56 protein-coding genes and 4 tRNA genes (2 of these 60 running past the window's edge) are annotated in these 55,372 nt (G+C 58.8%); 35 read left to right on the forward strand and 25 right to left on the reverse strand.

What is annotated here, in order from left to right; all coding sequences use genetic code 11:
* Window positions 1-49 carry the 5' portion of an Lnb N-terminal periplasmic domain-containing protein gene (locus GTU76_RS07655; protein WP_180698365.1) on the reverse strand. 1,805 nt of this gene lie to the left of the window's left edge, so 49 of the gene's 1,854 nt are visible here — the first part of the coding sequence; it begins with the start codon at window positions 47-49; its stop codon lies beyond the left edge, outside the window.
* A gap of 94 nt (window positions 50-143) precedes the next feature.
* Window positions 144-632 (reverse strand): DUF3015 domain-containing protein, encoded by a 489-nt coding sequence (locus GTU76_RS07660; RefSeq protein WP_180698366.1) that lies wholly within the window; start codon window positions 630-632, stop codon window positions 144-146.
* Between the two features lie 301 nt (window positions 633-933).
* Here GTU76_RS07660 and GTU76_RS07665 point away from each other — a divergent pair, with 301 nt between their 5' ends.
* Both GTU76_RS07665 and GTU76_RS07670 read left to right on the forward strand, forming a co-directional pair.
* Window positions 934-3,372, forward strand: a complete 2,439-nt coding sequence (locus tag GTU76_RS07665) for a Lon protease family protein (RefSeq protein ID WP_016986197.1) — start codon at window positions 934-936, stop codon at window positions 3,370-3,372.
* A gap of 325 nt (window positions 3,373-3,697) precedes the next feature.
* Complete coding sequence (locus tag GTU76_RS07670; RefSeq protein WP_007909799.1) at window positions 3,698-4,012, forward strand: PA4575 family protein; 315 nt, start codon at window positions 3,698-3,700, stop codon at window positions 4,010-4,012.
* Between the two features lie 33 nt (window positions 4,013-4,045).
* On the opposite strand, the gene GTU76_RS07675 is transcribed toward GTU76_RS07670, so the two are convergent.
* Entirely contained in the window at window positions 4,046-5,875 is a 1,830-nt protein-coding gene (locus GTU76_RS07675; RefSeq protein WP_180698367.1) for a hypothetical protein, read from the reverse strand.
* Window positions 5,876-6,036: 161 nt separating this feature from the next.
* On the opposite strand from GTU76_RS07675, the gene GTU76_RS07680 reads away from it, so the two are divergent.
* The 3 genes from GTU76_RS07680 (at window position 6,037) to bamJ (ending at window position 7,706) form a co-directional block, all read left to right on the forward strand.
* Complete coding sequence (locus GTU76_RS07680) at window positions 6,037-6,525, forward strand: TIGR00645 family protein (RefSeq protein ID WP_007909801.1); 489 nt, start codon at window positions 6,037-6,039, stop codon at window positions 6,523-6,525.
* A gap of 135 nt (window positions 6,526-6,660) precedes the next feature.
* Window positions 6,661-6,966: a DUF6482 family protein gene (locus tag GTU76_RS07685; RefSeq protein ID WP_180698368.1), complete on the forward strand. Its 306-nt coding sequence runs from the start codon at window positions 6,661-6,663 to the stop codon at window positions 6,964-6,966.
* Window positions 6,967-7,088: 122 nt separating this feature from the next.
* Window positions 7,089-7,706 carry a BamJ family beta-barrel-assembly machinery protein gene (gene bamJ / locus GTU76_RS07690; protein WP_008078561.1) on the forward strand — a complete coding sequence of 206 codons (618 nt, stop codon included), beginning with the start codon at window positions 7,089-7,091 and terminating at the stop codon, window positions 7,704-7,706.
* Window positions 7,707-7,849: 143 nt separating this feature from the next.
* On the opposite strand, the gene GTU76_RS07695 is transcribed toward bamJ, so the two are convergent.
* The 3 genes from GTU76_RS07695 to GTU76_RS07705 form a co-directional block, all read right to left on the reverse strand.
* Window positions 7,850-8,107, reverse strand: coding sequence for a PA4570 family protein (locus GTU76_RS07695; protein ID WP_180698369.1), 258 nt, complete (start codon window positions 8,105-8,107; stop codon window positions 7,850-7,852).
* A gap of 205 nt (window positions 8,108-8,312) precedes the next feature.
* A complete protein-coding gene (locus GTU76_RS07700; protein WP_016986200.1) occupies window positions 8,313-8,654 on the reverse strand; it encodes a zinc ribbon domain-containing protein YjdM in 342 nt (113 codons plus the stop codon).
* Between the two features lie 125 nt (window positions 8,655-8,779).
* Window positions 8,780-9,748, reverse strand: a complete 969-nt coding sequence (locus tag GTU76_RS07705) for a polyprenyl synthetase family protein (protein ID WP_007950962.1) — start codon at window positions 9,746-9,748, stop codon at window positions 8,780-8,782.
* Between the two features lie 239 nt (window positions 9,749-9,987).
* On the opposite strand from GTU76_RS07705, the gene rplU reads away from it, so the two are divergent.
* From rplU to GTU76_RS07730, 5 genes are all read left to right on the forward strand, one after another.
* On the forward strand, window positions 9,988-10,302 hold the full coding sequence (rplU, locus tag GTU76_RS07710; RefSeq protein WP_003176051.1) for a 50S ribosomal protein L21: 315 nt from the start codon (window positions 9,988-9,990) through the stop codon (window positions 10,300-10,302).
* A gap of 34 nt (window positions 10,303-10,336) precedes the next feature.
* The gene (gene rpmA, locus GTU76_RS07715) at window positions 10,337-10,594 is read left to right on the forward strand and encodes a 50S ribosomal protein L27 (protein ID WP_003176049.1); all 258 of its coding nucleotides are present in this window, start codon (window positions 10,337-10,339) and stop codon (window positions 10,592-10,594) included.
* Window positions 10,595-10,787: 193 nt separating this feature from the next.
* Window positions 10,788-12,011, forward strand: a complete 1,224-nt coding sequence (gene cgtA, locus GTU76_RS07720; protein ID WP_016986202.1) for an Obg family GTPase CgtA — start codon at window positions 10,788-10,790, stop codon at window positions 12,009-12,011.
* Window positions 12,012-12,231: 220 nt separating this feature from the next.
* Window positions 12,232-13,350 carry a glutamate 5-kinase gene (gene proB, locus GTU76_RS07725; protein ID WP_180698370.1) on the forward strand — a complete coding sequence of 373 codons (1,119 nt, stop codon included), beginning with the start codon at window positions 12,232-12,234 and terminating at the stop codon, window positions 13,348-13,350.
* 10 nt (window positions 13,351-13,360) lie between these two features.
* Window positions 13,361-13,828: a CreA family protein gene (locus tag GTU76_RS07730; protein ID WP_180698371.1), complete on the forward strand. Its 468-nt coding sequence runs from the start codon at window positions 13,361-13,363 to the stop codon at window positions 13,826-13,828.
* A 183-nt stretch (window positions 13,829-14,011) separates the two neighbouring features.
* Here GTU76_RS07730 and rpsT read toward each other — a convergent pair whose 3' ends face one another.
* Window positions 14,012-14,284, reverse strand: a complete 273-nt coding sequence (rpsT, locus tag GTU76_RS07735; protein ID WP_003228351.1) for a 30S ribosomal protein S20 — start codon at window positions 14,282-14,284, stop codon at window positions 14,012-14,014.
* 252 nt (window positions 14,285-14,536) lie between these two features.
* Between rpsT and murJ the strand changes: the two genes are divergently transcribed.
* The 6 genes from murJ to ispH all read left to right on the forward strand — a co-directional run bounded on the left by murJ (window position 14,537) and on the right by ispH (window position 22,048).
* Complete coding sequence (gene murJ, locus GTU76_RS07740) at window positions 14,537-16,075, forward strand: murein biosynthesis integral membrane protein MurJ (RefSeq protein ID WP_016986205.1); 1,539 nt, start codon at window positions 14,537-14,539, stop codon at window positions 16,073-16,075.
* A gap of 129 nt (window positions 16,076-16,204) precedes the next feature.
* On the forward strand, window positions 16,205-17,143 hold the full coding sequence (ribF, locus tag GTU76_RS07745; protein ID WP_008078544.1) for a bifunctional riboflavin kinase/FAD synthetase: 939 nt from the start codon (window positions 16,205-16,207) through the stop codon (window positions 17,141-17,143).
* A gap of 13 nt (window positions 17,144-17,156) precedes the next feature.
* Window positions 17,157-19,988 carry an isoleucine--tRNA ligase gene (ileS, locus tag GTU76_RS07750; protein WP_180698372.1) on the forward strand — a complete coding sequence of 944 codons (2,832 nt, stop codon included), beginning with the start codon at window positions 17,157-17,159 and terminating at the stop codon, window positions 19,986-19,988.
* Window positions 19,981-20,493 (forward strand): signal peptidase II, encoded by a 513-nt coding sequence (gene lspA, locus GTU76_RS07755; RefSeq protein WP_007909836.1) that lies wholly within the window; start codon window positions 19,981-19,983, stop codon window positions 20,491-20,493. The genes ileS and lspA overlap by 8 nt, the downstream gene beginning before the upstream one ends.
* A 7-nt stretch (window positions 20,494-20,500) precedes the next feature.
* Window positions 20,501-20,938, forward strand: coding sequence for an FKBP-type peptidyl-prolyl cis-trans isomerase (gene fkpB / locus GTU76_RS07760; RefSeq protein ID WP_175555644.1), 438 nt, complete (start codon window positions 20,501-20,503; stop codon window positions 20,936-20,938).
* 165 nt (window positions 20,939-21,103) lie between these two features.
* The gene (gene ispH, locus GTU76_RS07765; protein WP_016986208.1) at window positions 21,104-22,048 is read left to right on the forward strand and encodes a 4-hydroxy-3-methylbut-2-enyl diphosphate reductase; all 945 of its coding nucleotides are present in this window, start codon (window positions 21,104-21,106) and stop codon (window positions 22,046-22,048) included.
* Here the strand turns inward: ispH and GTU76_RS07770 are convergent.
* The gene (locus GTU76_RS07770; protein ID WP_016986209.1) at window positions 22,020-22,574 is read right to left on the reverse strand and encodes a GspH/FimT family pseudopilin; all 555 of its coding nucleotides are present in this window, start codon (window positions 22,572-22,574) and stop codon (window positions 22,020-22,022) included. The genes ispH and GTU76_RS07770 overlap by 29 nt on opposite strands.
* Before the next feature lie 130 nt (window positions 22,575-22,704).
* On the opposite strand from GTU76_RS07770, the gene GTU76_RS07775 reads away from it, so the two are divergent.
* The 7 genes from GTU76_RS07775 to thiO are packed head-to-tail and all read left to right on the forward strand — an operon-like array spanning window position 22,705 to window position 29,470.
* Window positions 22,705-23,178, forward strand: coding sequence for a GspH/FimT family pseudopilin (locus GTU76_RS07775; protein WP_016986210.1), 474 nt, complete (start codon window positions 22,705-22,707; stop codon window positions 23,176-23,178).
* Entirely contained in the window at window positions 23,175-23,624 is a 450-nt protein-coding gene (gene pilV / locus GTU76_RS07780) for a type IV pilus modification protein PilV (RefSeq protein ID WP_016986211.1), read from the forward strand. Before GTU76_RS07775 ends, pilV begins: the two co-directional genes overlap by 4 nt.
* Window positions 23,621-24,334 carry a PilW family protein gene (locus tag GTU76_RS07785; RefSeq protein ID WP_016986212.1) on the forward strand — a complete coding sequence of 238 codons (714 nt, stop codon included), beginning with the start codon at window positions 23,621-23,623 and terminating at the stop codon, window positions 24,332-24,334. The genes pilV and GTU76_RS07785 overlap by 4 nt, the downstream gene beginning before the upstream one ends.
* Window positions 24,335-24,345: 11 nt before the next feature.
* Window positions 24,346-24,825 carry a pilus assembly PilX family protein gene (locus tag GTU76_RS07790; RefSeq protein WP_016986213.1) on the forward strand — a complete coding sequence of 160 codons (480 nt, stop codon included), beginning with the start codon at window positions 24,346-24,348 and terminating at the stop codon, window positions 24,823-24,825.
* Complete coding sequence (locus tag GTU76_RS07795; protein ID WP_175553175.1) at window positions 24,812-27,895, forward strand: pilus assembly protein; 3,084 nt, start codon at window positions 24,812-24,814, stop codon at window positions 27,893-27,895. The genes GTU76_RS07790 and GTU76_RS07795 overlap by 14 nt, the downstream gene beginning before the upstream one ends.
* A gap of 15 nt (window positions 27,896-27,910) precedes the next feature.
* Window positions 27,911-28,312 (forward strand): type IV pilin protein, encoded by a 402-nt coding sequence (locus tag GTU76_RS07800; protein WP_016986215.1) that lies wholly within the window; start codon window positions 27,911-27,913, stop codon window positions 28,310-28,312.
* Window positions 28,313-28,369: 57 nt separating this feature from the next.
* On the forward strand, window positions 28,370-29,470 hold the full coding sequence (gene thiO, locus GTU76_RS07805) for a glycine oxidase ThiO (protein ID WP_180698373.1): 1,101 nt from the start codon (window positions 28,370-28,372) through the stop codon (window positions 29,468-29,470).
* 115 nt (window positions 29,471-29,585) lie between these two features.
* Here thiO and GTU76_RS07810 read toward each other — a convergent pair whose 3' ends face one another.
* The 4 genes from GTU76_RS07810 to GTU76_RS07825 all read right to left on the reverse strand — a co-directional run bounded on the left by GTU76_RS07810 (window position 29,586) and on the right by GTU76_RS07825 (window position 33,893).
* The gene (locus GTU76_RS07810) at window positions 29,586-30,932 is read right to left on the reverse strand and encodes a sigma-54-dependent transcriptional regulator (RefSeq protein WP_016986217.1); all 1,347 of its coding nucleotides are present in this window, start codon (window positions 30,930-30,932) and stop codon (window positions 29,586-29,588) included.
* On the reverse strand, window positions 30,929-32,518 hold the full coding sequence (locus tag GTU76_RS07815) for an ATP-binding protein (protein WP_180698396.1): 1,590 nt from the start codon (window positions 32,516-32,518) through the stop codon (window positions 30,929-30,931). Before GTU76_RS07815 ends, GTU76_RS07810 begins: the two co-directional genes overlap by 4 nt.
* Window positions 32,508-32,750 (reverse strand): PP0621 family protein, encoded by a 243-nt coding sequence (locus GTU76_RS07820; protein WP_175553176.1) that lies wholly within the window; start codon window positions 32,748-32,750, stop codon window positions 32,508-32,510. Before GTU76_RS07820 ends, GTU76_RS07815 begins: the two co-directional genes overlap by 11 nt.
* A gap of 126 nt (window positions 32,751-32,876) precedes the next feature.
* The gene (locus tag GTU76_RS07825; protein ID WP_007909854.1) at window positions 32,877-33,893 is read right to left on the reverse strand and encodes an outer membrane protein assembly factor BamD; all 1,017 of its coding nucleotides are present in this window, start codon (window positions 33,891-33,893) and stop codon (window positions 32,877-32,879) included.
* Window positions 33,894-34,044: 151 nt separating this feature from the next.
* Here GTU76_RS07825 and rluD point away from each other — a divergent pair, with 151 nt between their 5' ends.
* The 8 genes from rluD to GTU76_RS07865 all read left to right on the forward strand — a co-directional run bounded on the left by rluD (window position 34,045) and on the right by GTU76_RS07865 (window position 40,925).
* A complete protein-coding gene (gene rluD, locus GTU76_RS07830) occupies window positions 34,045-35,007 on the forward strand; it encodes a 23S rRNA pseudouridine(1911/1915/1917) synthase RluD (protein ID WP_016986220.1) in 963 nt (320 codons plus the stop codon).
* A complete protein-coding gene (gene pgeF, locus GTU76_RS07835; protein WP_180698374.1) occupies window positions 35,004-35,726 on the forward strand; it encodes a peptidoglycan editing factor PgeF in 723 nt (240 codons plus the stop codon). The genes rluD and pgeF overlap by 4 nt, the downstream gene beginning before the upstream one ends.
* A 130-nt stretch (window positions 35,727-35,856) precedes the next feature.
* On the forward strand, window positions 35,857-38,421 hold the full coding sequence (gene clpB, locus GTU76_RS07840) for an ATP-dependent chaperone ClpB (protein ID WP_016986222.1): 2,565 nt from the start codon (window positions 35,857-35,859) through the stop codon (window positions 38,419-38,421).
* A 297-nt stretch (window positions 38,422-38,718) separates the two neighbouring features.
* Window positions 38,719-38,794 (forward strand) — tRNA-Asn (locus GTU76_RS07845).
* A 9-nt stretch (window positions 38,795-38,803) separates the two neighbouring features.
* Window positions 38,804-38,880, forward strand: a tRNA-Pro gene (locus GTU76_RS07850).
* A 5-nt stretch (window positions 38,881-38,885) separates the two neighbouring features.
* A tRNA-Lys gene (locus tag GTU76_RS07855) sits at window positions 38,886-38,961 on the forward strand.
* Window positions 38,962-39,058: 97 nt separating this feature from the next.
* Window positions 39,059-39,135 (forward strand) — tRNA-Pro (locus tag GTU76_RS07860).
* Window positions 39,136-39,299: 164 nt separating this feature from the next.
* The gene (locus GTU76_RS07865; RefSeq protein ID WP_180698375.1) at window positions 39,300-40,925 is read left to right on the forward strand and encodes a methyl-accepting chemotaxis protein; all 1,626 of its coding nucleotides are present in this window, start codon (window positions 39,300-39,302) and stop codon (window positions 40,923-40,925) included.
* A 63-nt stretch (window positions 40,926-40,988) separates the two neighbouring features.
* On the opposite strand, the gene GTU76_RS07870 is transcribed toward GTU76_RS07865, so the two are convergent.
* From GTU76_RS07870 to GTU76_RS07890, 5 genes are all read right to left on the reverse strand, one after another.
* Complete coding sequence (locus GTU76_RS07870; protein ID WP_016986236.1) at window positions 40,989-41,396, reverse strand: HvfA family oxazolone/thioamide-modified RiPP metallophore; 408 nt, start codon at window positions 41,394-41,396, stop codon at window positions 40,989-40,991.
* Between the two features lie 280 nt (window positions 41,397-41,676).
* The gene (locus GTU76_RS07875; protein ID WP_016986237.1) at window positions 41,677-42,975 is read right to left on the reverse strand and encodes an NAD(P)/FAD-dependent oxidoreductase; all 1,299 of its coding nucleotides are present in this window, start codon (window positions 42,973-42,975) and stop codon (window positions 41,677-41,679) included.
* Window positions 42,976-43,038: 63 nt separating this feature from the next.
* A complete protein-coding gene (locus GTU76_RS07880) occupies window positions 43,039-43,212 on the reverse strand; it encodes a DUF3094 domain-containing protein (RefSeq protein WP_007909875.1) in 174 nt (57 codons plus the stop codon).
* A gap of 51 nt (window positions 43,213-43,263) precedes the next feature.
* The gene (locus GTU76_RS07885; protein WP_180698376.1) at window positions 43,264-43,791 is read right to left on the reverse strand and encodes an MOSC domain-containing protein; all 528 of its coding nucleotides are present in this window, start codon (window positions 43,789-43,791) and stop codon (window positions 43,264-43,266) included.
* Window positions 43,788-44,414 (reverse strand): DUF1780 domain-containing protein, encoded by a 627-nt coding sequence (locus GTU76_RS07890; protein WP_007909887.1) that lies wholly within the window; start codon window positions 44,412-44,414, stop codon window positions 43,788-43,790. Before GTU76_RS07890 ends, GTU76_RS07885 begins: the two co-directional genes overlap by 4 nt.
* A 117-nt stretch (window positions 44,415-44,531) precedes the next feature.
* On the opposite strand from GTU76_RS07890, the gene GTU76_RS07895 reads away from it, so the two are divergent.
* Together GTU76_RS07895 and GTU76_RS07900 are read left to right on the forward strand one after the other, a co-directional pair.
* Window positions 44,532-45,221 carry an energy-coupling factor ABC transporter permease gene (locus tag GTU76_RS07895; RefSeq protein ID WP_180698377.1) on the forward strand — a complete coding sequence of 230 codons (690 nt, stop codon included), beginning with the start codon at window positions 44,532-44,534 and terminating at the stop codon, window positions 45,219-45,221.
* A 65-nt stretch (window positions 45,222-45,286) separates the two neighbouring features.
* Window positions 45,287-45,502, forward strand: coding sequence for a hypothetical protein (locus tag GTU76_RS07900; RefSeq protein WP_008078491.1), 216 nt, complete (start codon window positions 45,287-45,289; stop codon window positions 45,500-45,502).
* Window positions 45,503-45,508: 6 nt separating this feature from the next.
* On the opposite strand, the gene yacG is transcribed toward GTU76_RS07900, so the two are convergent.
* The 5 genes from yacG to pilB are packed head-to-tail and all read right to left on the reverse strand — an operon-like array spanning window position 45,509 to window position 50,120.
* Window positions 45,509-45,709 (reverse strand): DNA gyrase inhibitor YacG, encoded by a 201-nt coding sequence (yacG, locus tag GTU76_RS07905; protein WP_007959585.1) that lies wholly within the window; start codon window positions 45,707-45,709, stop codon window positions 45,509-45,511.
* On the reverse strand, window positions 45,706-46,329 hold the full coding sequence (gene coaE, locus GTU76_RS07910; RefSeq protein WP_134177320.1) for a dephospho-CoA kinase: 624 nt from the start codon (window positions 46,327-46,329) through the stop codon (window positions 45,706-45,708). The genes yacG and coaE overlap by 4 nt, the downstream gene beginning before the upstream one ends.
* Entirely contained in the window at window positions 46,326-47,198 is an 873-nt protein-coding gene (locus tag GTU76_RS07915; protein ID WP_180698378.1) for a prepilin peptidase, read from the reverse strand. Before GTU76_RS07915 ends, coaE begins: the two co-directional genes overlap by 4 nt.
* Before the next feature lies 1 nt (window position 47,199).
* Window positions 47,200-48,417 (reverse strand): type II secretion system F family protein, encoded by a 1,218-nt coding sequence (locus tag GTU76_RS07920; RefSeq protein ID WP_016986242.1) that lies wholly within the window; start codon window positions 48,415-48,417, stop codon window positions 47,200-47,202.
* A 2-nt stretch (window positions 48,418-48,419) separates the two neighbouring features.
* A complete protein-coding gene (gene pilB / locus GTU76_RS07925; RefSeq protein ID WP_175553184.1) occupies window positions 48,420-50,120 on the reverse strand; it encodes a type IV-A pilus assembly ATPase PilB in 1,701 nt (566 codons plus the stop codon).
* Window positions 50,121-50,346: 226 nt separating this feature from the next.
* Between pilB and GTU76_RS07930 the strand changes: the two genes are divergently transcribed.
* Complete coding sequence (locus GTU76_RS07930; protein ID WP_175553185.1) at window positions 50,347-50,778, forward strand: pilin; 432 nt, start codon at window positions 50,347-50,349, stop codon at window positions 50,776-50,778.
* A 297-nt stretch (window positions 50,779-51,075) separates the two neighbouring features.
* Window positions 51,076-51,432, forward strand: coding sequence for a BON domain-containing protein (locus GTU76_RS07935; RefSeq protein WP_016986244.1), 357 nt, complete (start codon window positions 51,076-51,078; stop codon window positions 51,430-51,432).
* 270 nt (window positions 51,433-51,702) lie between these two features.
* Here the strand turns inward: GTU76_RS07935 and GTU76_RS07940 are convergent, their stop codons facing one another.
* From GTU76_RS07940 to GTU76_RS07950, 3 genes are all read right to left on the reverse strand, one after another.
* Window positions 51,703-51,999 (reverse strand): DUF2845 domain-containing protein, encoded by a 297-nt coding sequence (locus GTU76_RS07940; protein WP_180698379.1) that lies wholly within the window; start codon window positions 51,997-51,999, stop codon window positions 51,703-51,705.
* On the reverse strand, window positions 51,999-54,950 hold the full coding sequence (locus GTU76_RS07945) for a DUF748 domain-containing protein (protein ID WP_180698380.1): 2,952 nt from the start codon (window positions 54,948-54,950) through the stop codon (window positions 51,999-52,001). Before GTU76_RS07945 ends, GTU76_RS07940 begins: the two co-directional genes overlap by 1 nt.
* A 219-nt stretch (window positions 54,951-55,169) precedes the next feature.
* Window positions 55,170-55,372: the 3' portion of a class I SAM-dependent rRNA methyltransferase gene (locus tag GTU76_RS07950; RefSeq protein ID WP_180698381.1), read on the reverse strand. The gene runs 814 nt beyond the window's last position; only the last 203 of its 1,017 coding nucleotides appear in the window; its start codon lies off the right edge, out of view — the gene reads right to left on this strand; the stop codon is at window positions 55,170-55,172.

Consider the following 55,372-nt stretch of genomic DNA (forward strand, 5'->3'; position numbering starts at 1 on the left):
ACAGCGGGGCGCAGACACAGAGCGCCAGCCAGGCAAGGCGTTTGAGCATAGTCGGCAACTTGAACAGGAAAGAAATAAAGACCCAAGGAGGGCGGGCCGAAAAAATAAAACCCGCTTCCCGAAGGAAGCGGGCGAGCTCGAGCTTAAGCCTGAGTTGCGTACTTGGCCAGACGAGGGTCCGATTTCAGTACGGCCAAGGTGTTGGTATGCACGTCTTCAGCGGTCACGTCAGCCTTGCTGAAGATCTGCTGGAAGTGCTCGTGAGTCACGGCAGCAAAGTGCGCACGGTCTTCCGGCGCCACGCCCAGTACCACGGCATAAGTCGTCAGCGCTTCGCCGTTGCCTTTGGCCATGTCTTCGGACAGCTCGTTCATCATGCCATTCATGGCAAACCAGGATTTGCCGCCGTAGGTCAGCGATGCATTGGTCGAGCAGCCGTTGGTGCCGGACGTCATCCCGAAGGTGGCGTTACCGGAAGTACCGTTGGTGGTGGAAGCGAGGAAGTGCGCCGGGGTGCCACGCTGACCTTCGAACAGCATGTTGCCCCAACCGCAATCCGGGCCGCCTGGAGCTTGCGCCATTGCGTTGATGGATAAAGCGGTGAAGAGAGTACCGAGAAGAATCCGTTTCATAGCTTTGTTCTCTTTATGTGCATACCAATGGACAGGGTTCTGGCCCCCCAAGCTCTGTACGAAACAGATCCAAACGAAGCCAGTGGGCCGGTATTAGTTCCAGCCGCGCAGTTTGGAGTTTAGGCACGTTCCAGGGGTTCCGTGGTTTTTTGCAAAATATTTGGAATAAACCCCGGTTTCAGGGGGCGGGCCGCCGGCTTGGCCGGTTGTCTATGCTTTGTGGTGTGGCGCGCCTTGCCAGTGGGGCACGGGCAGCGCCAGAATGCCGCTATCTGCCCCGCCTGATTGTTAAGGAAGCCCGATGCCTGATCCTGTTGCTGCCAGCTTGCGTCTCGCGCCCGAAGCGCTGACCCGTCCGTTTTCCGCTGAACAGTTCAGCTTCACTACCACCAATGATCTGGAGCCCTTTCGCGGTGTGCTCGGCCAGGAACGCGCGGTCGAAGCCTTGCAGTTCGGTGTGGCCATGCCACGCCCCGGTTACAACGTTTTCGTCATGGGCGAGCCCGGCACCGGTCGTTTCTCGTTCGTCAAACGCTACCTGAAGGCCGAAGGCAAGCGCCTGCAGACCCCGGCGGACTGGGTCTACGTCAACAATTTCGATGAACCGCGCGAACCGCGTGCTCTGGAGTTGCCGTCGGGCACTGCCGGCGCCTTTATCGGCGACATCAACGGCTTGATCGACAACCTGCTGGCGACGTTTCCGGCGGTGTTCGAGCACCCGTCCTACCAGCAAAAGAAAAGCGCCATCGACCGCGCTTTCAACCAGCGCTACGACAAGGCGCTCGACATCATCGAGCGTCTGGCCCTGGAAAAAGACGTCGCCCTGTACCGCGACAGCAGCAACATCGCTTTCACGCCGATGCTCGATGGCAAAGCGTTGGACGAAGCCGAATTCGCCCAGTTACCGGAAGCCGATCGCGAGCGTTTTCACGATGACATTTCCGGCCTCGAAGAGCGCCTGAACGAAGAGCTCGCCAGCCTGCCGCAATGGAAACGTGAGTCGAACAATCAACTGCGTTCGCTCAACGAAGAAACCATTACCTTGGCGCTGCAGCCGTTGCTGTCGCCGTTGTCGGAGAAGTACGCCGAGAACGCGGCGGTCTGCGGTTACCTGCAAGCCATGCAGGTCTATCTGCTGAAAACCGTGGTCGAGCAACTGGTCGACGACAGCAAGACCGACGCCGTTGCGCGCAAGCTGCTGGAAGAACAATACGCACCGAGCCTGGTGGTCGGTCATCCGCTCAGCGGCGGTGCGCCAGTCGTTTTCGAGCCGCACCCGACGTACGAAAACCTCTTCGGCCGTATCGAATACACCACCGATCAGGGGGCGCTCTACACCACCTATCGTCAGTTGCGTCCGGGCGCCTTGCACCGTGCCAACGGCGGTTTCCTGATTCTTGAAGCAGAGAAAATGCTCAGCGAGCCGTTCGTGTGGGATGCGCTGAAGCGCGCTCTGCAATCGCGCAAACTGAAGATGGAATCGCCGCTGGGCGAGATGGGCCGTTTCGCCACCGTGACGCTCAACCCGCAGCACATTCCGTTGCAGGTCAAAGTCATCATTATCGGTGCGCGGTCGCTGTACTACACGTTGCAAGACCTCGATCCGGACTTCCAGGAGATGTTCCGCGTTCTGGTCGACTTCGACGAAGACATCCCGATGGTCGACGAGAGCCTGGAGCAATTCGCCCAGCTGTTGAAAACCCGTACTTCGGAAGAAGGCATGGCGCCGCTGACCGCCGATGCGGTGGCGCGTCTGGCCACTTACAGCGCACGTCTGGCCGAACACCAAGGGCGTTTGTCGGCGCGTATCGGCGACCTGTTCCAACTGGTCAGCGAAGCGGATTTCATCCGCCATCTGGCCGGCGATGAAATGACTGATGCCGGCCACATCGAACGCGCCCTGAAAGCCAAAGCCACACGGACTGGTCGTGTGTCGGCGCGAATCCTCGACGACATGCTCGCCGGGATCATCCTGATCGACACCGATGGCGCGGCGGTCGGCAAGTGCAACGGTCTGACCGTGCTCGAAGTCGGCGATTCGGCGTTCGGTGTGCCGGCGCGGATTTCCGCCACGGTGTACCCGGGTGGCAGCGGCATCGTCGACATCGAGCGTGAGGTCAACCTCGGTCAGCCGATCCACTCCAAAGGCGTGATGATCCTCACCGGGTATCTGGGCAGCCGTTACGCCCAGGAATTCCCGTTGGCGATTTCCGCGAGCATCGCTTTGGAGCAATCCTACGGTTACGTCGATGGCGACAGTGCGTCGCTGGGCGAGGCGTGCACGCTGATTTCGGCGCTGTCGAAAACCCCGCTCAAGCAGTGCTTCGCGATCACCGGCTCGATCAATCAGTTCGGTGAAGTGCAGGCGGTGGGCGGGGTCAACGAGAAGATCGAAGGCTTCTTCCGTCTCTGTGAAGCGCGCGGGCTGACGGGCGAGCAGGGCGCGATCATTCCGCAGGCCAACGTGGCCACGCTGATGCTTGATGAGAAAGTGCTGGCGGCGGTGCGTGCCGGGCAGTTCCACGTGTACGCGGTGCGTCAGGCGGATGAAGCGTTGAGCCTGCTGGTCGGCGAACCGGCCGGTGAGCCGAATGCCGACGGCGAATTCCCGGAAGGCAGCATCAACGCACGGGTGGTCGAGCGTCTGCGCGACATCGCTGAGATGATCAGCGAAGAAGACCTTAAAGAGGCTGAGAAGGAGCTGGCCCAAGAAGCCCTGGCCGAAGCCAAACCGGCTTAACGGTCTTAAAACGAACCCTGTGGGAGCGAGCTTGCTCGCGAAAGCGGCGTATCAGTCGACGAATCAGTTGCCTGACACTCCGTATTCGCGAGCAAGCTCGCTCCCACAGTTGTTTATCCAGATTGATTTTTGTGGGGATCTTCGGAAAATTCGCCACAACTCTGGCGCCAATATTCACACAATGACCATTCGGCGCCTTCTGGTTCCATTCGGCTTGCGCGGCAGACTTTTCTTCTATTCTCAGCTCAAGGATATCGACAGTATCACTGGATCGAGCCAGTCCTCCCGTGGGGGCTGAATACCGGCTTCACCGAGGGTCGCCGCCATGTCGCGCAACCTCTGTCTCACCCGTCAATGCCTGGGTCTGGTGACCCGAATCGAATGCGCCATCAAGCCGTTGGCCGGCGATAACGGTATGTGGACGCTGCTCTTCGCTGCCGGCATGGCCGGCGAACAACCTTCCGCCATCAAGGCCCAGGGCCCGTTTCATGGGCCGGTCGCCGCCGAATCGATACTCGACACCATTGTCGAAAGCCTGACGCTGCATGGCTACGAACTGGCCGACGATCCGCAGATCTGGAGCCTGCACCTGCAAGCCCAGTTGCGGCAGATCAACGGTGGTCGCGGCCGCGCCCTGTAGCTGCCGCAGGCTGCGATCTTTTGATCTTGCTCTTCAGGGAGCAGTCTCAGGCACCTGCGCCTTGTCGAGTTTGACCTCAAAGCCGTATTGCACGGTGGCGAGGTCGGTTCGCTGAAAGGTTTCCACGTGGCTCGGGCGGCCATAAAAATAATGCACGCCAAACAACGCCGGGCCTTCTGCGCTCGCATCGTGGCTGACCGAAAGAATCTGCTTGAGATAGTTGCCGCTGTCATCCTTGACGAAGAAACGCCATTCATTGGGCGGGAACAGCTTCAGGTCCACCACCAATTGGTTGTTCTTGATCTCCAGGCCTTTGGGCAAAGACTTGGCGGCGTACGTCTGCCTGGCCACCGTGGCAAGAAACAGCGGCATTGAGCCGACGGCGATCGCCGGGGTTTCCGGGAACAGGTCCAGGTCGTAAGTGATCGTCGCGCGCAGCGGATCGACTTGATAGGCCTCGGGCGGCAATTCAATCGGCTCATCGAGTTTGCCACTGCGCTTTTCGGTGAAAAACGTGACGGGGCTGACCCCCGGACTGAAATCATCGCCAAGCAATTCATCGTTGAACGTGCGGCGATGGGAAAACTCGATGCGGGCGGCGCTGGGTTCTTCCACGGATTGATGGATGCGAATGCCGGCCTTCAATTGTTCTTCGGTGAGGCTCGCGCCCTTGAGCCAGTTGACTGCCAGGTCGTCGTAAACCGTCACCGACGGATCCAGTGGCTGGATGGTTTTCTCCGTGGTGTGCTGATTGAACGTGCGGATCGGCAGGTCCAGCGGTTTGCGGGTCACGGTCGCCGTGGAGAAGTCGAGCACGCTGACTTCCAGCGTTTCGATCGGGCCATTGAAATAGACTTTGTTGTAGCGACGCGGGTGTTTCTGCTCGAAATCCTGCTGTTCTTGGGTGAGCTGTTTTTCCAGCGTTTCGCTCCAGCCTTTCTGTTGTTGCAGGTACGCCAGTTGTTTCTGGTAGAAGGACACTTGCTCCGGACTCTCGTTGATCGAACCGGCGCGTACCAGATACTGCCCGGTTTCATCGCGGGCCTGGACGATCAGCGGGTTGAGCTGGGCCTCGGCGACTTCCGCCGCCAAGGGCAGGTCGTTGCTGAATTCGACTTCGGCATAGTTCTTTTCAAGCTTCAGCAGCTTGATACTCAGATTGTCATTATTGCGGGTCTGGCCGACGTCCTTTTGCGTCAGGTCGAAGCTGTACAGCCGGCGCGGTGCAATGACTTCGATCTGGCCTTGCAGGCTTACCGGCTGCGGCAGGGACTTCTTGTCCACGTCCAGCCCGTCAATGAACGGGTAAGTCACGGTCAGGTCATCGGGGTTGGTGACATTGGAGCTGGAGGGGCTGAGCTGAATGCCGGGGTCGGTTTCCGACCATTCCGGCTGATAAGCGATCACGCGTTTGTTGCTCAACGTTACCGACTGCCATTCCACGCCATGGGGGAACAGGAAGCCGCCGGGAATGTTCAGGTTGAACGGGAACACCGGTTGCAAGTCGGTGAGGTAATCGGAGCTGGCGTCCTTGTGCAACACGAACAGGCCATTGATAAAGGTATCGACCAGGGTCTGCGGGGCAGGGTAGTGCTTGAGCACGGCGAGGGCGTCTTCGCCGTATTCGGTGCGCAGGGGATTGTCGGCGAGTTTGAGCTGTGCCCGTTCGAGCAGCAGCAGCGAGCCACCGAGTTCAGTGATGGCGTCCTTGAGCTTTGGATCGGTGATGGCGTCCAGTGACTGTTCGAACTTTGCGGTCTTTTCTTCAAGGCTGGCGGCGTGTTTCTCGTCGCCGGGCGAGCAACCGCTGAGCAATACAGCAAGGCATATTCCGGCAGTCGTTATCGGCAATCGCACATCCATTTCCACACGTCCTGTCTACAGTCACTGGGCTGTCAATGGTTTGGACACTAGCAGAAAAAAAATCAACCACACACGCAGGTGGCGGATTTTCCGGCGGTTTCTGGCTGTCACAGGGGGCTGTTATACTCGCCGCCATTTCCAGCCCCCCTGTGTGAGACTCAATGGAACGCTTTATCGAAAATGCAATGTACGCCTCGCGCTGGCTGCTGGCGCCGATCTATATCGGGCTGTCCCTCGGGCTGCTGGCGCTGGCACTGAAATTTTTCCAGGAAGTTTTTCACATCCTGCCCAACGTGTTCTCGATGGCCGAGTCGGAACTGATTCTGGTGCTGCTGTCGCTGATCGATATGGCGCTGGTCGGCGGCCTGCTGGTGATGGTGATGATTTCCGGTTACGAGAACTTCGTCTCTGAACTGAACATCGATGAAGGCAAGGAAAAGCTCAGCTGGCTCGGCACCATGGACTCCTCGTCGCTGAAGATGAAAGTGGCGGCCTCGATCGTGGCAATTTCTTCGATCCACTTGCTGCGCATCTTCATGGATGCCAAGAACGTCGATCCCGAGCACTTGATGTGGTACGTGATCATCCACATGACCTTCGTCGTTTCGGCGTTCGCCATGGGTTACCTGGACAAGGTCACCAAGCACTGATCAACCGTTGATCGCTGCAAAAAAACCGCCCGTCTGTTGCGAAACAGACGGGCGGTGTCGTTTGTGACTTGTGCTTTGGTGCGCGCGGGCATATCCCTGTAGAGGTCCTGACTCGCCACGTTGTGAGGTGCGTTCATGAACCTGCAAGAGTTGAATGCGTTTGCCATCGCCAGGAAGGTTGATGAGTTGAACCTGATCTCCATGGAAGGCGGGATTTACCTGCTCGAAGCACGGATGCATGGCGCGGCGTATCCGTTGAGTGATCTCAAAGGCAACATGCTGACACTGCGCTCGGTGGAGCATGCGCGTGATTTGCTGCATGCCTTTCCGCGGCTGCCATTCAACCTTGTCCACACCTCGGTACATGACGAAATGTGTGGTCTGGGTCCCAGTGGCGAGGAAAGCCTGAAGGTGCCGCTCGCCTGGCGTTCAGCCCTGTAGGCGTTGCGCGCCATCGCCGGAACATCTGTGCTAGTCTGCTCGCCCTTTTGGTTCCGGGCGCGCCGGGACGCGCTGTGCACGCACGGCATGTCCTGTGGCCGTCCGCACAGCGGAGCAGTGTCATGTCCGAAGTAAATCTGTCCACCGACGAAACCCGCGTCAGCTATGGCATCGGCCGTCAGCTGGGTGACCAGCTGCGCGACAACCCGCCACCGGGCGTTAGTCTGGACGCGATCCTGGCTGGCCTGACCGACGCGTTCGCCGGTAAGGAAAGCCGTGTTGGCCAGGAAGAAATGTCCGCCAGCTTCAAGGTTATCCGCGAAATCATGCAAGCCGAAGCGGCTGCCAAAGCTGAAGCCGCTGCTGGCGAAGGCCTGGCCTTCCTGGCTGAAAACGCCAAGCGTGATGGCATCACCACCCTGGCTTCCGGCCTGCAATTCGAAGTGCTGACTCAGGGCGAAGGCGCCAAGCCGACCCGTGAAGATCAAGTACGTACTCACTACCACGGCACACTGATCGACGGTACTGTGTTCGACAGCTCCTACGAGCGCGGCCAGCCTGCAGAATTCCCGGTTGGCGGCGTGATCGCTGGCTGGACCGAAGCCCTGCAACTGATGAATGCCGGCAGCAAATGGCGTCTGTACGTGCCGAGCGAACTGGCTTACGGCGCTCAAGGCGTTGGCAGCATCCCGCCGCACAGCGTTCTGGTATTCGACGTCGAGCTGCTGGACGTTCTGTAAGACCTGATTGTTGGAGCGGGCTCGGTCATGTGGGAGCGAGCTTGCTCGCGAAAGCGGTATGTTATTCAACGATGATGTTGAATGTTATGGCCTCTTCGCGAGCAAGCTCGCTCCCACAGGGCTTGCTCCGACATGTTGCATTTTCATAGTTCTATCTTGTGATGCAGCTCACTGGTCGGGCGCAACGCCCGGGCATAGCAGAACAGGAACAGATTGCGCACCAGTTCCTTGAGCACCAGCGGCTCGCTGGAATTCAGGCTGCTGACGTCCAGATCCCCTTGATCCTGCAGTTCATGCAGAGCTTCTGCTTCAAGCACCGCACAGACTTCACCGGTTTCCCGATGGAGGATTCTGAGGTAAGGGTGTGGGCGGTCCAGCCAGGCGTCGATCAAATAAGTCATGGTTCTCATCTCCTTGAAGGGTTTCAATGAGAATAATTCTTATTCATCAAATAGCAAGCGTCTATTGGCGGATTCTGAAATTTTCCGGGTAAAGATTGCGTAAGGTCAAAACGGCTGGCGTTTGGCTATTGCTTGGTTTTGCTGGGGCGGAGCGGGGAGGGCGAAGCTCCATCCCACGGCTGGCGCGGGATGGATGACAAGCGATTCAGACCTTTCTGACGAACTCGGATTTGAGTTTCATCGGGCCGATGCCGTCGATCTTGCAGTCGATGTCGTGGTCGCCATCGCACAGGCGGATGTTCTTGACCTTGGTGCCGACCTTGACCACCAGCGAGGTGCCCTTGACCTTCAGATCCTTGATCACGGTGATGGTGTCGCCGTCCTGCAGGACGTTGCCGACCGAATCTTTCTTCACGGCATCATCGGACGCCACTTCGGCTTCGCCACTGGCGGACCACTCGTGGGCGCACTCCGGGCACACCAGTTGGGTGCCATCTTCGTAGGTGTATTCGGAATTGCATTTCGGGCAGGGTGGCAACGTGCTCACTAAGGCTCCTTGGGTAGGGATCGCTAAAAGTCGCACATTGTATAGGGTTTTAATCGCAAGAGGGCAGGCAACAAAAAGCCGCAGGCTTCAAAGGAAGGCTGCGGCTTTTGCTGAGGCGGGCAGAATCAGTGCGTACGGGCGACCGCAAACTCGCTCAGTTCCACCAGCGCATCCCGGTATTCACTGGCCGGCAGCGCGTCGAGGCACTTGATCGCGCGGGCCACGTAATCACGGGCCAGTTGCGCGGTGTATTCCAGCGAACCGGACGCCTCCACGGCAATGCGGATGCTTTCCAGATCTTCGATCCCGCCTTTCTGGATCGCCTGACGCACCAGTGCAGCCTGTTCCGGCGTGCCTTCGCGCATGGTGTAGATCAGCGGCAGAGTCGGTTTGCCTTCGGCCAGATCGTCGCCGACGTTCTTGCCCAGGGTCTCGGCGTCGCCCTTGTAGTCGAGCAGGTCGTCGACCAGTTGGAATGCGACACCCAGGTGATCACCGAAAGTACGCAGGGCTTCGCTCTGCTCGGCGGTAGCACCGGCCAATGCAGCAGCGCTGTGGGTCGAGGCTTCGAAGAGCATCGCGGTTTTGCCGCGGATGACTTCCATGTAGGTTTCTTCAGTGGTGCTGGCGTCGCGCACCTTGGACAGTTGCAGCACTTCGCCTTCAGCGATGATGCGCGTGGCCTGGGACAGGATCTTCATCACCGGCATCGAGCCCAGTTCGACCATCATTTCGAACGAGCGCGAGTACAGGAAATCGCCGACCAGCACGCTCGGGGCGTTGCCCCACATGGCGTTGGCGGTCGAACGGCCACGGCGCATGCCGGACATGTCGACCACGTCGTCATGCAGCAGAGTGGCGGTGTGCAGGAATTCGATGGTGGCGGCCAAAAGGCGCATGTCGTCGCCTTCGCGACCCAGGGCCTTGCCACACAGCAACACTAATAAAGGACGCAGACGTTTGCCGCCGGCCGAGGTGATGTAATCGCCGATTTTCGATACCAGCGGTACTCGGGAAGTCAGCTGCTTCTTGATGATGCCGTCGACGGCGCTAAAATCGTCCGCCACCGCGCGGTAGAAAGCTTGGGGTTGCATCAGCGAGAGTCGCTCCAGAAGGGTTGCGCGGCATGCTAGGACCCCCATCCAGACCTGTCAAGGCGCGATAGACGGCTACTTGCAAGCCTGCGGCACCTTGCGTACAATCGCGCACCCTGAACTTCCTGGGCAGCACCTGCCTTACGCAATTGCAACGGGCCTTCCAGCCTAATGCAGCCATGCCAGCCAATACCTCTTCTTATAAAGAGCTGGGTGAGCAGGATTATCGGAGAAATACCATGTCTTATGCAGTAATCGTTACTGGCGGCAAGCAGTACAAAGTCGCCCCGGGTGAATACCTGAAGATCGAAAAACTGGAAATCGCTACCGGCGAATCCGTTACCTTTGATCGCGTTCTGTTGGTTGCCAATGGCGACGACGTGAATATCGGCGCTCCAGTTGTTGCTGGCGCTACCGTTGTGGCTGAAGTGATCTCCCAAGGTCGTCACGATAAAGTCCGCATCATCAAGTTCCGTCGCCGTAAGCACCACATGAAGCGTATGGGCCACCGCCAGTGGTACACCGAGATCAAAATCACCGGTATTCAGGCTTAATTTCAGCCTAATTCCTCACTAGGAGAATTGACTCATGGCACACAAAAAAGCTGGTGGTAGTACCCGTAACGGTCGCGACTCAGAAGCCAAACGCCTTGGCGTTAAGATGTATGGCGGCCAGAAAATCATTCCGGGCAACATCATCGTGCGTCAGCGCGGCACCCAATTCCACGCTGGCTACGGCGTTGGCATGGGTAAGGATCACACCCTCTTCGCGAAAATCGAAGGCGTGATCAAGTTTGAAGTAAAGGGCGCGTTCAACCGCCGTTACGTGAGCGTTGTCGCCGCTTAATTGCGCGATCGCTGGAAAAGCCCTGTCTCGCGACGGGGCTTTTTCGTTTGTGGGGTGAGTCTCTTGCAAAACTGTTTGTATGGGCTGTCGGCGTGCGATGCAGGTCGTGTTTTGGGGTCGCTGCGCTCATTTTTGCAAGAGTCTTATGTCTTGATTGTTTTTCGGCTCGTCCGTATGGCGAGAGGCGTTGGTTATGAAGTTTGTTGATGAAGTATCGATTCGCGTAAAGGCTGGTGACGGCGGCAATGGCGCCATGAGTTTCCGTCGGGAAAAATTCATCGAAAATGGTGGCCCGAACGGCGGTGATGGCGGTGACGGCGGTTCCATCTACATGATGGCTGACGAAAACCTCAACACTCTGGTCGACTACCGTTACACCCGGCACTTCGATGCCGAGCGTGGCTCCAACGGCGGCAGTACCGACTGCACCGGCAAGAAGGGCGAAGACTTGATCCTGCGCGTGCCGGTTGGCACCACGGTGATCGACTCCGCTACCCAGGAAGTGATCGGCGACCTGACCAAGGCTGGCCAGAAACTGATGGTAGTGCAGGGCGGCTGGCACGGCCTGGGTAACACCCGTTTCAAATCCAGTACCAACCGGGCGCCGCGTCAAACCACGCCGGGCAAGCCGGGTGAGCAGCGTGATCTGAAGCTGGAAATGAAAGTACTGGCTGACGTCGGCCTGCTGGGTTTGCCGAATGCCGGTAAAAGTACCTTCATCCGTTCCGTTTCGGCCGCCAAGCCGAAAGTCGCCGACTACCCGTTCACCACGCTGGTGCCGAACCTCGGTGTGGTCAGCGTCGATCGCTGGAAGAGCTTCGTCATTGCCGACATTCCGGGTCTGATCGAAGGCGCTTCCGATGGCGCTGGCCTGGGTATTCGCTTCCTCAAGCACTTGGCGCGTACCCGTCTGCTGCTGCACCTCGTCGACATGGCGCCGCTGGATGACAGCAGCGCACCGGATGCGGCTGAGGTGATCGTCAACGAGCTGATCAAGTTCAGCCCGTCCCTGGCTGAGCGTGATCGTTGGTTGGTGCTGAACAAGTGCGACCAGATCCTTGAAGAAGAGCACGATGAGCGCGTCAAGGAAATCGTTGATCGCCTCGAGTGGACCGGTCCGGTCTACGTGATCTCGGCGATCGCCAAGATCGGTACCGAGCGTCTGTGCCACGACATCATGCGTTACATGGAAGACCGTGCTGATCGTCTGGCCAATGACCCGGCTTACAAGGAGGAGTTGGCCGATCTCGATCAGCGCATCGAAGACGAAGCGCGCGCGCAACTGCAGGCGCTGGATGACAAGCGTGCCCTGCGTCGCAGCGGCGTGAAGTCGGTCCATGATATCGGCGACGATGATTGGGACGAAGAAGATGTGGATGACGAAGACGGTCCGGAAATCATTTACGTGCGTGACTGATTCGTTGGGTAGGAGCTGCCGCAGGCTGCGATCTTTTGACCTTCAGAAGATCGCTGGTGTGTGCTGAGTCTTCATCTCGGGGCGGTGTTATCATCGCTGCAAGCCGTTTTTCTAAGGCGCCGCTCAATCGAGCGGCGTTTTAGTATCTGGAAATCGCAAGTCACAAATAACGTCATGGGCGGCGCTGGGTCGCGCTGCCCTCAAGCTAAGGTTGAAGATGATGCGGAGCAAGGTGACAGGTGCGCAGCGTTGGGTCGTGAAGATCGGCAGCGCTTTGCTGACAGCGGATGGCAAAGGGCTGGATCGCGCGGCAATGAGTGTCTGGGTCGAGCAGATGGTGGCCCTGCATGAGGCTGGCGTCGAATTGGTGCTGGTGTCCTCCGGGGCGGTGGCGGCTGGCATGAGCCGTTTGGGCTGGACCGCACGACCCAGTGCGATGCATGAGCTCCAGGCGGCTGCTGCAATTGGTCAGATGGGCTTGGTGCAGGCGTGGGAATCGAGCTTCGCCGAGCATGGCCGGCACACGGCGCAGATTCTCCTGACTCACGACGATCTGTCCGACCGCAAGCGCTACCTCAATGCTCGCAGTACTCTGCGTACATTGGTCGAGCTGAAAGTCATCCCGGTCATCAACGAAAACGATACCGTGGTCACCGACGAAATCCGTTTCGGCGACAACGATACGCTGGCGGCGCTGGTGGCCAACCTGGTCGAGGCGGATCTGCTAGTGATCCTTACCGATCGCGACGGCATGTTCGACGCTGATCCGCGCAACAATCCGGATGCGCAACTGATTTACGAGGCGCGCGCCGATGACCCGAGTCTGGATGCGGTCGCTGGCGGTACCGGCGGTGCGTTGGGTCGTGGTGGCATGCAGACCAAGTTGCGCGCAGCGCGTCTGGCCGCGCGTTCCGGTGCGCACACCATCATCGTTGGTGGGCGTCTTGAGCGTGTACTTGACCGCCTGAAAGCGGGTGAGCGCATCGGCACCTTGCTGTCACCCGAGCGCGGCATGCTGGCGGCGCGCAAGCAGTGGCTGGCCGGGCATCTGCAAACGCGCGGCACGCTGGTGCTGGATGACGGTGCAGTGTCAGCGCTGTCCAAAGGCAACAAAAGTCTGCTGCCCGTCGGTGTTAAGTTGGTGCAGGGCAGTTTCCGTCGCGGCGAAATGGTGGTCTGTGTGGCGCCTGACGGTCGTGAGATTGCTCGTGGCCTGGCCAACTACAGTGCGCTGGAAGCGCAAAAAATCATCGGTCAGTCGTCAGATGCGATTGTCGGTTTGCTCGGTTACATGGCTGAGCCTGAGCTGGTTCACCGTGACAACCTGATTCTGGTTTAAGGAGAATTCGATGCGTTTAGCGAAAGGATTGTTGGGCTTGCTGATGGCGATGCCATTGCTTGCCTCGGCCGAAGAAATCGGTCAGGTGTCGACGGTGTTCAAGTTTGTCGGCCCGAACGACCGTATTGTCGTTGAGGCTTTTGATGATCCGAAAGTCGAGGGTGTGACCTGCTACTTGTCGCGCGCCAAAACTGGCGGTGTGAAGGGCGGTTTGGGCCTGGCTGAGGATCGCGCGGAAGCGTCGATCGCTTGCCGCCAGGTCGGCCCGATCAGGTTCAAGGGTGATCTGAAAGATGGCGATGAGGTGTTCAAGGAGCGCACGTCGCTGGTGTTCAAGACCATGCAGGTGGTGCGTTTCCTCGACAAGAAGCGCAATACGCTGGTGTATCTGGTCTATAGCGATCGCTTGATCGAGGGCAGTCCACAGAATGCCGTGACCGCCATCCCGATCCTGCCATGGGTGCCCGTCCAGCAGTAACGCCGCAAATCCAACTGTAGGAGTGAGCCTGCTCGCGATGGAGTTGTATCAGTCAATATATGCATCGACTGATACAACTCCATCGCGAGCAGGCTCACTCCTACATTTTTTTGCGCTGGATTCACCAAATTTCAAGCATAAAAAAACCGACCCTAAGGTCGGTTTTTTAATGACTACGTCGGATTAAGCAGCTTCTTTCAGCGCTTTGACGTGGCCATTCAGGCGGCTCTTATGGCGAGCAGCCTTGTTCTTGTGGATGATGCCTTTATCGGCCATACGGTCGATAACTGGCACAGCCAGAACGTATGCAGCTTGAGCTTTTTCAGCGTCTTTTGCGTCGATGGCTTTAACTACATTCTTGATGTAGGTGCGAACCATGGAACGCAGGCTGGCGTTGTGGCTGCGACGCTTCTCAGCCTGTTTTGCACGTTTTTTGGCGGAAGGTGAGTTGGCCACCGTCGAGCTCCTCGAAAGACTTTTTAGGAAATAGCAAACAAAATAGGCCGCGAATCATGCCGATGAGTTGAAGTCTTGTCAAGGGCACTTGAAACGTTCCGCTAAGTGGTAGGTATAAAGAGGCGGGATATTTATTTCCGGCGCTTGACCTGTAAACTCGCGAGCTTTGGCTCTGTGCTGCTGCGGCGTGGAGTATCGCACAAGTAGGCGCTTTGTTCGCCTGCTGTTTATCGACAGGCACAAATTCCCTCAATGAATCTGCTCAAATCGTTGGCCGCCGTCAGCTCTATCACGATGCTTTCCCGGATTCTGGGCTTTGTTCGTGACACGCTGATTGCTCGTACTTTCGGCGCCGGGATGGCGACGGACGCCTTCTTTATTGCCTTCAAACTGCCCAATCTGCTGCGGCGTATCTTCGCTGAAGGCGCGTTCTCTCAGGCATTCGTGCCGATTCTCGCTGAATACAAAAGCCAGCAGGGTGAAGAGGCGACCCGAACCTTTATTGCCTATGTGTCGGGTTTGCTGACACTGGTATTGGCGGTAGTGACGGCGCTGGGCATGATCGCTGCGCCCTGGGTGATCTGGGCTACTGCGCCCGGCTTCACTGATACACCGGAAAAATTCCAGCTCACCTCGGATCTGTTGCGGGTGACCTTCCCCTATATATTGCTGATCTCGCTGTCCTCGCTGGCCGGTGCGATTCTCAATACCTGGAACCGTTTCTCGGTGCCGGCCTTTGTGCCGACGTTGCTCAACGTCAGCATGATCGTGTTTTCGCTGTTTCTCACGCCGTACTTTGACCCGCCGGTGATGGCGCTGGGCTGGGCGGTGCTGGTAGGTGGTCTGGCGCAGTTGCTCTATCAACTGCCGCACCTGAAAAAGATCGGCATGCTGGTGCTGCCGCGCCTGAATCTGCGCGATACCGGCGTCTGGCGCGTGATGAAGCAGATGCTGCCGGCGATTCTCGGCGTCTCGGTCAGCCAGATTTCGCTGATCATCAACACCATCTTCGCCTCGTTTCTGGTGGCAGGCTCGGTGTCGTGGATGTATTACGCCGACCGCCTGATGGAGTTGCCATCCGGCGTACTGGGTGTGGCGCTGGGCACAATCCTGCTGCCGACATTGGCGAAAACCTATGCAAGCAAGGATCGCCATGAGTATTCGCGGATTCTTGATTGGGGTCTGCGTTTGTGCTTTGTATTGGTGCTGCCGTGCTCGCTGGCGCTGGGGATTCTCGCCGAGCCGCTGACTGTTTCGCTGTTTCAGTACGGTCAATTCAGCGGCTTTGACGCCGAAATGACCCAGCGTGCGCTGATTGCCTACTCTGTCGGCCTGCTTGGGATTATTGTGATCAAAGTGCTTGCGCCGGGCTTTTATGCGCAACAGAACATCCGGACTCCAGTAAAAATCGCAATCTTCACGCTGGTCGTTACTCAACTGTTCAACCTCGTTCTGATTGGTCCGCTGGCTCACGCCGGTCTGGCCTTGGCAATCAGTGCCGGTGCCTGCCTGAACGCCGGATTGCTGTTCTATCAACTGCGCAAGCAGCAGATGTATCAGCCGCAGCCGGGTTGGGCCAAGTTCGGCTTCAAACTGGTGGTGGCAGTGGCGGTGATGTCCGTGGTGCTGCTGATCGGCATGCATTTCATGCCGCCATGGGATCAGGGGCACATGCTTGAGCGCTTCCTGCGTCTGGGCGCATTGGTTGCGGCGGGCGTGGTCGCTTACTTCGGCATGTTGCTGCTGCTCGGTTTCCGCCTGCGTGACTTCAATCGCAAGGCCTTGAGCTAAGGTTTTACCCTTTATAAACAGGCGCGGGCCGGCAGTTTTGTCGGCTCGTTCACTTTGCGTTACGGTGTTGCCTGTCGTCGACCGTCGGGTGTGGTTATAATCGACCACTTTATGAGCAAGAAGCGCGTTATGCAGCTGGTTCGAGGCCTCCACAACTTGCGCCCCCAGCATCGGGGCTGCGTCGCCACTATTGGCAACTTTGACGGTGTTCACCGTGGTCACCAGGCTATCCTGGCCCGACTGCGTGAGCGTGCACTCGAGTTGGGCGTACCCAGCTGCGTGGTGATTTTCGAGCCGCAGCCACGGGAATTCTTTGCCCCCGAGACCGCGCCGGCGCGTCTGGCACGGTTGCGCGACAAGCTGCAACTGCTGGCCGCTGAAGGCGTTGACCGGGTGTTGTGCCTGGCGTTCAACCAGCGCTTGAGCAAGCTCAGCGCCAGCGAGTTCGTCGACACCATCCTCGTTGATGGTCTCGGCGTGCAGCATCTGGAGGTCGGTGACGACTTCCGCTTCGGTTGCGACCGCCTCGGCGATTTCGACTTCCTGCTGCAGGCCGGGCAGATGCATGGTTTCACTGTTGAAGCCGCGCAAACCGTCGAGCTGGACGGGATTCGCGTCAGCAGCACGCAAGTGCGCAACGCGTTGGCTGCCGCCGATTTTGCCTTGGCCGAACGTTTGCTCGGCCGCCCGTACCGGATTGCCGGTCGCGTGCTGCATGGCCAGAAACTGGCCCGGCAACTCGGTACGCCGACTGCCAACATTCAACTCAAGCGTCGTCGCGTGCCGTTCACCGGGGTGTACCTGGTGGATGTCGATATCGACGGCAAGACCTGGCCAGGTGTCGCCAATATCGGCGTACGGCCCACGGTGCAAGGTGATGGCAAGGCCCACCTTGAAGTCCATCTTCTAGATTTTGCCGGCGATCTGTATGACCGGCGTTTGACGGTGGTTTTCCACCAAAAGCTGCGTGAAGAGCAGCGCTTCGCCTCCCTGGAGGCATTGAAAACGGCGATCAATGCGGATGTCGCCACCGCCCGTGCACTAGCCGCACCTAGCGCCCATCGCTAATGAAGAGCCTTAAATGACCGACTATAAAGCCACGCTTAACCTTCCGGACACCGCCTTCCCAATGAAGGCCGGCCTGCCACAGCGCGAACCGCAGATCTTGCAGCGCTGGGACAGTATTGGCCTGTACGGAAAGTTGCGCGAGATTGGCAAGGATCGTCCGAAGTTCGTTCTGCACGACGGTCCTCCGTATGCCAACGGCACGATCCACATCGGTCACGCACTGAACAAGATTCTCAAGGACATGATCATCCGCTCGAAGACCCTGTCGGGTTTTGACGCGCCGTACGTTCCGGGTTGGGACTGCCACGGCCTGCCGATCGAGCACAAGGTTGAAGTGACCCACGGCAAAAATCTGGGCGCGGACAAGACCCGCGAACTGTGCCGTGCCTACGCCACCGAGCAGATCGAAGGGCAGAAGTCCGAATTCATCCGTCTCGGCGTGCTGGGCGACTGGGCCAACCCGTACAAGACCATGGACTTCAAAAACGAGGCCGGTGAAATCCGCGCCCTCGCCGAAATCGTCAAGGGCGGTTTCGTGTTCAAGGGCCTCAAGCCTGTGAACTGGTGCTTCGACTGTGGTTCGGCCCTGGCTGAAGCGGAAGTCGAGTACGAGACCAAAAAGTCCTCGACCATCGACGTCGCCTTCCCGATCGCTGACGAAGCCAAACTGGCTGCTGCGTTCGGCCTGCCGTCGCTGAGCAAACCTGCGTCGATCGTGATCTGGACCACCACCCCTTGGACCATCCCGGCCAACCAGGCGCTGAACGTTCATCCGGAATTCAACTACGCGCTGGTTGATGTCGGCGACAAGCTGCTGGTGCTGGCTGAAGAGCTGGTCGAAGCCTGCCTGGCGCGCTACAGCCTGGAAGGTTCGGTCATCGCCACCACCACTGGTAAAGAACTCGAGCTGATCAACTTCCGTCACCCGTTCTATGACCGTCTGTCGCCGGTGTACCTGGCTGACTACGTCGAACTGGGCGCTGGCACCGGCGTGGTTCACTCCGCTCCTGCCTACGGCGTGGACGACTTCGTGACTTGCAAGAAATATGGCATGGTCAACGACGACATCCTCAACCCGGTGCAGAGCAACGGCGTGTACGCGCCGTCGCTGGAATTCTTCGGCGGCCAGTTCATCTGGAAGGCCAACCCGGCCATCGTCGACAAGCTGACCGAAGTCGGTGCGCTGATGCACACCACCGTCATCGAACACAGCTACATGCACTGCTGGCGCCACAAGACCCCGCTGATCTACCGCGCCACCGCGCAGTGGTTCATCGGCATGGACAAAGAGCCAACCAGCGGCGACACCCTGCGTGTGCGCTCGCTCAAAGCCATCGAAGACACCCAGTTCGTTCCGGCCTGGGGCCAGGCGCGTCTGCACTCGATGATCGCCAACCGTCCGGACTGGTGCATCTCGCGTCAGCGTAACTGGGGCGTGCCGATCCCGTTCTTCCTCAACAAGGAAAGCGGCGAACTGCACCCACGCACCGTTGAGTTGATGGAAGAAGTCGCCAAGCGCGTTGAAGTCGAAGGCATCGAAGCCTGGTTCAAGATGGACGCTGCCGAGCTGCTCGGCAACGAAGCGCCGCTGTACGACAAGATCAGCGACACCCTCGACGTCTGGTTCGACTCGGGCACCACGCACTGGCACGTCCTGCGCGGTTCGCACCCGATGGGTCACGACAGCGGCCCGCGCGCCGATCTGTACCTGGAAGGTTCCGACCAACACCGTGGCTGGTTCCACTCGTCGCTGCTGACCGGTTGCGCCATCGACAACCACGCGCCGTACTGCGAACTGCTGACCCACGGTTTCACCGTCGACGAAGCCGGCCGCAAGATGTCCAAATCGCTGGGCAACGTGATCGCGCCGCAGAAAGTCAACGACACCCTGGGCGCCGACATCATGCGTCTGTGGGTCGCTTCGACCGACTACTCCGGTGAAATGGCGGTTTCCGACCAGATCCTGCAACGCAGTGCGGACGCCTATCGTCGTATCCGTAACACCGCGCGTTTCCTGCTCTCGAACCTGACGGGTTTCAACCCGGCCACCGACATCCTGCCGGCTGAAGAAATGCTCGCGCTGGATCGTTGGGCGGTAGACCGCACCTTACTGCTGCAACGCGAGCTGCAAGAGCACTACGGCGAATACCGTTTCTGGAACGTCTACTCGAAGATCCACAACTTCTGCGTGCAGGAGTTGGGCGGTTTCTACCTCGACATCATCAAGGACCGTCAGTACACCACTGGCGCCAACAGCAAGGCCCGTCGTTCGGCGCAAACCGCGCTGTTCCACATCTCCGAAGCGCTGGTGCGATGGATCGCGCCGATCCTCGCTTTCACCGCCGACGAACTGTGGGAGTACCTGCCGGGCGAACGCAACGAATCGGTGATGCTCAATACCTGGTACGAAGGTCTGACCGAACTGCCGGCCGACGTTGAACTGGGCCGCGACTACTGGGAACGCGTGATGGCGGTCAAAGTAGCGGTGAACAAAGAGATGGAAATCCAGCGTGCGGCCAAAGCCGTCGGTGGCAACCTGCAAGCCGAAGTGACGCTGTACGCCGAAGACGCCCTGAGCGCCGATCTGGCCAAGCTGAGCAACGAGCTGCGCTTTGTTCTGATCACCTCGACCGCCAGTGTTGCGCCGTTTGTACAGGCTCCGGCCGATGCGGTAGTGACTGAAGTCAGCGGCCTGAAGCTGAAAATCGTCAAGTCGGCCTTCCCGAAATGCGCCCGTTGCTGGCACTGCCGTGAAGACGTTGGCGCGAACCCGGAACATCCGGAAATCTGCGGTCGTTGCGTCGACAACATCAGCGGCGCTGGCGAGGTTCGTCACTATGCCTAATGCCGTTGGCCGTTTTGGACGGTTGAGCTGGCTGTGGTTGAGCTTGCTGGTGCTGGTCATCGACCAGGCCAGCAAGTTCTACTTCGAAGGCAAGCTCGAAATGTTCCAGCAGATCGTGATCATTCCCGATTACTTCAGCTGGACGCTGGCTTACAACACTGGCGCTGCCTTCAGCTTCCTGGCTGACAGCTCCGGCTGGCAGCGCTGGCTGTTCGCCCTGATCGCGATCGTTGTCAGTGCGGTGCTGGTGGTCTGGCTCAAGCGTCTGGGTCGTAACGAAACCTGGCTGGCGGTCGCTTTGGCGCTGGTGCTGGGCGGCGCGCTGGGTAATCTGTATGACCGCATCGCCCTGGGCCATGTGATCGATTTCATTCTGGTGCACTGGCAGAACCGCTGGTACTTCCCGGCGTTCAACTTCGCCGACAGCGCCATCACTGTTGGTGCGGTGATGCTGGCACTGGATATGTTCAAAAGTAAAAAGACCGGAGAAGCCGTTCATGACTGAACAGGTATTGGCTGAGCAACGCATCGGCCAGAACACGGAAGTCACTTTGCACTTTGCATTGCGCCTGGAGAACGGCGACACCGTCGACAGTACGTTCGACAAAGCCCCGGCGACCTTCAAGGTCGGCGACGGCAATCTGCTGCCGGGTTTCGAAGCGGCGCTGTTCGGCTTCAAGGCCGGCGACAAGCGCACGCTGACCGTCGAGCCGGAAAACGCTTTCGGTCAGCCGAACCCGCAGAACGTGCAGATCATTCCGCGTTCGCAATTCGTCGATATGGAGCTGTCGCCGGGTTTGCTGGTGATCTTCAACGATGCGGCCAATACTGAGTTGCCGGGCGTGGTGAAAGAGTTCGACGACACGCAAGTGACCATCGACTTCAATCACCCGCTGTCGGGCAAGACGCTGACCTTTGACGTCGAGATCATCAACGTCAAAGCGATCTAACTGACTCTATGAAGTCAAATGTGGGAGCGAGCCTGCTCGCGAATGCGGTGTGTCAGCCAACAGTAATGTTGCAGGTGATGGCCTCTTCGCGAGCAAGTCGAATCGTCGCACCGTCGCTCCCACAGTGTTTTTAACTGTTTTCGCGCGCAAGACACGAGGCACAGCATGCAAATCAAACTCGCCAATCCCCGTGGCTTCTGCGCCGGCGTGGACCGGGCGATCGAAATCGTCAACCGCGCCCTGGAAGTCTTTGGGCCGCCGATCTACGTGCGTCATGAAGTGGTGCACAACAAGTTCGTCGTCGAAGACCTGCGCAGTCGCGGAGCGATCTTCGTCGAAGAGCTGGATCAGGTGCCGGACGACGTCATCGTGATCTTCAGTGCGCACGGCGTCTCCCAGGCCGTACGTACCGAAGCCGCTGGCCGTGGCCTGAAAGTCTTCGACGCCACCTGCCCGCTGGTGACCAAGGTGCACATCGAAGTGGCCAAGTACAGCCGCGACGGTCGCGAATGCATCCTGATCGGCCACGCCGGTCACCCGGAAGTCGAAGGCACCATGGGCCAGTACGACGCCAGCAATGGCGGCACGATCTACCTCGTCGAAGACGAAAAAGACGTGGCCGAGTTGCAGGTGCACAACCCGGAAAAACTGGCTTTCGTTACCCAGACGACGCTGTCGATGGACGACACCAGTCGCGTCATCGATGCGCTGCGCACGCGCTTCCCCGCCATTGGTGGCCCGCGCAAGGACGACATCTGCTACGCCACGCAAAACCGTCAGGACGCGGTCAAGCAACTGGCTGACGAGTGTGACGTCGTGCTGGTAGTCGGCAGTCCGAACAGCTCCAACTCCAATCGTCTGCGTGAGCTTGCCGAACGCATGTCCACACCGGCATACCTTATCGACGGCGCCGAAGACCTGCAGAAGAGCTGGTTCGATGGCGTTGAGCGTATCGGCATCACCGCCGGTGCCTCCGCGCCGGAAGTGCTGGTGCGCGGCGTGATTCAGCAATTGCAGGCCTGGGGTGCGACCGGTGCCGATGAATTGGCCGGGCGCGAAGAGAACATCACGTTCTCGATGCCTAAAGAGCTGCGCGTACGTTCGATCTGACGCTTTTGTTCTTTTGACACAGCGCCTGCTCAGCTTTTTCGCTGGCCAGGCGCACGCGACCGGTCGCCGCCAGCACCACCTGGAGCTGGCTGATCGGCTCGTTTACCGAGCAGATATGTAGTTTTCCTGCCTGAAACATTCGTCCGGGCATCAGCGGCTTACCCAGGCTGCCAAACCTTATATAACGACTCACCCACCAGTTACCGGCAATTGGAATTCGCTGATCGCTCGCGCGTTCGACCAGCAGTGGATTGCTGCTGTCCTCCGGCCCCTTGCCGCTGATATCCAGAATGATTCGCCAGCCCCGGCTCCAATCGCCGTCGATGCCATGGATGACCACGCTTTGATTGTGCGTGATCGCTAACGTTCGAGCATTGCGAATACCGTCGAGCAGCGATTGCGCAGCCTGATGGCGATGGTTCGACTCGGTGAGCGCGGCAAACGCCGGACTGACCAACAGCAGAACAATTGCGCCAATCGCCAGTCCCATAAGCAGTTCTATCAGGCTGAAACCCTGTTGCGGCATGAAAACTCCCTCCGTGGAGTGTGATGAACGGCGCGCTCCGTGCGCCGGGCAGGGCAAATCAACCGACGCGGGCCGGTTGAATGTTCTAGCGTGTAGAAGCAGGTATAGCCGACGGCAACGGAGGGCATCGATGGATCTTCGTACAAAAGGTTTCACGCTGATCGAGTTGTTGGTCGCGGTCGCGATCTTCGTGATCCTCATTACCCTGGCAGTGCCGGCGTTTACCCGTTCGATACAGGGCAGCAAGGCCGACACCGAAATGGGCGACCTGCAACGGGCGATCAATTTCGCCAGGCTCGAGGCCATCGACCGTGGTACGACGCTGCGCCTGCGTCCGACCGCTGGTGGCAGCGTCTGGACCGGTGAACTGGCGGTCTACGACAGTACTGGCAATCCGGCCAATGTGTTGCGGGTTGTTCCCGCGATGAGCAGCGGCGCGACTCTGACGCTACCCTCAGGAGTGACCGCACTGGATTTCAACAACCTTGGCGGTCTGGCGGCACCGTCGACGGCGGTGGTCATCAGTTACACGTTGGGAACGCAAAGCAGGACGCTGAACGTGTGCTTGAACGGACGAATTCAACTGGGTGGAAGTTGCGGATGAGGGCAGGGAGTAAAAGCGCAGAGGAGGGCATGACGCTGATCGAGGTGCTGGTCGCGTTGCTGATTCTGACGGTCGGGCTGCTGGGGGCGGCGGCGGTGCAACTGAATGCGCTGAAGTATACCGACAGCTCACGGATGACCAGTCAGGCCAGTTTCATCGCCTACGACATGATGGACCGCATCCGCGCCAACTCCGGCGCCGACTACACCGTCACACCGCCGACCTCGGGCAATCTCAGCGTTGCACGGGATCAGGATCTCTACGACTTCACCACCAATATCATCAATTTCGGCGGTCCGACGGCGACCGGCAGCATTACCCTCAATCAACGGGTCTACACCATCACCATCAACTGGAGCGACGCACGGGCAGCCAACACCGCCAATGCTCAACGCAGTTTTGTCCTGACCAGCCGCGCGGCTGTTGATCCTGTGGCGACACCATGACGCGCCATCAGCGGGGTTTCGGCCTGATCGAGTTGCTCATTGCCCTCGCACTGGGCTTGATCATTGTGCTGGGGGTCGTGCAGATTTTCATTGCGGCGAAAAATACCTACGTCAGCCAGAACAGCGCCGCGGCGATGCAGGAAGACGCGCGTTTTGTGCTGAGCAAAATGATTCAGGAAATTCGCATGGTCGGGATGTTCGGCTGTCTTGGCAGCATCACCGATTCGAGCAGCGCAGGTGATTTCAACGCCTCGCAGATCACACCGATCAGTTGGGACAATGCCAGCCTCAAACTGACGCTGGTCACTGCCGATATTGGCAGCGGCGGCGGCACGCCGACCTGGACAGTGGTTTCCGATTGCCGTAACAGCGCAACGGCCTATACCGGGTTGCGATCTGCGGCGAGCGGGCAGATCGCCTTTCCGATCCGGCGTCTGATCTACAGCTTCAGCAACAATCAGATTCTCATGGGCACCGGCAGCGGCACACCGACTCAGCAGGTGTTGGTGAACAACGTCAGTGCTTTCAACGTCACTTTTGGTCTGGCCAGCTCGGCGACGGATGTGGCGGCCTCGACGTATAGCGCCAATCCCAGTGATCCGGCACGCATTCGCAGTGTGCGCCTGAGTCTGACTCTCACCGACCCCAACAGCCGGGTCGCCACGCAAACCTTCAATGTGGTTGCCGCTTTGCGCAACCGCTTGCCGTGAGGGCCGGGGTGATGCGGATTTCTTTTCATGACCGGCAAGCGCAACGCGGCATGGCGTTGCTGGTCAGTCTGGTGTTTCTGCTGTTGCTGACGTTGATTGGTCTGTCGTCGATGCAAAGCGCCAACCTGCAGGAAAAAATGGCCGGCAGCGTGAGTTTGCGTAATCAGTCTTTTCAGACCGCCGAGGCGGCGTTGCGAGTGGGGGAGAGTGCGGTTCAGCTTGATACCTACACCTTGGCGGTGTGCAGCGGCACGACGCAATGCGCACCGCCGGCGGAATCATCGGTGGTCAGTGCGGCGGGGCTCAATTCAACTTCGGGGGTGACGTGGATCGCTTCCGGTAATGGTTTCTATGGTGTGCAGAATATCGGCACCACACTGACGGCTGTGAATGTACCAAGTAATATCTCGGCGACGTTGTATCGAGTCACTGCCGTCGGCATCGCCGGCACTTCGCGTAGCGTTGTGGAGAGTGTCTATGCGAAGTATTGAGCGCTATGGGTCGCTGCTGTTCGGCATGCTGATGAGCTTTTATCTGGCTGCGCCGGCGTATGCGTTCACGCCGTCTGATTCGCCGCTGTTGAGTGCGGCAGCGGTGCCACCCAACGTCATGCTGCTGATCGACGACTCCGGGAGTATGAACAGCATTATTTATGCGGCCGGATTCGATCCGACGGCTGATCGCACGCCGGCGCGGCAGTGCAACGCATTGCTCGGCTTGTGTCTGAGTTCGACGACTATCACTGGCGACACGATCTTTCTGTCGAGTCTGCCAACCTCCGGGTGCTCCGGCGGTGCCTATGCGTTCTACAACAACAGCCTGGCGCCGTTGTGCCTGAAACTGCCGGACCCGGTGGGCAGCGGCAACACACGCTATTCAGGCGATTACATTTCCTACTTGGTCAGTCTGGCAATTAACAACGGCACGCGCGATTTCACCACCGGGACGATTCCCAACGACTACCGCATCAATGTCGCGCGCAACGTCTCCACGGCATTGGTCAGCAGCAACCGCACGTTGCGTATCGGCCTGTCGACATTCAATCCGGCTACCAGCAATAACTCGGGGAATGGCGGTTTCATCGCCCGCTCGATCAGCGATCTGTCACCGGTCAGCGGCAGCGTGACCCAGGCACAGGCCGACACCAACTACAATGCACTGATCTCCTCGATCAACGGCTTGAGCGCAGTGGCCAACACGCCATTGGCGGAAACCTATTACGAAATCACCCGCTACATGCGCGGTATGGCGCCGTACTACAACAGCACGCCGACTACCTACACGAGCCCGATTCAGTATCGCTGCCAGAAAAACTACGGCGTGGTGATTACCGACGGTCTACCCACTTTCGACCGAACCTTCCCGACTAACGACCCGTTGGGCGGCAGCCGTTTGCCGAACTGGGACGGCGTCAACAATGACGGCAACAATCTCAATGGTGACAACGAAGGGGACACGCTGTATCTGGATGACATCGCCAAGTTTGCCTTCGACATCGACATGCGCTCGACCGGTACCGACGCAGCGGGCAAGAGCTGGAACGCAGTGGATTTTCCCAAGCAGAATATGAACACCTACACCGTGGGCTTCACCGCCGATAACGACATGCTCTCCGATGCCGCCAGTTATGGGCTGGGCAAGTATTACCAGGCGACCGACAGTACGGGACTTAACGCCGCCTTGTCGTCGGCATTGAGTGACATCACCTCCAAGGCCGGCTCCGGCGGCGCAGGCGTTGCCAGTGGAACTACGCTAACCACTAGCAGCAGTTTTTATCAAACCACTTATGACCCCAAGGACTGGCGCGGCACGATCAAGTCGTTCGGCTTCACCTCGACCGGGACGGTCAATACCTCGACGGCGCAGTGGACGACCGACACCACCATCGTGCCATCCGCCACCGCCGCGACCTTTCAGTCGTGGAACACGCTGAGCAACGCAGCGGTAACCCTAGCTTACGGCAACTTTTCCCCGGCCCAGCAGACCACGCTTAGTCAGGGATTGCCAACCGGCATCAGCGGCATTGATCTGGTGGAGTGGAGCAAGGGCACGAACAAGACCGGGCTGAAAGTGCGCAGTGTGCTGCTCGGCGACATCATCAATTCGCCGCTGGTGCTGGCGTCGCCATCAGACAAAACCGCCTCCGATCTTTCCGGGGACACCAGCTACAGCACTTATCTGGCCACCAAGGCTGCGAATATGAACACCAGCCTGGTGGTCAACGCCAACGATGGTTTCGTCAACGTGATCAATTCGGCGAACGGTACTCGCCGTTACGCCTACATGCCGTCCAGTGTGCTGCCGTCATTGCGCCTGATCGCTGACACCAACTACGTCAACGGTGTGAGCCACAAGTTTTTGGTGGACGGTCAGGTTGGGGTATTCGACGCGCAGTCCGGCACTGCGTGGAAAACCCTGGCCATTGGCGGCACCGGAGCCGGGGGTAAAACATTCTACGGGTTGCAACTGTTTGATGCGTCTGCGGGCAATGTGATCAAGGCGTTGTGGGAAGTCAGTGCGCCGGCCACCGCCAGTGCTGCGAACGCATTCAATGATCTGGGGTATGCCTACGCCCGTCCGGAAGTGGCACGCTTGGCCAATGGTCGCTGGGCGGCATTCATTGCCAACGGCTACGGCAGCAATTCAGGCGTGGCAGCCCTGTATGTACTGGATGCGCTGGACGGTTCGCTGATCAGGAAAATCGTTATCGACAGCACGGAAACCACCAACGGTTTGTCGTCGGTGAAACTCAAGGTCAACTCTTCGAATGTGGTGCAGGCCGCTTACGGTGGCGACTTGAAGGGGCGGTTATGGAAGTTCGACCTGAGTGCCACGTCCTCTGATAGTTGGGGCGTGGCGTTTTCCGGCAAGCCACTGTTCACCACGGCGGGCGGGGCGACTCAACCGATCACCGCGCAGCCGTTACTGGCGGATAACGCGCTGGGCGGCAAACAGGTCTTCGTCGGTACCGGCAAGTTCAACGAAACGGCCGACAAGACCAACAAGGATTTGCAGGCGTTCTATTCCGTGTGGGACGCCGATGGAGGTTCTGGTCAACTGACTGTCAGCAGTTTGCAGTCGCAGGCGATCACCGGATCATTCACCGGCAGCTCTGGACAGTTTCTGACCACAACGCAGAATGACACGACGTATCCGGCGGAGAAGGGTTGGTATCTTCCGCTGGTGTACAACAACGTGCTGACCGGCGAGCGGGTGATCAATCAGGCGAGTATCGTGCTGGGCCGTATTGTCTTTACCACGGCGAGTGTTGATACCACTGATCCCTGTGCGAGTTTTGGTACCGGCAAACTGGTCGAACTGGATGCGTTCAGCGGTAAGATGCTCAATTACGCCGTGCTGGACACCAGCTCTGACGGTTTGGTCGACAGCAATGACTCGATCTCCAGCGGAGTGATATTCACCGGTGGCATTCCGACCCTGAACTTCGTCTCCAGCGACGGCAAGCGCAAGGGGACGACCGACACCAGTGGCACCATCACGATCATTGTGGAGAAGGGCGGCGGCGGCAGTCGTCGTATCATGTGGCGACAAATACAGTAAGCGAGAGTTTGAGGCATGCGCAGATTCAACCGAGGTTTCACCCTGATCGAAATCATGATCGTGATTGCGATCATCGGGATCGTTATCACCATCGCTGCACCGAGCTATACCGAGTACCTGAAAAAGGGCCGTCGCGCCGAAGTGGTGTCACTGCTCTCGGAGCAAGCGCAGAGCCTCGAGCGTTTCTACACCAAGAACAATGTCTACACCGGTATCACCGGACTCAGCACGGGCAATGATTTCTACACCCTCACCCCGACCATCGCTGACCAGACCTTCCTGCTGACCGCTACCCGTAAAACGGGTACCTCCATGGCCACCGACAAGTGCGGGGATTTCACCCTGACCAACACCGGTATCCGCAGCATGAACAACGCGACCACCGGGCTGACCACCAAGGATTGCTGGGGCCGCTGAGGCGCTTTCTTTCGAGTGCCTTTTGCGCTCGCTGTCTTTTTTACGGTTGGAACAAACATGACCAGGCAACAGCAAGTGGTGATTGTCGGTGGCGGGGTGATTGGCCTGCTGACCGCCTACAACCTCGCCTCCGAAGTATGCAGCGTGGTGCTGCTCGATCGCTCGAACCTCGGCCAGGAATCGTCCTGGGCGGGCGGCGGTATCGTTTCGCCGTTGTATCCGTGGCGCTATAGCCCGGCGGTTACCGCACTGGCGCACTGGTCGCAGGACTTTTATCCACAGCTCGGCGAGCGTTTGTTTGCCGATACCGGGGTTGATCCTGAAGTTCATACCACCGGCCTGTACTGGCTGGACCTGGACGATGAAGCCGAGGCACTGGCGTGGGCCGAGCGAGAAAATCGCCCGCTACGGGCTGTGGATATCTCGGCGGCGCATGACGCGGTGCCGGTGCTTGGCGGCGGTTTCTCCCGGGCGATTTACATGGCTGATGTCGCCAACGTACGCAATCCGCGACTGGTGAAATCACTGAAAGCGGCATTGCAGGCACTGCCGAACGTGACGATTCACGAACAGTGCGAAGTCAGCGCGTTTGTCCGTGAGGGCGCGCAGGTCGTCGGCGTCGAAACCTCCAGCGGTGTGATCAAAGGTGATCAGGTCGTGCTGACGGCCGGTGCGTGGAGCGGCGATCTACTCAAGACGCTGGATCTGACGCTGCCGGTCGAACCTGTCAAAGGGCAGATGATTCTCTACAAGTGCGCGGCGGATTTTCTGCCTAGCATGGTTTTGGCCAAGGGGCGTTATGCGATCCCGCGTCGCGACGGCCACATTCTGATTGGCAGCACGCTGGAGCACGAAGGCTACGACAAGACGCCGACCGATGTGGCACTGGAAAGTCTCAAGGCTTCGGCAGTGGAGTTATTGCCAGCGTTGGCCGATGCCGAAGTGGTCGGGCACTGGGCAGGGTTGCGCCCGGGATCGCCGGAGGGCATTCCGTACATTGGCCGGGTGCCGGGGTTTGACGGGTTGTGGTTGAACTGCGGGCATTACCGCAATGGGCTGGTGCTGGCGCCGGCGTCGTGCCAGCTGTTTGCCGATGTGATGCTGGGAAGGGCGCCGATTATTGATCCAGCGCCGTATGCGCCTGAAGGCCGCATTTAGTCAGATATTTCTCTGGTGCCTGGCAGGCCGCTTTCGCGAGCAGGCTCGCTCCCACAGTTGATCTTTGTCGTTCACAAAATCCAATGTGGGAGCGAGCCTGCTCGCGAAGGGGTCCTTAATCCAGTCCCAGTTTCTTCAGCCGATAGCGCATCGACCGAAACGAAAGACTCAAGCGCTGCGCCGCCGCCGTGCGATTCCAGCGTGTTTCTTCCAGCGCCTGCAAGATCAGCTTCCTCTCGACGTTCTCCAGATAATCTTCCAGATTGTCGATCTGCGTCAGATCGGCAATCCCGCCGTCCGCCGCGCAGTTGCCTTCGCTCAGACGTAAATCTTCAGCCTCGATCGTGCGGTTTTCACACAAGGTGTGTGCCCGCTCAAGCACGTTCTCCAGCTCCCGCACATTCCCCGGAAACCGGTAATTCTTCAACGCTTCCAGCGCCTGTGGATGAAGGCGCGCAACGGGCTGAGCACTGTCCTTGGCCAAACGCTTGAGCATATTGGCCGCCAGCACTTCAATGTCATCACGGCGCTCACGCAGGGGCGGCACGCGCAATTCAATCACGTTCAGGCGGTAGTAAAGATCCTGACGAAAGCGTTCGGCCGCGACCTCTGCATCGAGATCCTTGTGGGTGGCGCAAAGAATCCGCACATCGACCACGCTTTCCTGCTGGCCGCCGACACTGCGCACGGCTTTTTCCTGAATCGCGCGCAGTAACTTCACCTGCATCGACAACGGCAAGTCCGCCACTTCATCGAGAAACAACGTGCCGCCATGGGCTGCCTGAAATAACCCGGGCTTGTCCTCGACCGCGCCGGTGAAACTGCCTTTACGATGGCCGAAAAACTCGCTTTCCATCAGTTCCGTCGGGATCGCTCCGCAGTTCACCGGTACGAACGGCTGGCTGGCGCGCGGCCCCTGTTCATGAATCAGCCGCGCAACCAGTTCCTTGCCACTGCCCGATTCGCCGCTGATGTACACCGGCGCCTGACTGCGAGCGAGTTTGTCGATTTGCTTGCGCAGAATGCGCATCGGTGGCGAATCACCGAGCAAGCGCCGATCGATGGAGGTAAAGCTGCCTCCCGCCGCCGGCATACGCAGGGCGGTGCCGACCAGTTCGCGCAAACGAGTGAGGTCCACCGGTTTGGTGAGGAAGTCGAAAGCACCTGCTTTCAAAGCGTTGATGGCCGTTTCCAGGCTGCCATAGGCGGTGATCATCGCCACCGGCAGTTGTGAATAGCGTTGCTGGATGTGCTGCACCAACTCTAGCCCGGTACCATCGGGCAGGCGCATGTCTGTCAGGCACAGATCGAATTTCTCGCGGTCCAGCAGCGCTTGGGCTTCAGCCAGATTACGCGCGCTGTAGGTGTCGAGTTTCATCCGTCCCAGGGTGATTTCCAGGAGTTCGCGGATATCCGGTTCGTCGTCGACGATAAGAATTTTTTGCCGTGGGCTCGTGTTCAACTTTGTTTCCGTCCGTGAGCAAAGGTGATGCGAAAGCAGCCGCCGCCTTGGCGTGATTGAAAGTCTAGGCGCGCTTGGTTGCTTTCGCACAGCTCACGGGACAGATAAAGCCCAAGGCCGGTGCCCTGGCTGCTGGTGGTGAAAAACGGTTCGAACAGATGCGTCTGTTCATCGGCCGGGACGCCGGGGCCGTTGTCCTGCACTTCGACGACCGCCAACTGGCTGTCGGGATCGCTGAACAGGGCCAGCCAGACTTGCGCCTGATCGTGCAGCAGGGCGCTGTGGCGCCAGCCGTTGCGTAACAGATTGTCGAGAATCTGCGTGAGCTGGTTGGGGTCCATCAGCGTGGTGAAGTCCCCCGAATTGATCCGCAGATGAATTTCCTGGCGCTCGGAGGCCTGTTCGCGGCTTTCGGCAACGAAGTTTTCCAGCCACGGCTTGAGATCCAGCCGTTGCGGCGCGCTCTGTTGGCGGCGGGACAATTGCAGGACGTTTTCGATGACTCGGTTCATGCGCTGGGAGTGGTCTTGAATAATCTGTGTCAGACGTCGATCCGCGCCATCGAGTTCCTCGGATTCAGCCAATAGCTGCGCGGCATGACTGATGGCACCCAGCGGATTGCGAATTTCGTGGGAGATCCCAGCGGTCAGTCGCCCCAGCGCAGCCAGTTTCAATTGCTGAGCTTGTTGGCTGATTTGCGCGAGGTCTTCGAGAAACACCAGGGTTTGCTGGTTTGGGCTTTGTTCGAGGGCGATGAAACTCGGTTGCAGCTCGAGGCCATTGCCGGGGATTTTCAGGCTCTGTGGGCGCAAGGTCGGGTTGTTCATCCACAGTTGCAGGCGCTCGACCAGCGCCGGCGAATAGTCATCGATCCGGTGTCCTTGAAGATGCGATTGCGCGAGAAGGGTTTGCGCGCTGTGGTTGGCCAACTGCACCCGATGCGCCTCGTCGAGCACGAGAATGCCGGTGCGCATGCGTTGCAGGATCAGCGCGTTGAGAGCTTCGAGGCCGACGACTTCGCTGGCGCGTTTTTCGGCGAGTGTTTCGCTGACTTCGAGGCGACTGATCAGCCCTTGCACCAGCAACGACGCGGCAAAACACAGTGCACCGAGGGTGCCGGCCTGCAGGTATTCATTGGCGCTCAGGGGGTGGTTGAAACTCAACAGAAAACTCGAACCAACGATGCCCAGAGCACCGATCGCGGCAATCAACAGGCCGATGCGCCGCCGCAGCAGGGTGTTGCTGATCGCCACCGAGACAATCAGCAGATTGCCCAGGGCACTGCCAACGCCACCGGCAGCGAAGAACAATCCGCATAAAAGCAGGACATCGACGAGGGCCAGACTGAACAGTTGCGCTGGCCGTCGGGTGTTCTCAAGGAATACCACCAACAGAATGTTGAGAATCAGGTACAGCCAACTGCCGCCGCGCAGCAATTCGTCGTTGGCCGACGTCAGCAGGCGGTTGTCCATGTTGCTGGAGATCAGCAACACCAGCGTGATACCGACGCTTAAACGGTAGAGATGATAAAGGCGCAGCAGGCGCTGCGCCTGTTTGCTGTCGGCGCTGGAGGCCTCAGCGATCACTGGCACCCGGGCCTTGCTCAAGGTGAGCCTGGCTGCAATACCACTGTTGTTGCACGCTCAACGCGCGGTCGCGCGGCAGATGTACGCCGCAATGGGCGCAGCGCACCATCGGTGGCGCGTCCTGTTCACGAGAGGCGCGATCGGATTGATTGGACGCGGCAGGAGCCTTGAATTTGCGCCACAGCCATACCGCAGCAAAAATCAGGACAATCCAGAACAATAAACGAAGCATGATGAGCGGCTTTTCGACTGATGATCCGGCAGTTTAGCCAAGGACCCGACAAGCGCACAGCCTATTAATGCGCGGCAATAAAAAAGGGAGATCCGCAGATCTCCCTTTTCTGTACTGCCGGTGTGATCAGTCGAACACGCCGAAAGTCATGTAGCTGAACCAGGAACGGTCGGTGTTGCTCGACTCAGGCTCTGGCTCTTCGATCACGTCGCCGTTCTCGTCTTTAGGCTTGAGCTCGTTCGGGATCGCGTCTTTCGCGTCCTGGAACTGCTTCTGCACGTCCTGATTGGCGCGGGTTTCGCCCGGCGGCAGCGGTGGACGCGATTCGATCAGGCCCAGAGTCGCCTTGCTCAGGAACGAACGGTTGTCGGCTTCGGCAACCCGTGGCACGAACTGACCGTCTTGCAGGCTCGGGTGATTCGGGTAGTTGAGCTTCAGGGTTTCGAGGCTGGTGGCTGCCAGTTCGTCCAGGTGCAGACGCTGATAGGCTTCAGTCATCACCGCCAGGCCGTCGCCGACCGATGGGGTTTCCTGGAAGTTTTCCACCACGTAACGGCCACGGTTGGCAGCGGCTACATAGGCCTGACGGGTCAGGTAGTAGTCGGCCACGTGGATTTCGTAGGCGGCCAGCAGGTTGCGCAGGTAGATCATGCGCTGCTTGGCATCCGGCGCGTAGCGGCTGTTCGGGTAGCGGCTGGTCAGCTGGGCGAACTCGTTGTACGAGTCGCGCGCGGCGCCCGGGTCACGCTTGGTCATGTCCAGCGGCAGGAAGCGCGCCAGCAGGCCGACGTCCTGGTCGAAAGACGTCAGACCTTTCAGGTAGTAGGCGTAATCCACGTTCGGGTGCTGCGGGTGCAAACGAATGAAACGCTCGGCGGCGGACTTTGCAGCTTCCGGCTCGGCGTTCTTGTAGTTGGCGTAGATCAGCTCCAGCTGCGCCTGATCGGCGTAGCGACCGAACGGATAACGCGACTCCAGAGCCTTCAGCTTCGCTGTGGCGCTGGTGTAGCTGTTGTTGTCCAGGTCAGTCTGAGCCTGCTGATACAGCTCGGCTTCGCTGAGGTTTTCGTCTACGACTTCCTTCGATGAGCAAGCAGCGGTCAATGCGAGGATGGCGATCAGCAGCAGGTGTTTCACTTGCATGGCGGCTTGCGTCCCTATGACGGCCGCTGTCTTGGGCGGGGCCGTCCTGTTATGATGAGCGCCCCGTTGAAAAGCCTCGGGGCAAAAGACGCCGTATTTAACCACAAGCGCGCAGCCGAAACCAAAAGCTGTGCCGACGCACAGTCAGAGCATGTCCGATAAAATTGAACTTCGCGCAGAGGTGCCGTCCGAATTGGGCGGCCAACGCCTCGATCAAGTCGCTGCCCAACTCTTCGCTGAGCACTCTCGCTCGCGCCTTTCCGCCTGGATCAAAGAAGGTCGCCTGACTGTGGACGGGGCGGTCATCCGCCCGCGCGACATCGTGCACGGCGGTGCCATCCTTGAGCTGACTGCCGAGCAGGAAGCCCAGGGCGAGTGGATCGCCCAGGACATCGAGCTCGACATCGTCTATGAAGACGACGACATCCTGGTGATCAACAAGCCTGCGGGCCTGGTGGTGCACCCGGCTGCCGGTCATGCCGATGGCACCCTGCTCAACGCCTTGCTGCACCACGTGCCGGACATCATCAATGTCCCGCGCGCCGGTATCGTGCATCGTCTGGACAAGGACACCACCGGTCTGATGGTGGTGGCCAAGACCATTCAGGCGCAGACCAAGCTTGTTACTCAGTTGCAGAGCCGCAGCGTCAGCCGCATCTATGAGTGCATCGTGATTGGTGTCGTGACCGCCGGTGGCAAGATCAACGCCCCGATCGGTCGTCACGGCCAGCAGCGCCAGCGCATGGCGGTAATGGAAGGCGGCAAGCCCGCCGTCAGCCACTACCGCGTGCTGGAGCGCTTCCGTTCCCACACCCACGTACGGGTGAAGCTGGAAACCGGTCGTACTCACCAGATTCGCGTGCACATGTCGCACATCAACTTCCCGTTGGTCGGCGACCCGGCATACGGCGGTCGTTTCCGTATTCCGCCAGCGGCGAACCCGACGATGGTGGAATCGCTCAAGCATTTCCCGCGTCAGGCCCTGCACGCGCGCTTCCTTGAGCTGGATCATCCGACGACCGGTGAACGCATGAGCTGGGAATCGCCGTTGCCGGAAGATTTCGTCTGGCTGCTGACCCTGCTCAAGCAGGATCGCGAGGCATTCGTCGGATGAACTGGCTGACGCCGGACTGGCCTGCGCCGGCCAGCGTCAAAGCCTGCGTCACCACCCGCGAGGGTGGCGTCAGCGAGGCGCCGTTCGACAGCCTCAATCTGGGCGATCATGTTGATGACCGTCCTGAGGCTGTTGCCGAGAACCGACGGCGCCTGACCGATCACTTCTCTATACAGCCTGCCTGGTTGCAGCAAGTGCACGGGATCGCCGTCGCTCATGCTGATCCGGGCATTGTCGCGACTGCCGATGCCAGTTGGACGGCAACGCCGGGCATTGCCTGCGCGGCGATGACAGCCGACTGCTTGCCAGCATTGTTCTGCGATCGTGCCGGCACCCGTGTGGCGGCGGCCCATGCCGGTTGGCGTGGTCTGGCAGCAGGTGTGCTTGAAGCGACGCTCGCCAGCCTCGATGTTCCGTCTGAAGACGTTTTGGTCTGGCTCGGTCCGGCCATTGGCCCCAAAGCCTTTGAAGTCGGCCCGGAAGTACGGGAAGTCTTCATCAATCAACTGCCTGAAGCAGCAGAAGCGTTCGTACCGAGCGACAATGCCGGCAAGTTCATGGCTGACATCTATCTGCTGGCGCGCCTGCGTCTGGCTGAACGCGGTGTCACTGCTGTTTATGGTGGCGGTTTCTGCACCGTGACCGATCCGCGCTTCTTCTCCTATCGCCGTGCCCCACGCACCGGTCGCTTTGCCTCCCTTATCTGGCTCACCCGCTAGACTTGCCTGACCTGAATCAACCCTCTGACGCTTGAATCTCCCAGAATCGACCGCATCTACAGTGGTATCTGGCAGGTTTCTTTATTCAGGATGGTTTTTAGGTCCGGCCTGCTCAAAAGGAAGGTGACTTATGCGAATAGACCGTTTAACCAGCAAATTACAGTTGGCCTTGTCCGACGCCCAGTCGTTGGCAGTCGGCCACGATCATCCGGCGATTGAGCCGGCGCACTTGATGCAAGCCATGCTTGAACAGCAGGGTGGTTCGATCAAACCTCTGCTGATGCAGGTGGGCTTCGACGTCAACAGCTTGCGCAAAGAGCTGACCAAAGAGCTCGACCAATTACCGAAAATCCAGAACCCGACCGGCGACGTCAACATGTCGCAGGATCTGGCGCGCCTGCTCAATCAGGCTGACCGTCTGGCCCAGCAGAAGGGCGACCAGTTCATCTCCAGCGAACTGGTGCTGCTCGCGGCGATGGACGAGAACAGCAAGCTCGGCAAATTGCTGCTCGGCCAAGGCGTGAGCAAGAAAGCCCTGGAAAACGCGATCAACAATCTGCGTGGCGGCGAAGCGGTAAACGACGCCAACCACGAAGAGTCGCGGCAGGCGCTGGATAAATACACCGTCGACCTGACCAAGCGTGCCGAAGACGGCAAGCTCGATCCGGTGATCGGTCGTGACGACGAGATTCGTCGTACCATTCAGGTTCTGCAACGCCGCACCAAGAACAACCCGGTGCTGATCGGTGAGCCTGGTGTGGGTAAAACCGCCATTGCCGAAGGCCTGGCCCAACGCATCATCAACGGTGAAGTGCCGGACGGCCTCAAAGGCAAGCGTCTGCTCTCGCTGGACATGGGCGCGCTGATTGCCGGTGCCAAGTATCGCGGTGAGTTCGAAGAACGCCTGAAATCGCTGCTCAACGAGCTGTCGAAACAGGAAGGGCAGATCATTCTGTTCATCGACGAGCTGCACACCATGGTCGGCGCCGGTAAAGGCGAAGGCTCGATGGATGCCGGCAACATGCTCAAGCCTGCGTTGGCTCGCGGTGAGTTGCACTGCGTTGGCGCGACCACGCTCAACGAGTACCGCCAATATATAGAGAAGGACGCGGCCCTCGAGCGACGCTTCCAGAAAGTCCTGGTGGATGAGCCGAGCGAAGAAGACACCATTGCCATCCTGCGTGGCCTTAAAGAGCGTTACGAGGTTCACCACAAGGTGGCAATCACCGACGGTGCGATCATTGCTGCTGCCAAGCTCAGCCATCGCTACATCACTGACCGGCAGTTGCCGGACAAGGCCATCGACCTGATCGACGAGGCCGCCAGCCGCATCCGCATGGAAATCGACTCCAAGCCGGAAGTGCTGGATCGTCTTGAACGTCGCCTGATTCAGTTGAAGGTGGAATCCCAGGCGCTGAAGAAAGAAAGCGACGAAGCGGCGATGAAACGTCTGGAGAAACTCCAGGAAGAAATCGTCCGTCTCGAACGCGAGTATTCCGATCTGGAAGAAATCTGGAACTCGGAAAAAGCCGAGGTGCAGGGTTCTGCACAGATTCAGCAGAAGATCGAGCAGTCGCGTCAGGAACTGGAGGCCGCGCGCCGTAAAGGCGACCTCAATCGCATGGCCGAATTGCAGTACGGGGTGATCCCGGATCTGGAACGCAGCCTGCAAATGGTCGATCAGCACGGCAAGAGCGAAAACCAGTTACTGCGCAGCAAGGTGACTGAAGAGGAGATCGCCGAAGTCGTGTCGAAGTGGACCGGTATCCCGGTGTCGAAAATGCTCGAAGGCGAGCGCGACAAACTGATGAAGATGGAAAGCCTGTTGCACAAACGTGTGATCGGCCAGGAAGAAGCGGTGGTCGCCGTCGCTAACGCAGTACGGCGTTCGCGTGCCGGGTTGTCCGATCCGAATCGTCCAAGCGGCTCGTTCATGTTCCTCGGCCCGACCGGTGTCGGTAAAACCGAGCTGTGCAAGGCGCTGGCCGAATTCCTCTTTGATACGGAAGAGGCGATGGTGCGGATCGACATGTCCGAGTTCATGGAGAAACATTCCGTGGCGCGTCTGATCGGTGCGCCACCGGGATACGTCGGTTACGAAGAGGGCGGTTACCTGACCGAGGCGGTACGTCGTAAGCCTTATTCGGTGATCCTGCTGGACGAAGTCGAGAAGGCGCACCCGGATGTGTTCAACATCTTGCTGCAAGTGCTCGAGGATGGTCGCCTGACCGACAGCCATGGCCGCACGGTGGACTTCCGCAATACCGTGATCGTGATGACTTCGAACCTCGGCTCTGTGCAGATTCAGGAGCTGGTCGGTGATCGTGAGGCACAGCGTGCTGCAGTAATGGATGCGCTGACGTCGCACTTCCGTCCGGAGTTCATCAACCGGGTCGACGAGGTGGTGATCTTCGAGCCTTTGGCGCGGGATCAGATCGCGGGTATTACCGAGATTCAGTTGGGCCGTCTGCGCAGCCGTCTGGCCGAGCGCGAGCTGAAGCTGGAACTCAGCCCGGAGGCGATGGACAAGTTGATCGCCGTTGGTTACGACCCGGTCTATGGCGCACGTCCTTTGAAACGGGCGATCCAGCGCTGGATCGAAAACCCGCTGGCGCAATTGATCCTCTCGGGTCATTTCATGCCTGGCGACACGGCAACTGGCGCTGTCGAGAACGACGAAATCGTTTTCAACTGAGTCCAAGCGCCAATGAAAATTGGCAGGCCCCACATTGTGGGGCCTTTTTTTTCGTTAGGCTGTTGAACTCAAAGGAAAAGGCTTGTAAAGTGCGCCCCGCAGTCAGTCGCCAAGACGGTCTCAGCTCACTGAGTTGAAATCTGAAATAAGTTGCAAATCATTAACTTGAAAGCAATTTAGGGGGTTGACAGAGGTGTTCTAGGTTGTAGAATAGCGCGCCTCAGACACACGAACGCAGCGATGCGAACGAGTGGCTAGATGCAGTAAGTTTCACCGTTGTAAATTGAAATATGTAGTTCCGTGATAGCTCAGTCGGTAGAGCAAATGACTGTTAATCATTGGGTCCCAGGTTCGAGTCCTGGTCACGGAGCCAATTTCAAGCCGGGGTATAGCGCAGTCCGGTAGCGCGCCTGCTTTGGGAGCAGGATGTCAGGAGTTCGAATCCCCTTACCCCGACCATTTTTGGGTCGTTAGCTCAGTTGGTAGAGCAGTTGGCTTTTAACCAATTGGTCGTAGGTTCGAATCCCACACGACCCACCATTTTTGAAACCAGTTAACACTGGGATCGAATCTTAAGATCAGAGGCCAAAAGCGCTGATCGAAGAAGGCGATCTTTGAAAGGTCGCCTTTTTTTTACCGGGGTATAGCGCAGTCCGGTAGCGCGCCTGCTTTGGGAGCAGGATGTCAGGAGTTCGAATCCCCTTACCCCGACCATATTAAAAATCCTCGTATCGAAAGATACGGGGATTTTTTTTGTCCGACAAAAACTCATTTCCCCTTCAAGTCATCATACAACCTGCCGATAGCCCGCTAACACGAGGGGACTGCCATGGCTTCGCCCCTTGAATCTGGCCAATACAAGAATAAGGGCGTGCGTCATGTTGCTTCGTCAGTTGAATATTGCTCCCCGGGCGGCCCTGGGGTTCGCCCTGATCGCGGTGTTGGTGGCCTTGCTCGGCGTTTTTGCGCTGGGGCAGATGTCGAGTATTCGCGACAGTGAGGTCGCAGTAGAAAATCAGTGGCTGCCGAGCATTCGTGGCGGCGACGAGATTCGCGAGATCATGTTGCGCATCCGCACCATTTCGCTGCGCATGGCGCTGGATCAGGATCCGGCCAACATTGCGACTTACCGCAGCCAGATGGACACCCGCGACAAGGAGCTGAGCGAGAAAATCGCCGCCTACGACAAACTGGTCGACACCCCGGAAGGCCAGCAGCTATACGACCAGTTCAAAAAGACCTTCGCCGCGTATCGCAGCGGTATCGCTCAATCTTTCGCCCTCGCCGAGCAAGGCAAGCGTGATGAGTTGACCAGGTTGTTGCTGGTCGACATGAAAACCGTGGTCGATGGCTCCGGCAAGCAACTCAACGACCTGGCGGATCTGTTCGCCAAACAGGTCGCGGCCGAAAGCCAGAAGTCCTCTGCGCACTACGATAATTCACGCACGATCGTCAGCTTGTTCATTGTCTTGGCCGCGCTGGCCACGGTGGCACTGGCGATGATGCTCACCCGCAGCATCGTTCGTCCGCTGAGCAGCGCCGTGAGTGCAGCAGAAAGTGTCGCGCAGGGTGATCTGACCCGGCCGATCGAAACCCATGGCAACGATGAAGTCAGTCGCTTGCTCAAAGCGTTGGCGACCATGCAGCAAAACCTGCGCGAGACGCTGCAAGGCATCAGCGGTTCGGCCACGCAACTGGCGACGGCCGCCGATGAACTCAATGCGGTGACGCTCGACAGCACACAGGGGCTGCAACAACAGAACAACGAAATCGAACAGGCCGCGACCGCCGTCAACCAGATGACGGCAGCGGTGGAAGAGGTCGCACGCAATGCGGTGTCGACGTCTGACGCGACCCGTCAATCCAGCGAATCGGCGCATCTGGGCCAGGTGCGCGTCAGTGAGACCGCCACTGCCATCAACGCACTGGCGAGCGACGTGCAACAGACCGGTGAGCTGGTGCAATCACTGGCCAACCAGTCGCAGGACATTGGCAAAGTGCTGGATGTGATTCGGGCGATTGCCGAGCAGACCAATCTGCTGGCGCTCAACGCGGCGATCGAAGCAGCGCGGGCCGGTGAGAGCGGGCGAGGGTTTGCCGTTGTCGCCGATGAAGTACGGGCGCTGGCCTATCGCACGCAGCAATCGACTCAGGAGATCGAGCAGATGGTCCAGGGCATGCGCAGTGGTTCGAGCCTGGCGCTGGATTCGATGCAGGCCAGTACCGCGCGGGCGACGACCACCTTGGCGTTGGCAGAGCGCGCCGGTGAAGCGCTGCAAACCATTACCGCCTCGGTCCATCAGATCCATGAGCGCAATCTGGTGATCGCCAGTGCCGCCGAAGAGCAGGCACAAGTCGCCCGGGAAGTGGATCGCAATCTGGTGAACATCCGTGATTTGTCGGTACGTTCGGCCGCCGGTGCCAACCAGACCAGTGCCTCCAGCCACGAGTTGTCGCAACTGGCCAACGCCTTGCAGGGCATGGTGCGGCGCTTCCAGTTGTAAAACGGCAGACATGAAAAAGCCGCGTTTCTCTCAGGAGAAGCGCGGCTTGGTTTTTTCCGCTGATCAGGCGCCGTCTTGATCTTTCAGGTGTTCGAACAGGCCTTTTGGCATCTTCTTGCCGTTGGCTTCAAAGTTGGCCTTCACGTTGTTGTAGGCCTCTTGCTCGTCGATGAAGCCGTCATGGTTGGTGTCGATCTTGTCGAAATCGGACTTCGGCGCGACTTTGAGGAATTCGGCGCGGGAGACCTTGCCGTCACCGTCGCTGTCCGTCTTGGCCATCGAAGCATCGCCACATTTGCCTTCACCGCATTTGCCTTCCGGCGCTTTCACCGAGGTTTCCGCCGACGCAACCATGTAGCCCTGCGCCAGTGGTTGAGCGGCAAACACCGAACCAGACAGCATCAGGCCACCTGCCAGTGCGGCGCCGATCAGGCCAATGGATTTTTTACCGAGGGTCGAAGTACGGGACATTTACATTCTCCTGGCTGCACAACGCAACCACACGTTAAGGACGAAAGCCTGAGCAGGTGTGCTCGGGTGTGGCCATTAAGCGGTGGCGGTGTATCGCGACTGTGTCGCGCAGCGGGGGAGTTTGTAAGCGAAGGTTAGATATTACGGACGCAGATACATTACGAGACAGAATCACAAATCAAATGTAGGCCTTCGCCTGCTCGCGATAGCGGTGTATCAGACAACATCGTTGTCGTTTGACACACCGCTATCGCGAGCAGGCGAAGGCCTACAAGGTCTTTTAGTGCAGTTTCAGACGCGGCTCGGTGCCACGGCCAATCTTGCTACCCAGCATCAACATCGCCGTGCGGAACGGCCCGTACAGCGCCATTTGGTGCATGCGATACAGCGACACGTAAAACATCCGCGCCAGCCAGCCTTCGAGCATCACACTGCCAGTGAGGTTACCCATCAAGTTACCCACAGCCGAGAAACGCGACAGCGAGATCAGCGAGCCGTAGTCGGTGTACTTGTACTCCGGCAGAGTCTTGCCTTCGATGCGCAGCTTCAGCGACTTGGCCAGCAACGAAGCCTGCTGGTGCGCGGCTTGCGCCCGTGGCGGCACGTTGCGATCGGTGCCCGGTTGCGGGCACGCGGCGCAGTCGCCGAAGGCGAAGATGTTCTCGTCGCGGGTGGTTTGCAGAGTCGGTAACACTTGCAGTTGATTGATGCGGTTGGTTTCCAGGCCGTCGATGTCCTTGAGGAAACCCGGTGCGCGAATGCCCGCTGCCCAGACTTTCAGGCTGGCCTTGATCTCATTGCCGTCGGCGGTGATCAGGCTGTCGGCAGTCACTTCGCTGACCGAAGCGTTGGTCATCACATTGACCCCGAGTTTTTCCAGGGTTTTGTGCACCGGCCCGCTGATGCGCTCCGGCAGGGCAGGCAACACCCGTGGACCGGCTTCGATCAGAGTGATGTGCATGTTTTCCGGTTTGATCCGGTCCAGACCGTAGGCCGCCAGTTCATGGGCAGCGTTGTGCAGTTCGGCCGCCAGCTCAACGCCCGTCGCACCGGCACCGACGATCGCCACGCTGATCTGCTCGACCACATCGGTTTGCCCGGCGTGCGCACGCAGATAGTGGTTGAGCAGTTGCTGGTGGAAGCGCTCGGCCTGTTTGCGCGTGTCGAGGAACAGGCAGTGTTGCGCCGCGCCCTGAGTACCGAAATCGTTGGTAGTGCTGCCGACACTGATCACCAGCGAGTCGTACTGCACTTCACGCGCCGGGACGAGCTCTACGCCGTTTTCGTCGTAGGTGGCGGCCAGCTGGATTTTCTTCTGCGCGCGATCGAGCCCGCTCATGCGCCCCAGCTGGAACTCGAAGTGGTTCCATTTCGCCTGGGCAACATAGTTGAGTTCGTCTTCGGAAGAGTTCAGCGATCCGGCGGCCACTTCGTGCAGCAAGGGCTTCCAGATGTGCGTCAGATTGGCGTCGACCAGCATCACACTGGCCGTGCCGCGCTTGCCCAGGGTCTTACCCAGACGGGTAGCCAACTCCAGACCGCCGGCGCCGCCGCCGACAATAACAATACGATGGGACATGGGGATAACTCGCAAGGTTTTTAAAGGAAATCGGTGCGGTTACCCAAGCGAGCGCCAGGCAGCTCATAGCGTCAGGTAACTGATAAATCGGCTCAACAGGCCCAGACCAATGGTCACTGCCAGCACCAGCACGAGGAGCATCCACGGCCGGAATGGCCGGCGCTCGACTCGGTGTTGGGACAGTTGCAGGTACTCTTCGACATGTTTCTGGTCTTCGGGGTTCAGGCGGCTGGTCATATTTGCCTCGTCAGGTAGACGTTGCTGAATGGACAGAAGCTACAGCGGTTTTTATCCGGGGTTGAACGCAGCATAGCCGCTGTCCGGAACCGGCTCGACGCTCACCCGGTCTTCGAGGCGAATGATCCCGCTTTGTAACACCCGTGCGGTAATTCCGCCATGCCCGCGCACCGCTTGAAACGTGCCGGGGCCGAGGTTGTTCTGCAAACGTGCACAAGGCTGACACCAGCCCGTGGTTTCGAATATTGCCTGACCGATGCGAAAGCGCCGACCCTTCAGGCTAAACAAATTGATACCGCTGATAACGAGATTGCGCCGCAGATCTTCAGGCTTGACCGGCTGATCGTGTGTGCGTCCCATCAAAGCGCTGATCACCGCCAGATGTTCCCACTGGATCAGGGTCACCTGCCGCGCGTTACGCACACCGGGGCGGGCGTGGTCGCCGGTCAGTCCTGCTTCCAGTCGCGCCTCCACTGCATCGAGTTCGATCATCGGCCCACGGGATTCGGGGCGCACGCCAATCCAGCGCACACATCCGGTCTGCGGTACATCGGCGATCAATTGCTGAAGTGGTGTCACAGGCTGATTCCCACGTCAAAGACAATGCTGCGACCGAGGTTGCTGCGCAGGAAGTCCGGTGCATCCGGGTGGGCGAACAGTACGCGGGCGAAGGTCGGGCCGACCAGGGACAGCGAGCGCCAGCCCTGACGGAGATATTCGGTGGGCGGGGGGAAATGGCTGTTCAGATCCAGTACCTCACGTTTAAGACTGGCGAAGGCGATGATGTCCAGTTCGCCCAGATCCATGCCGCGTTCCTTGTAGTTGTGCGCTTTTTTGCGCAACGTCGGCGCCAGTCGCAGCAGAAATTCGTTAGCCGGAATCCGCTTGGGCTTGGCTTCGCGGCGCACCAACTGGCTGAGAGAAAAGGCGCTGCGACGTCGCTGCAACTCATCGCGCCATTCGTCGTTGAGCCGGCGTCCCTCGTCGAGCACGAAGAACACCTCGAAATTGGCATCACGAAACAGCACGTCCGGCGGCTCGCCGGCCGGCGCGAATTCGTCGGCACGGTAGGGAATGTTCAGGCCTTGCAGCAGGCGTTGGCAAACCCAACGCTCACGCTCCCATTTGCGGGCATTGGACAGAAAGGCGTTGGCTTGCTCGGCCGCGATGGTCAGCAGGCGTAAATAATCTGAGTCATCCATAGGCCCAAGCTTAGCGTTCAAATGCGACAAGCAGAAAGCTTTGCTTGGCTGATGCTCATCGGGTGGCGGTGTAGACTGCGGCGAAGGACATCAACCCACAGATAAAGTGAGGGAATCATGATCGGTGCCGAACTGTTGTCCTCGGCGAGCCTGACGCTCGGCTGGCTGATTTATCTGCCGGTGCTGCTCTGGGCGATTGCGCGCGCGCCGTGGGTCGAGTTGTTCAGTGACAGCCGGCGTCAGCATCTGTTGTTCGGTACGGTATTCGCGTTGTTTCTGTTGTGGCTGGTGCGCAGGGATTTCGACACCGGCGTGTCCTATCACTTTATCGGCATGACCGCCGTGACATTGCTGCTGGATTGGCCGCTGGCAATTGTCGGAGGCCTGGCCGCACAGATCGGCCTGGTGCTACTGGGTCGTCAGGATCTGCTGGCGGTCGGGGTCAATGGCTCGCTGCTGATCCTGTTACCGGTGTTGATCACTGAATGTGTGGCGATCCTCGTCGAGCGCGCGCAGCCACGTAATCCGTTTGTTTATATCTTCTGCTCCGGATTCTTCGCTGCGGCGTTGTCCGCGCTGTTATGTCTGATCCTGAGCCTGACGCTGCTGTGGTACGACGGTCTCTTCGCCATGCCGGAGTGGCTGGAAGACTTCATCGGTTATCTGTGGCTGCTGCTGTTTCCCGAGGCGTTCATCAACGGCATGATCATCAGTGCGCTGGTGGTATTCAGCCCGGAATGGCTGGAGACCTTCAACCGCACGCGCTACCTTGCGGCGCCGTGGAAGGACGACGATCCCAAGTCTTGATCCATATCAAATCCGCCATGCGCGGGAAATTTCATGCTCGCACAAATCCCTCCAGGAGCAGCGGCATGAGTGTGTACGAGTGGGCAAGGCAGGAAACCCGGCAGAGTCTGGACATGGCGCAGGAAGTGGGCTTCGACCCGGGCTTGAGTTTGCGCGCCTTGCTCAGTGCAGTGGTGCAGCAGAGCAAGGCTGTGCGCAACGCCGAAGACCTGGCCGACGAGTTGCGTTTTCTCGCGGAAAATCTCGACGACGAACAGGACTACGGCTTTATGCGGCCCTGATCGGGATCAGTGGCGCGGATCGAAATCGCCGGAAAACAGTTCGTCCTCGGCATCCGGTGCGACCGGAATCTTGTGTTCTTCCGACGCCCAGGCGCCGAGGTCGATCAGTTTGCAGCGATCGGAGCAGAACGGACGGAATTTGTTCTCGGGGGTAAATTCCACGGGGGCGCCGCAGGTTGGGCATTCTACGGTTGGGATCTGGCTCATGCTTGGCCTCCGGATAAAGTCAGGTAAAAGTGATGCAGGCGCTCGACTTCACTGTGCAGCCAAGCGAGGTCGCGGTCGTTGACCACCACGTCGTCGGCGCGGCTCACACGGTCTTCGCGGCTCGACTGAGCCTTGAGGATCGCCTGAACCTGCTGCTCGCTGGTCTGGTCACGCTGCAAGGTGCGTTCGATCTGCAATTGTTGCGGGGCGTCGATCACCAGGATGCGCTGGGTCATCGCGTATTGCCCGGATTCGATCAACAGTGGCGAAACCAGAATCGCGTAAGGCGATTTTGCCAGCGCCAGATGATGAGCGATTTCCTCGGCGATCAACGGATGCAACAGAGCTTCGAGCCAACGGCGTTGCTCCGGTACTTCGAAGATCAGTTTGCGCAGGGCGGCGCGGTCCAGCGTGCCATCGGCCTGCAGCACGTCGGGGCCGAAGTGTTCGGCAATCTTCGCCAGCGCCGGGCGCCCCGGTTCAACCACCCAGCGCGCCGCGTGATCGGCATCCACCACGTGGACACCCAGATCAATGAAGTGCTGAGCTGCCGCGCTTTTGCCGCTGCCGATGCCGCCGGTGAGGCCGAGAATCCAGGGTTTTTCCACAGGGGTATTCATTTCAAACCGACAAACTGCCAATAGAAGTCGGTTATTTGACCACCCCAGAGCAAGGCAATCCAGCCGGCAATGGCCAGATAGGGGCCGAAGGGGATCGGTGTCGAGGTTTTCTGCTCGCGCAAGCGCAGCAAAACCACCCCGATAATGGCGCCGACCAGAGATGACAACAGAATGGTCAGCGGCAGAATCTGCCAGCCACCCCACGCGCCAAGCAGCGCCAATAGTTTGAAATCACCGTGGCCGATGCCGTCCTTGCCGGTGAGCAGTTTGAACAGCCAGAACACTGACCACAGCGCCAGGTAACCGGCCACCGCGCCCCACAGCGCATCGTGCAACGACACGAACAAGCCGAAACTGTTGACGATCAACCCCAGCCACAACAACGGCAGCACCAGCACATCGGGCAGCAGTTGATGTTCGGTGTCGATCAGACTCATCGCCAGCAGACCCCAGGTGAGGACGATCAGCAGGCACGCCGGCCAGCCAAACCCGAGATGCCAGGCGATGAAGGCCGAGAGCAAGCCGCAGGCCAGCTCGGTCAGCGGATAACGTTTGCTGATCGGCGCGGTACATGCTGAACAACGCCCGCGCAGGCACAGATAGCTGAGCAGCGGAATATTTTCCCACGGGCGGATCCGGTGGGCGCAATGCGGGCATTCGGAGTGCGGCAGCATCAGGTTGTAGGTCGGTTGCGGCGCTTCGCCGGGCAAACCGAGTACGTCGTGGGCCTGCTGGCGCCAATCGCGCTCGAGCATTTTCGGCAGACGCCAGATCAGCACGTTGAGAAAGCTGCCGACCACCAGACCCAGCAACAGGGCAGTGAAGACAAAGGCCAGCGGATACAGGGCAAACAGTTCGTCGATAGGCATGTCAGATCGCTGAGCCGAGTTGGAAAATCGGCAGATACATGGCCACCACCAGCCCGCCGACGATTACCCCCAGCACGACCATGATGAATGGCTCCATAAGGCTGGTGAGATTGTCGACCATGTTATCCACTTCCTCCTCGTAAAACCCCGCGACCTTGTCGAGCATTTCGTCCAGCGCGCCGGACTCTTCGCCAATCGCCGTCATCTGCACGGCCATGTTGGGGAAGACCCCGGTGCTGCGCATCGAAAAATTCAGCTGCATGCCGGTGGAGACGTCCTGGCGAATGCGCAGCACCGCGCGCTTGAACACAACGTTGCCTGTGGCGCCGGCCACCGAGTCGAGCGCTTCCACCAATGGCACACCGGCAGCAAACGTGGTCGACAGGGTTCGGGCAAAACGGGCGACCGCTGACTTGTACATCAGCGTGCCGACCAAGGGTAGTTTCAACAGCCAGGTGTCTTTGCGATCACGTAGCGCCTGGGAGGTTTTCAGTGCGTGACGAGTGCCGAAAATCGCCGCGACCAGCGCGCCAAGAATCGCCCACCACCATTGCTGCATGAATTCCGAAAGGCTGATCACCATCAGCGTGAAGGCCGGCAGCTCAGCGCCGAAACCGGAAAAAACCGACTGAAACTGCGGCACCACTTTAACCAGCAGAATTCCGGTCACAACCGCTGCGACCAGCACCACGGCGGTGGGGTAAGTCATGGCTTTCTTGATCTTGGCCTTGAGCCGTTCGCTTTTTTCCTTATAAGTCGCGACCCGTTCGAGCAAGGTGTCGAGCGCGCCGGACTGCTCGCCGGCATCGACCAGGTTGCAATACAACTCGTCGAAATACTGCGGCTTCTTGCGCAGGGCTGTGGCAAAGCTGTTACCGGCCGCGACCTCCTGTTTGACCTCGTCGACCAGCTTGCGCATGGCCGGGTTTTCAAAGCCTTCGCCAATGATGTCGAACGACTGCAGCAGCGGCACACCTGCCTTCATCATGGTCGCCATTTGCCGGGTGAACAGAGCGATGTCCTGGGCCTTGATGCGTTTGCCAAAACTCAACAACGACGCGGATTTTTTGCGCACCTTGCCGGGATTGATCCCCTGTTTACGCAGTTGTGCCTTGATCAGCGCCGGGTTTTGTCCGCTCAGCTCACCGGTGACTTTGCTGCCTTTCCTGTCCGTACCTTCCCAGGCGTAGATACTGATTTTTGCTGCCTTGACCGCCATGTTCAGTCCTTGGTGACCCGGTTGATTTCTTCAAGGCTGGTGATGCCTTGCATGGCTTTGTGCAGCCCTGAGGTGCGCAAGTCGTCGAAGCCGTCGCGGCGCATTTGAATGTCGATTTCCAGCGAGTTGCCTTCGGCCATGATCAAGCGTTGCAACTCCGGTGTGTTTTTCACCACTTCATAAATCCCCACGCGTCCCTTGTAACCGCCGTTGCAGTGATCGCAACCGACCGGCTCGTAGATCGTGAAATGGCCGATGCGTTCCTCGGGGAAACCTTCCTTGATCAGGGTTTCGCGTGGGATCTCGATGGGCTTCTTGCAGTGGCTGCACAGCTTTCGCGCCAGGCGCTGAGCGATGATCAGGCTGACCGAGGTGGCGATGTTGAAGCCGGGGATGCCCATGTTGTGCAGGCGCGTCAGGGTTTCCGCGGCGCTGTTAGTGTGCAGGGTCGAGAGCACCAGGTGACCAGTCTGCGCGGCTTTGATCGCGATCTCGGCGGTTTCCAGATCGCGGATCTCGCCGACCATGATCACGTCCGGGTCCTGCCGTAGAAACGAGCGCAGCGCCTGGGCAAAGTCGAGACCCTGTTTGGGATTGACGTTGACCTGGTTGATGCCTTCCATGTTGATCTCCACCGGGTCTTCGGCGGTGGAAATGTTGATGTCGACGGTGTTGAGGATATTCAGGCCGGTGTACAGCGACACGGTTTTCCCCGAGCCGGTGGGGCCAGTGACCAGAATCATGCCTTGAGGCTGCTTGAGCGCGGCCATGTACAAGTCTTTCTGCACCGGCTCGTAGCCGAGCGCGTCGATGCCGATCTGTGCGCTGGACGGATCGAGGATCCGGATCACCACTTTTTCGCCCCACAGGGTTGGCAAGGTGTTGACCCGGAAATCGATCGACTTGCTCTTCGACAGGCGCATCTTGATCCGCCCGTCCTGCGGCTTGCGCCGCTCCGAAATATCGAGACTGGCCATGACCTTCAAACGTGCAGCGATCCGCCCGGCCAGTTGAATCGGCGGTTTGGCCACCTCGCGCAGGATGCCGTCGGTGCGCACTCGCACCCGGTAGTTCTTCTCGTAGGGCTCGAAGTGCAAATCGGAAGAACCGCTTTTGATCGCGTCGAGCAACATCTTGTGAACAAAACGCACCACCGGCGCATCGTCGGCGTCGAGTCCGCCAATCGTGTCTTGCTTGCTGTCATCGATGGATTCGACATCCAGGCCGTCAAGATCGACATCGGCCATGTCTTCCAGGCCACTGGCGTGGGTGTCGAAGAATTTCTCGATGGCGTCGGTGAGCTTGTCGTCCTCGACCAGAATGGCTTCGGTGCTTAGCCCAGTGCTGAACTGGATGTCGTTGATCGCTTGATGGTTGCTCGGGTCGGAAATCCCCACGAACAGCTTGTTGCCGCGCCGCCACAAGGGCAGGGCGTGATGCTGGCGCACCAGTTTTTCGCTGACCAGCCCTTTGGGCTGAGTTTCTTTGTCCAGGCAATTGAGATCAAGGAACGCCATGCCGAAATGCTCGGAGGCGATCTCGGCGACCTGCCAGCTCTTGACCAGTTTGTTCTGAACCAGATAGCTGACCAGTGACAAGCGATTACGCTGAGCCTGTTGCCAGGCTTGCTGGGCACTTTTTTCTGTCAGCAACTCGGCCTGCACCAATTGCTTGGCCAGACCGCTCAGAGCGATGTCATTCATGGGGATTCCGCACGCTTGCCGTTCATGACTTATAGCCTAGTCAAGTGACAGCGCCAAACACGGCGGGTGCAGGTGACAAAAAGTGTCAGATAGTGCGGTTGCAGGTTGTAGGAAATGGCGGTGTGCGCGCTTTGCGCCCAATGTGCGGGGCTTCGAAGGCATTGGCATGGCCTATGCTGCATCCCTTTCAGATCATGAGATTTCGACTCATGCATGGAGCGTGTCTATGAAAAAACAACAAGGTTTTACTCTGATCGAGCTGCTGATCGTGGTGGCGATCATCGGGATTCTGGCGACCATCGCCTTGCCGCAGTATTCCAAGTATCAGGCGCGGTCGAAGGTGACGGCGGGGCTGGCGGAAATCAGTGCGCTGAAGGTGCCGTTTGAAGACACCATCAACCAAGGTACAAATCCTACCCTGGCAATCGTGAAGGGGGATGCGGTGGCCACTACATCCAACTGTGCATTGTCGGCTACAGGTACCGCCGCTGACGGCGCGGGATCGATCGTGTGTACGATCGCCAATGCTCCGGCACCGGTGCTGGGTAAAACCATTACGCTGACTCGCTCTTCGGGCACCGGCGCTGGTGTCTGGAGCTGTGCCACCACGGTGGCACCGGATTATTCGCCAAAAGGCTGCACCGCCAGCGGTACATAAGTTGAATGTGTGCTGAACAGAATGCCCCGCAATGCGGGGCATTTTTCATTGCACAACACATCACAAAAGCTTCAATAATTTCAGCGTCTTAGGAACTTTCCGAAAAACCGCAACTTGCATGTGAATATTGCGCAAGTCATGCAAATTGCATGATTCCGGAAATATCTATAATTGATAACTTATTGATTTATATAAACTTTATTCGAATGGAAAAGTTGGCACAGCGTTCGCAACTACCTTGGTAACCCTGCTGACAAGACAACCAGCAGACTTTCCAGAAAAACAGGAGTTACTCGTATGAAGAAGTTCGCTATCACTGCCGCTGCTGCTACCGCGCTGACCCTGACCATGGCTTCCGGTGCGTTTGCACAATCCACTCAGGCTACCCAGGCTCCAATGACTCTGGCTGCCGGTGAAATGACCAAGGCTAAAGAAACTACTTCCGATACCTGGATCACCACCAAAGTCAAAAGCGACCTGGTCACCGAAAAAGGCATCCCGGGCACTGACATCAAGGTAGAAACCAACAAAGGTGTTGTATCCCTGTCGTCGACTGTAGCTATCACCGAAGCTCAGAAAACCACAGCAGTGAACATCACCAAGAAAATCAAAGGCGTCAAAGCGGTCTCCGCTGACGGCCTGAAAGCCGAGTAAGGCATGACTTCTCGCCTGGACCGGGAGAAGACGCGACAGACGGGCCGAGCAATACGTCTGCCGCAACTTTAGAGTTCATGCGAACGGTCACACGGATGTGACCATTACAGGCCCCGCCACTTGTGTCGGGGCCTGTTCTATTTCAGGGGCAACACAAAACAAATGTAGGAGTGAGCCTGCTCGCGATAGCGGTCTGCCAGCTAATGAAATTGCTGACTGACACACCGCTATCGCGAGCAGGCTCACCCCTACAGGGGGGATCGGTGCGGGTCAGTTGCCGCGTTTGCTGTTGATCTGGCGCAGGCGATTGCCTTCGAAGCGCAGGTATTGGTACATGCCGTTGCTCGGGCCGTAGGTCCATTCCTCGACCTGAAACTCTTCGCGACGATTGGCGCTGCGCTTGTAGCCGAGCACATCACGGCTGACCGGTTCGCCACACTTTTGCAGGACTTCGCTGGAGCGGTCGCCAAGGCTGATCAGTTGACTGCCGCAGCGCAGCGTATCGGATGCCAAGGTGTGGCTGGCCACGAAGGTCATTGCAATCAAGGCCAGCCACTGCAGTTTCATCATTCGGCATCCAGATGCATTTGCGTGACCACGCGGCCATCGCTCTCGGCTTCACCGAGATTGGCGTCGATGAAGTACACACGGTCGTCTGCCAGTTGGCCTTTATCGACCAGATAGTCCTTGATGCTGCTGGCGCGGTCCTGACCCAACTGACGCAACAGCACGTCGCTGCCACTCCAGAACTTGATCACGCCTTCGCGCATCTTCGCCGTACGTTCTTCCTTGCCCAGATCCTTCCATTCGGCCGGTGGCTGGGTTTTCAGACGGGTGCGGTAAATGCCTTCGAGCAGTGGACCTTTTTCGCTGTCTGGCACTTGCAGCAATGAAGCCTGGGCCGGGACCTTATCGCCGCGACGCTGGAGCATCTTGTAGTAGTTGTACTGGTATTCACGTTCCAGACGTTGCTCGGCGAGTAACGGACCGTCACTGCTTTTGGCCGCAGTGCCTTCGATTTCCAGACGCAGTGCCGGACGCTCCTTCAGCGCCTGAGACAGTTTGATCAGCGCCGCTTCGGCATCCTTGCTCAACTCGCTGGAACCCGGAGCAAACGACACGGTGCCAAGGTCTTGCGAACTGCCACCACTGATCAGGCCACCAATCATCTTGAATGGCGCGGCGGCGGCTTTGACGATCAGGTTGCGCAAGGTCTGCCAGACAATCGGCATCACGCTGAATTGCGGGTTGTTCAAGTCGCCGGTCACCGGCAACTCGATGGAGATCTTGCCGTCGACGTCCTTGAGCAGGGCAATCGCCAGTTTCAGCGGCAGGCTCACGGCATCCGGGCTGTCGACTTTTTCGCCGAGCTGCAATTGCTCGACCACCACTTTGTTTTCGGCTTTGAGCTGGCCCTTGGTGATCAGGTAATGCAGGTCGAGGTTGAGCCGGCCCTTGCGGATGCGGTAACCGGCAAATTTGCCGGAGTAGGGCGTCAACGTTGTCAGCTCGACGCGTTTGAAACTGGTGGCGATGTCGAGGCTGGCCATCGGGTCGAAGGGATTGACCGCGCCCTTGATGGTCACCGGTGCATAACGGTCGACCTTGCCTTTGATGTCGACGCTGGCCGGTTTCGCCTGACGGCTGTCAATGGTGCCGATCTGGCCGTTGAGTTGCTGCACGGCGGTGGCGAAGTTCGGCGTCAGGCTGAAGTCGGCGAAGTTGGCCGAACCGTCATTGATCGCGATGCCGCCGATGTGAATGCCCAGCGGTTTGTCTTTGCTGGCCGGTTTCGCCGCTGCGGTTTTTGCGCCGCTTTCGGCAGGCTGCGGTATCAGCAAATCATCGATGTTGGTGGTACGGTCATCGTTGATCATGAACCGCGCGTAGGGCTGGAACAGGTTGATTCTGTCGATCGACAGGCTGTCGCCGTGCTGGTAGTTCAGGCCTTCGACCACCACTTGCTGCCACTTGAGGAAGTCGCGGGTTTTCAGGGTGTCGAGGGTGTGCAGTTGATCGATCTGCGCGCGGCCGGTGACGCTGAGCGCCAGTGGTTCGGTGCTCTTGAGATTGACCTTCAGATCACTGCCGAGCATGCCGCTACGCAGTTCCAGGCGAATGAACGGATTGATGTAGGACTGCGCGACGCGCAGGTCGATGTCCGAGGTTTTCACGTTGAGCTGGGCGTTGACCGGGGCCAGATTGACCGTGCCGTCGGCGGTGATCTTGCCTTGCTTGCCCACGCCGCTGTCGAGCTTGAGCTTGAAGGGCGAACCGTTGAGGCTGTCGAAGTCTTGCAGATCGACGTTCAGCGGCGTGATATCCAGTGCCACCGCAGGTGTTGCCGAACGGTCGGCGAGATGCACGGTGTAGTTGCGCAATTGCACGTCTTTGAGTAGCACTTGCCAAGGCTTGCTCGGCGCAGTCGGTTCAGCTTTCGGCGAGTCGGCAGCCGCCGGCGTACTCGCAGGTTCAGCAGCGGCTTTGGCGGCCGGTTTCGACGGTTGGCTGGCGAACAGTTTCTGCCAGTCCAGTTGGCCATCGGCTTCGAGGGCGGCCCAGGTTTCCAGTTTGTTGCTGCGGATCTTGCCGACCACCACTTGCTGCTTGGCCAGGTCCACCGAGGTCTCGCTAACGTCCAGGCGTTCAAGTTTCGCCAGTGGGCGTCCGTCCGGTGCCTTGATCGCGAAGGGCGCGATGCTGACGGCGACGTTGTTCAGCAGCAGTTCGGTTTCTTTCGACAGATTGAGTTTGTAGTCGGTGCTGAGGCTGATCACACCGTCTTCGAGCACCAATGGCACCGAATCACGCACGTAAGGCCAGAAGGCTTTCATCTTGCCGTCAGTGATTTTGAGGGTGCCTTCGGAGGTGAACGGGATCAGGCTGAAGTTGCCGCTCCAGTCGATTCGCCCGCCGGCGGGGCCGATGGCGACCAGGGTCATGTCGGCGCTGTCTTCGGGCAACGTGCTGAGGTTTTTCAGTTCGAAGCTGAGGTCATCGTAAAGAAACTCGATGGGTTCGCTCGGGCGCACGTCCTCAAAGTGCACGACGCCGCCAGCCAGTTTGATGTTGTCGATGCGCAGCGGGAAGGGCTTGGCGTTCGGGTCGGCGGGTGTTGGCTCACTGGCCGGCACATTGAACAGGCCGAGCAGGTTGAGTTTGCCGTCTTTGGCGAAAAGGATTTCAGTCTTCGGCTTGTCCAGCTCAATGTTGGCCAGATGCAGGGCTTTGGTCCACAGGCTGTCGATTTGCAGGTCGGCGTACAGGCGATCGAAACCGATCTGCTCCTTGCCCGGCTCGCCAATGACCAGCCCCCACAGGGTGACTTCAAGGCTGAACGGGTTGAGCTCGATACGCTGGATATGTGCCGGCACCGTCGCGTAATTGGCCAGTTGTTGATTGGCCACACGCAGGGCGATGCCTGGCAAAATCAGAAACCCCAGCAGGCTGTAGAGGGCCAGAGCAGTCAACAAGGCGCCAATCGCGCGAATCAATCCTTTGGGCATGTGCGGCTTCATCTGTCTGAATCGGAGTGCCTTGGAGTATGGCACGCGATTCTGGTTCCGAAGTACCTCGCATGGGGCAGGATTGTTCAGATTTCTCTGTAATCACAAACACTGTGGGAGCGAGCTTGCTCGCGAAAGCGGTCGTTCAGTTGATAAATATGCCGAATGACATGACGCTTTCGCGAGCAAGCTCGCTCCCACAGGGGGATAGTTGTTAGCCGTACGCAAGTGTCACAGCTGCAGGATCAGGGTTTTCAGCGGCGGTTGCTGATCCATGGACGGGAAGTCCGCGCCGGGAGTCATCACGCTCCACTCGCGCACTGGCCGTCCGGCCTTTTCGGCACAGCGCAGCACCTGCTCGCGCCAGTCGTCCATGCTGACTTTCGCCAGGTTGTTGCAGCAGATCAGCACGCCGTTGTCGGCGGTGCTCAGCA

The organism is Pseudomonas crudilactis, assembly GCF_013433315.1.
In the GTDB taxonomy this organism is placed as follows: Bacteria; Pseudomonadota; Gammaproteobacteria; order Pseudomonadales; family Pseudomonadaceae; genus Aquipseudomonas; species Aquipseudomonas crudilactis.

Excerpts from the sequence above, each read along its gene's own strand:
- GTU76_RS07660 (WP_180698366.1), bottom strand. The coding sequence starts at position 632 with ATGAAACGGATTCTTCTCGGTACTCTCTTCACCGCTTTATCCATCAAC.
- GTU76_RS07665 (WP_016986197.1), top strand. The coding sequence starts at position 934 with ATGCCTGATCCTGTTGCTGCCAGCTTGCGTCTCGCGCCCGAAGCGCTG.
- GTU76_RS07670 (WP_007909799.1), top strand. The coding sequence starts at position 3,698 with ATGTCGCGCAACCTCTGTCTCACCCGTCAATGCCTGGGTCTGGTGACC.
- GTU76_RS07675 (WP_180698367.1), bottom strand. The coding sequence starts at position 5,875 with ATGGATGTGCGATTGCCGATAACGACTGCCGGAATATGCCTTGCTGTA.
- GTU76_RS07680 (WP_007909801.1), top strand. The coding sequence starts at position 6,037 with ATGGAACGCTTTATCGAAAATGCAATGTACGCCTCGCGCTGGCTGCTG.
- GTU76_RS07685 (WP_180698368.1), top strand. The coding sequence starts at position 6,661 with ATGAACCTGCAAGAGTTGAATGCGTTTGCCATCGCCAGGAAGGTTGAT.
- bamJ (WP_008078561.1), top strand. The coding sequence starts at position 7,089 with ATGTCCGAAGTAAATCTGTCCACCGACGAAACCCGCGTCAGCTATGGC.
- GTU76_RS07695 (WP_180698369.1), bottom strand. The coding sequence starts at position 8,107 with ATGACTTATTTGATCGACGCCTGGCTGGACCGCCCACACCCTTACCTC.
- GTU76_RS07705 (WP_007950962.1), bottom strand. The coding sequence starts at position 9,748 with ATGCAACCCCAAGCTTTCTACCGCGCGGTGGCGGACGATTTTAGCGCC.
- rplU (WP_003176051.1), top strand. The coding sequence starts at position 9,988 with ATGTCTTATGCAGTAATCGTTACTGGCGGCAAGCAGTACAAAGTCGCC.
- rpmA (WP_003176049.1), top strand. The coding sequence starts at position 10,337 with ATGGCACACAAAAAAGCTGGTGGTAGTACCCGTAACGGTCGCGACTCA.
- cgtA (WP_016986202.1), top strand. The coding sequence starts at position 10,788 with ATGAAGTTTGTTGATGAAGTATCGATTCGCGTAAAGGCTGGTGACGGC.
- proB (WP_180698370.1), top strand. The coding sequence starts at position 12,232 with ATGCGGAGCAAGGTGACAGGTGCGCAGCGTTGGGTCGTGAAGATCGGC.
- GTU76_RS07730 (WP_180698371.1), top strand. The coding sequence starts at position 13,361 with ATGCGTTTAGCGAAAGGATTGTTGGGCTTGCTGATGGCGATGCCATTG.
- murJ (WP_016986205.1), top strand. The coding sequence starts at position 14,537 with ATGAATCTGCTCAAATCGTTGGCCGCCGTCAGCTCTATCACGATGCTT.
- ribF (WP_008078544.1), top strand. The coding sequence starts at position 16,205 with ATGCAGCTGGTTCGAGGCCTCCACAACTTGCGCCCCCAGCATCGGGGC.
- ileS (WP_180698372.1), top strand. The coding sequence starts at position 17,157 with ATGACCGACTATAAAGCCACGCTTAACCTTCCGGACACCGCCTTCCCA.
- lspA (WP_007909836.1), top strand. The coding sequence starts at position 19,981 with ATGCCTAATGCCGTTGGCCGTTTTGGACGGTTGAGCTGGCTGTGGTTG.
- ispH (WP_016986208.1), top strand. The coding sequence starts at position 21,104 with ATGCAAATCAAACTCGCCAATCCCCGTGGCTTCTGCGCCGGCGTGGAC.
- GTU76_RS07770 (WP_016986209.1), bottom strand. The coding sequence starts at position 22,574 with ATGCCGCAACAGGGTTTCAGCCTGATAGAACTGCTTATGGGACTGGCG.
- GTU76_RS07775 (WP_016986210.1), top strand. The coding sequence starts at position 22,705 with ATGGATCTTCGTACAAAAGGTTTCACGCTGATCGAGTTGTTGGTCGCG.
- pilV (WP_016986211.1), top strand. The coding sequence starts at position 23,175 with ATGAGGGCAGGGAGTAAAAGCGCAGAGGAGGGCATGACGCTGATCGAG.
- GTU76_RS07785 (WP_016986212.1), top strand. The coding sequence starts at position 23,621 with ATGACGCGCCATCAGCGGGGTTTCGGCCTGATCGAGTTGCTCATTGCC.
- GTU76_RS07790 (WP_016986213.1), top strand. The coding sequence starts at position 24,346 with ATGCGGATTTCTTTTCATGACCGGCAAGCGCAACGCGGCATGGCGTTG.
- GTU76_RS07795 (WP_175553175.1), top strand. The coding sequence starts at position 24,812 with ATGCGAAGTATTGAGCGCTATGGGTCGCTGCTGTTCGGCATGCTGATG.
- GTU76_RS07800 (WP_016986215.1), top strand. The coding sequence starts at position 27,911 with ATGCGCAGATTCAACCGAGGTTTCACCCTGATCGAAATCATGATCGTG.
- thiO (WP_180698373.1), top strand. The coding sequence starts at position 28,370 with ATGACCAGGCAACAGCAAGTGGTGATTGTCGGTGGCGGGGTGATTGGC.
- GTU76_RS07820 (WP_175553176.1), bottom strand. The coding sequence starts at position 32,750 with ATGCTTCGTTTATTGTTCTGGATTGTCCTGATTTTTGCTGCGGTATGG.
- GTU76_RS07825 (WP_007909854.1), bottom strand. The coding sequence starts at position 33,893 with ATGCAAGTGAAACACCTGCTGCTGATCGCCATCCTCGCATTGACCGCT.
- rluD (WP_016986220.1), top strand. The coding sequence starts at position 34,045 with ATGTCCGATAAAATTGAACTTCGCGCAGAGGTGCCGTCCGAATTGGGC.
- pgeF (WP_180698374.1), top strand. The coding sequence starts at position 35,004 with ATGAACTGGCTGACGCCGGACTGGCCTGCGCCGGCCAGCGTCAAAGCC.
- clpB (WP_016986222.1), top strand. The coding sequence starts at position 35,857 with ATGCGAATAGACCGTTTAACCAGCAAATTACAGTTGGCCTTGTCCGAC.
- GTU76_RS07865 (WP_180698375.1), top strand. The coding sequence starts at position 39,300 with ATGTTGCTTCGTCAGTTGAATATTGCTCCCCGGGCGGCCCTGGGGTTC.
- GTU76_RS07870 (WP_016986236.1), bottom strand. The coding sequence starts at position 41,396 with ATGTCCCGTACTTCGACCCTCGGTAAAAAATCCATTGGCCTGATCGGC.
- GTU76_RS07875 (WP_016986237.1), bottom strand. The coding sequence starts at position 42,975 with ATGTCCCATCGTATTGTTATTGTCGGCGGCGGCGCCGGCGGTCTGGAG.
- GTU76_RS07880 (WP_007909875.1), bottom strand. The coding sequence starts at position 43,212 with ATGACCAGCCGCCTGAACCCCGAAGACCAGAAACATGTCGAAGAGTAC.
- GTU76_RS07890 (WP_007909887.1), bottom strand. The coding sequence starts at position 44,414 with ATGGATGACTCAGATTATTTACGCCTGCTGACCATCGCGGCCGAGCAA.
- GTU76_RS07895 (WP_180698377.1), top strand. The coding sequence starts at position 44,532 with ATGATCGGTGCCGAACTGTTGTCCTCGGCGAGCCTGACGCTCGGCTGG.
- GTU76_RS07900 (WP_008078491.1), top strand. The coding sequence starts at position 45,287 with ATGAGTGTGTACGAGTGGGCAAGGCAGGAAACCCGGCAGAGTCTGGAC.
- yacG (WP_007959585.1), bottom strand. The coding sequence starts at position 45,709 with ATGAGCCAGATCCCAACCGTAGAATGCCCAACCTGCGGCGCCCCCGTG.
- coaE (WP_134177320.1), bottom strand. The coding sequence starts at position 46,329 with ATGAATACCCCTGTGGAAAAACCCTGGATTCTCGGCCTCACCGGCGGC.
- GTU76_RS07915 (WP_180698378.1), bottom strand. The coding sequence starts at position 47,198 with ATGCCTATCGACGAACTGTTTGCCCTGTATCCGCTGGCCTTTGTCTTC.
- GTU76_RS07920 (WP_016986242.1), bottom strand. The coding sequence starts at position 48,417 with ATGGCGGTCAAGGCAGCAAAAATCAGTATCTACGCCTGGGAAGGTACG.
- pilB (WP_175553184.1), bottom strand. The coding sequence starts at position 50,120 with ATGAATGACATCGCTCTGAGCGGTCTGGCCAAGCAATTGGTGCAGGCC.
- GTU76_RS07930 (WP_175553185.1), top strand. The coding sequence starts at position 50,347 with ATGAAAAAACAACAAGGTTTTACTCTGATCGAGCTGCTGATCGTGGTG.
- GTU76_RS07935 (WP_016986244.1), top strand. The coding sequence starts at position 51,076 with ATGAAGAAGTTCGCTATCACTGCCGCTGCTGCTACCGCGCTGACCCTG.
- GTU76_RS07940 (WP_180698379.1), bottom strand. The coding sequence starts at position 51,999 with ATGAAACTGCAGTGGCTGGCCTTGATTGCAATGACCTTCGTGGCCAGC.
- GTU76_RS07945 (WP_180698380.1), bottom strand. The coding sequence starts at position 54,950 with ATGAAGCCGCACATGCCCAAAGGATTGATTCGCGCGATTGGCGCCTTG.